55 protein-coding genes and 1 pseudogene are annotated in these 54,978 nt (G+C 42.0%); 52 read left to right on the top strand and 4 right to left on the bottom strand.

All coding sequences use genetic code 11. From position 1 onward, the window contains the following. The first annotated feature begins 482 nt into the window (after window positions 1-482). From HT669_RS05900 to whiA, 9 genes are all read left to right on the top strand, one after another. On the top strand, window positions 483-1,001 hold the full coding sequence (locus HT669_RS05900; RefSeq protein WP_023937471.1) for a Dps family protein: 519 nt from the start codon (window positions 483-485) through the stop codon (window positions 999-1,001). A gap of 129 nt (window positions 1,002-1,130) precedes the next feature. After that, the gene (locus HT669_RS05895; RefSeq protein WP_172922219.1) at window positions 1,131-1,637 is read left to right on the top strand and encodes a dihydrofolate reductase; all 507 of its coding nucleotides are present in this window, start codon (window positions 1,131-1,133) and stop codon (window positions 1,635-1,637) included. Beyond that, window positions 1,637-1,807, top strand: coding sequence for a hypothetical protein (locus tag HT669_RS05890; RefSeq protein ID WP_000442276.1), 171 nt, complete (start codon window positions 1,637-1,639; stop codon window positions 1,805-1,807). The genes HT669_RS05895 and HT669_RS05890 overlap by 1 nt, the downstream gene beginning before the upstream one ends. 31 nt (window positions 1,808-1,838) lie before the next feature. Then, entirely contained in the window at window positions 1,839-3,071 is a 1,233-nt protein-coding gene (gene clpX, locus HT669_RS05885) for an ATP-dependent Clp protease ATP-binding subunit ClpX (protein WP_000106341.1), read from the top strand. Between the two features lie 8 nt (window positions 3,072-3,079). Beyond that, on the top strand, window positions 3,080-3,667 hold the full coding sequence (gene yihA, locus HT669_RS05880; RefSeq protein WP_172922218.1) for a ribosome biogenesis GTP-binding protein YihA/YsxC: 588 nt from the start codon (window positions 3,080-3,082) through the stop codon (window positions 3,665-3,667). A gap of 10 nt (window positions 3,668-3,677) precedes the next feature. Then, a complete protein-coding gene (locus HT669_RS05875; protein ID WP_001140420.1) occupies window positions 3,678-4,058 on the top strand; it encodes a RidA family protein in 381 nt (126 codons plus the stop codon). Window positions 4,059-4,109: 51 nt separating this feature from the next. Further along, entirely contained in the window at window positions 4,110-5,000 is an 891-nt protein-coding gene (gene rapZ, locus HT669_RS05870; RefSeq protein ID WP_172922217.1) for an RNase adapter RapZ, read from the top strand. Continuing rightward, a complete protein-coding gene (locus HT669_RS05865) occupies window positions 4,997-5,974 on the top strand; it encodes a YvcK family protein (protein WP_172922688.1) in 978 nt (325 codons plus the stop codon). The genes rapZ and HT669_RS05865 overlap by 4 nt, the downstream gene beginning before the upstream one ends. Continuing rightward, window positions 5,971-6,882, top strand: coding sequence for a DNA-binding protein WhiA (gene whiA, locus HT669_RS05860; protein ID WP_172922216.1), 912 nt, complete (start codon window positions 5,971-5,973; stop codon window positions 6,880-6,882). Before HT669_RS05865 ends, whiA begins: the two co-directional genes overlap by 4 nt. A 33-nt stretch (window positions 6,883-6,915) precedes the next feature. On the opposite strand, the gene HT669_RS05855 is transcribed toward whiA, so the two are convergent. Further along, entirely contained in the window at window positions 6,916-7,884 is a 969-nt protein-coding gene (locus HT669_RS05855) for an NAD(P)/FAD-dependent oxidoreductase (RefSeq protein ID WP_172922215.1), read from the bottom strand. A 135-nt stretch (window positions 7,885-8,019) separates the two neighbouring features. On the opposite strand from HT669_RS05855, the gene cdaA reads away from it, so the two are divergent. From cdaA to HT669_RS05815, 8 genes are all read left to right on the top strand, one after another. Continuing rightward, window positions 8,020-8,877 carry a diadenylate cyclase CdaA gene (gene cdaA, locus HT669_RS05850; protein ID WP_050089436.1) on the top strand — a complete coding sequence of 286 codons (858 nt, stop codon included), beginning with the start codon at window positions 8,020-8,022 and terminating at the stop codon, window positions 8,875-8,877. Beyond that, window positions 8,864-9,643, top strand: coding sequence for a CdaR family protein (locus HT669_RS05845; RefSeq protein ID WP_050153432.1), 780 nt, complete (start codon window positions 8,864-8,866; stop codon window positions 9,641-9,643). Before cdaA ends, HT669_RS05845 begins: the two co-directional genes overlap by 14 nt. Window positions 9,644-9,667: 24 nt before the next feature. Beyond that, window positions 9,668-11,020, top strand: coding sequence for a phosphoglucosamine mutase (gene glmM, locus HT669_RS05840; RefSeq protein ID WP_119941948.1), 1,353 nt, complete (start codon window positions 9,668-9,670; stop codon window positions 11,018-11,020). A 73-nt stretch (window positions 11,021-11,093) separates the two neighbouring features. Next, window positions 11,094-11,468, top strand: a complete 375-nt coding sequence (locus HT669_RS05835) for a DUF1149 family protein (RefSeq protein WP_101501306.1) — start codon at window positions 11,094-11,096, stop codon at window positions 11,466-11,468. Between the two features lies 1 nt (window position 11,469). Beyond that, entirely contained in the window at window positions 11,470-12,318 is an 849-nt protein-coding gene (locus tag HT669_RS05830) for a DegV family protein (RefSeq protein ID WP_172922214.1), read from the top strand. Window positions 12,319-12,706: 388 nt separating this feature from the next. Then, window positions 12,707-13,474: a 4-hydroxy-tetrahydrodipicolinate reductase gene (gene dapB, locus HT669_RS05825; protein ID WP_172922213.1), complete on the top strand. Its 768-nt coding sequence runs from the start codon at window positions 12,707-12,709 to the stop codon at window positions 13,472-13,474. After that, the gene (locus HT669_RS05820) at window positions 13,471-14,670 is read left to right on the top strand and encodes a CCA tRNA nucleotidyltransferase (protein WP_345789519.1); all 1,200 of its coding nucleotides are present in this window, start codon (window positions 13,471-13,473) and stop codon (window positions 14,668-14,670) included. Before dapB ends, HT669_RS05820 begins: the two co-directional genes overlap by 4 nt. Next, on the top strand, window positions 14,667-16,538 hold the full coding sequence (locus HT669_RS05815) for an ABC-F family ATP-binding cassette domain-containing protein (RefSeq protein ID WP_172933655.1): 1,872 nt from the start codon (window positions 14,667-14,669) through the stop codon (window positions 16,536-16,538). Before HT669_RS05820 ends, HT669_RS05815 begins: the two co-directional genes overlap by 4 nt. Before the next feature lie 37 nt (window positions 16,539-16,575). Here the strand turns inward: HT669_RS05815 and mntE are convergent, their stop codons facing one another. Beyond that, window positions 16,576-17,760, bottom strand: coding sequence for a CDF family manganese efflux transporter MntE (gene mntE / locus HT669_RS05810; protein WP_172922686.1), 1,185 nt, complete (start codon window positions 17,758-17,760; stop codon window positions 16,576-16,578). A gap of 307 nt (window positions 17,761-18,067) precedes the next feature. Between mntE and HT669_RS05805 the strand changes: the two genes are divergently transcribed. The 6 genes from HT669_RS05805 (at window position 18,068) to yaaA (ending at window position 25,064) form a co-directional block, all read left to right on the top strand. Continuing rightward, window positions 18,068-20,764, top strand: a complete 2,697-nt coding sequence (locus tag HT669_RS05805; protein ID WP_172922210.1) for a cation-translocating P-type ATPase — start codon at window positions 18,068-18,070, stop codon at window positions 20,762-20,764. A 12-nt stretch (window positions 20,765-20,776) separates the two neighbouring features. Next, window positions 20,777-21,574, top strand: a complete 798-nt coding sequence (yghU, locus tag HT669_RS05800) for a glutathione-dependent disulfide-bond oxidoreductase (RefSeq protein WP_001277397.1) — start codon at window positions 20,777-20,779, stop codon at window positions 21,572-21,574. A gap of 217 nt (window positions 21,575-21,791) precedes the next feature. Beyond that, window positions 21,792-22,202 carry a peptide deformylase gene (locus HT669_RS05795; RefSeq protein ID WP_000412227.1) on the top strand — a complete coding sequence of 137 codons (411 nt, stop codon included), beginning with the start codon at window positions 21,792-21,794 and terminating at the stop codon, window positions 22,200-22,202. An 11-nt stretch (window positions 22,203-22,213) separates the two neighbouring features. Further along, entirely contained in the window at window positions 22,214-23,809 is a 1,596-nt protein-coding gene (locus HT669_RS05790) for a hypothetical protein (RefSeq protein WP_000822860.1), read from the top strand. 178 nt (window positions 23,810-23,987) lie between these two features. Further along, on the top strand, window positions 23,988-24,152 hold the full coding sequence (locus HT669_RS05785) for a YczI family protein (RefSeq protein WP_000508264.1): 165 nt from the start codon (window positions 23,988-23,990) through the stop codon (window positions 24,150-24,152). Window positions 24,153-24,335: 183 nt separating this feature from the next. After that, window positions 24,336-25,064, top strand: coding sequence for a peroxide stress protein YaaA (gene yaaA / locus HT669_RS05780; RefSeq protein ID WP_023933180.1), 729 nt, complete (start codon window positions 24,336-24,338; stop codon window positions 25,062-25,064). Between the two features lie 126 nt (window positions 25,065-25,190). Here the strand turns inward: yaaA and HT669_RS05775 are convergent, their stop codons facing one another. Then, on the bottom strand, window positions 25,191-25,739 hold the full coding sequence (locus HT669_RS05775; RefSeq protein WP_000039623.1) for an NADPH-dependent FMN reductase: 549 nt from the start codon (window positions 25,737-25,739) through the stop codon (window positions 25,191-25,193). Window positions 25,740-25,996: 257 nt separating this feature from the next. Between HT669_RS05775 and HT669_RS05770 the strand changes: the two genes are divergently transcribed. The 16 genes from HT669_RS05770 (at window position 25,997) to HT669_RS05695 (ending at window position 36,730) form a co-directional block, all read left to right on the top strand. Continuing rightward, on the top strand, window positions 25,997-26,485 hold the full coding sequence (locus HT669_RS05770) for a DUF5590 domain-containing protein (protein ID WP_000747177.1): 489 nt from the start codon (window positions 25,997-25,999) through the stop codon (window positions 26,483-26,485). Continuing rightward, entirely contained in the window at window positions 26,482-27,669 is a 1,188-nt protein-coding gene (locus HT669_RS05765; protein WP_000777796.1) for a pyridoxal phosphate-dependent aminotransferase, read from the top strand. The genes HT669_RS05770 and HT669_RS05765 overlap by 4 nt, the downstream gene beginning before the upstream one ends. Beyond that, entirely contained in the window at window positions 27,662-28,027 is a 366-nt protein-coding gene (locus HT669_RS05760; RefSeq protein ID WP_000565214.1) for a VOC family protein, read from the top strand. The genes HT669_RS05765 and HT669_RS05760 overlap by 8 nt, the downstream gene beginning before the upstream one ends. Window positions 28,028-28,043: 16 nt before the next feature. Then, the gene (gene asnS / locus HT669_RS05755) at window positions 28,044-29,390 is read left to right on the top strand and encodes an asparagine--tRNA ligase (protein WP_161802379.1); all 1,347 of its coding nucleotides are present in this window, start codon (window positions 28,044-28,046) and stop codon (window positions 29,388-29,390) included. Window positions 29,391-29,542: 152 nt separating this feature from the next. Further along, window positions 29,543-29,833: a 30S ribosomal protein S6 gene (rpsF, locus tag HT669_RS05750; protein WP_001151784.1), complete on the top strand. Its 291-nt coding sequence runs from the start codon at window positions 29,543-29,545 to the stop codon at window positions 29,831-29,833. An 11-nt stretch (window positions 29,834-29,844) separates the two neighbouring features. Further along, a complete protein-coding gene (ssbA, locus tag HT669_RS05745; RefSeq protein ID WP_000609606.1) occupies window positions 29,845-30,315 on the top strand; it encodes a single-stranded DNA-binding protein SsbA in 471 nt (156 codons plus the stop codon). A 31-nt stretch (window positions 30,316-30,346) separates the two neighbouring features. Next, the gene (rpsR, locus tag HT669_RS05740; protein WP_000068664.1) at window positions 30,347-30,586 is read left to right on the top strand and encodes a 30S ribosomal protein S18; all 240 of its coding nucleotides are present in this window, start codon (window positions 30,347-30,349) and stop codon (window positions 30,584-30,586) included. Between the two features lie 171 nt (window positions 30,587-30,757). Continuing rightward, window positions 30,758-31,261 carry a GNAT family N-acetyltransferase gene (locus HT669_RS05735; RefSeq protein WP_031222773.1) on the top strand — a complete coding sequence of 168 codons (504 nt, stop codon included), beginning with the start codon at window positions 30,758-30,760 and terminating at the stop codon, window positions 31,259-31,261. 82 nt (window positions 31,262-31,343) lie between these two features. Further along, window positions 31,344-32,744: a bifunctional Cof-type HAD-IIB family hydrolase/peptidylprolyl isomerase gene (locus HT669_RS05730; protein WP_023940251.1), complete on the top strand. Its 1,401-nt coding sequence runs from the start codon at window positions 31,344-31,346 to the stop codon at window positions 32,742-32,744. Between the two features lies 1 nt (window position 32,745). Continuing rightward, window positions 32,746-33,105, top strand: coding sequence for a S1 RNA-binding domain-containing protein (locus HT669_RS05725; RefSeq protein ID WP_000689593.1), 360 nt, complete (start codon window positions 32,746-32,748; stop codon window positions 33,103-33,105). 53 nt (window positions 33,106-33,158) lie between these two features. Continuing rightward, entirely contained in the window at window positions 33,159-33,908 is a 750-nt protein-coding gene (locus HT669_RS05720; RefSeq protein WP_000390770.1) for a tRNA1(Val) (adenine(37)-N6)-methyltransferase, read from the top strand. After that, entirely contained in the window at window positions 33,898-34,182 is a 285-nt protein-coding gene (locus HT669_RS05715; RefSeq protein ID WP_023940249.1) for a GIY-YIG nuclease family protein, read from the top strand. The genes HT669_RS05720 and HT669_RS05715 overlap by 11 nt, the downstream gene beginning before the upstream one ends. A gap of 85 nt (window positions 34,183-34,267) precedes the next feature. Next, window positions 34,268-35,203, top strand: coding sequence for a manganese-dependent inorganic pyrophosphatase (locus HT669_RS05710; protein ID WP_023940247.1), 936 nt, complete (start codon window positions 34,268-34,270; stop codon window positions 35,201-35,203). An 86-nt stretch (window positions 35,204-35,289) separates the two neighbouring features. Then, window positions 35,290-35,802: a YiiX/YebB-like N1pC/P60 family cysteine hydrolase gene (locus tag HT669_RS05705; RefSeq protein ID WP_023940246.1), complete on the top strand. Its 513-nt coding sequence runs from the start codon at window positions 35,290-35,292 to the stop codon at window positions 35,800-35,802. After that, complete coding sequence (locus HT669_RS05700; RefSeq protein ID WP_079247576.1) at window positions 35,786-36,436, top strand: DUF1803 domain-containing protein; 651 nt, start codon at window positions 35,786-35,788, stop codon at window positions 36,434-36,436. Before HT669_RS05705 ends, HT669_RS05700 begins: the two co-directional genes overlap by 17 nt. A gap of 99 nt (window positions 36,437-36,535) precedes the next feature. Next, window positions 36,536-36,730 carry a CsbD family protein gene (locus tag HT669_RS05695; protein WP_172933654.1) on the top strand — a complete coding sequence of 65 codons (195 nt, stop codon included), beginning with the start codon at window positions 36,536-36,538 and terminating at the stop codon, window positions 36,728-36,730. Window positions 36,731-36,775: 45 nt separating this feature from the next. On the opposite strand, the gene HT669_RS05690 is transcribed toward HT669_RS05695, so the two are convergent. After that, a complete protein-coding gene (locus HT669_RS05690) occupies window positions 36,776-38,221 on the bottom strand; it encodes a UDP-N-acetylmuramoyl-L-alanyl-D-glutamate--L-lysine ligase (protein WP_101514584.1) in 1,446 nt (481 codons plus the stop codon). A 105-nt stretch (window positions 38,222-38,326) separates the two neighbouring features. Here HT669_RS05690 and HT669_RS05685 point away from each other — a divergent pair, with 105 nt between their 5' ends. The 13 genes and pseudogenes from HT669_RS05685 to greA all read left to right on the top strand — a co-directional run bounded on the left by HT669_RS05685 (window position 38,327) and on the right by greA (window position 54,854). Continuing rightward, entirely contained in the window at window positions 38,327-39,949 is a 1,623-nt protein-coding gene (locus tag HT669_RS05685; protein WP_172922208.1) for a polysaccharide biosynthesis protein, read from the top strand. Window positions 39,950-40,154: 205 nt separating this feature from the next. Next, complete coding sequence (locus HT669_RS05680) at window positions 40,155-42,113, top strand: peptide ABC transporter substrate-binding protein (protein ID WP_000748867.1); 1,959 nt, start codon at window positions 40,155-40,157, stop codon at window positions 42,111-42,113. A 171-nt stretch (window positions 42,114-42,284) separates the two neighbouring features. After that, window positions 42,285-43,058: pseudogene (locus HT669_RS11105) on the top strand (ABC transporter ATP-binding protein); the annotation flags it as partial. A gap of 186 nt (window positions 43,059-43,244) precedes the next feature. Beyond that, window positions 43,245-43,967: an ATP-binding cassette domain-containing protein gene (locus HT669_RS11100; RefSeq protein ID WP_025170631.1), complete on the top strand. Its 723-nt coding sequence runs from the start codon at window positions 43,245-43,247 to the stop codon at window positions 43,965-43,967. Window positions 43,968-44,124: 157 nt separating this feature from the next. Beyond that, window positions 44,125-45,219: a cystathionine gamma-synthase gene (locus HT669_RS05670; RefSeq protein WP_023933152.1), complete on the top strand. Its 1,095-nt coding sequence runs from the start codon at window positions 44,125-44,127 to the stop codon at window positions 45,217-45,219. A 7-nt stretch (window positions 45,220-45,226) separates the two neighbouring features. Next, window positions 45,227-46,393, top strand: coding sequence for a MalY/PatB family protein (locus tag HT669_RS05665; RefSeq protein WP_172922207.1), 1,167 nt, complete (start codon window positions 45,227-45,229; stop codon window positions 46,391-46,393). 92 nt (window positions 46,394-46,485) lie between these two features. Next, complete coding sequence (locus tag HT669_RS05660) at window positions 46,486-49,584, top strand: DEAD/DEAH box helicase (protein WP_001096284.1); 3,099 nt, start codon at window positions 46,486-46,488, stop codon at window positions 49,582-49,584. 47 nt (window positions 49,585-49,631) lie between these two features. Then, a complete protein-coding gene (locus HT669_RS05655; protein WP_000808233.1) occupies window positions 49,632-50,249 on the top strand; it encodes a hypothetical protein in 618 nt (205 codons plus the stop codon). Between the two features lie 10 nt (window positions 50,250-50,259). Beyond that, window positions 50,260-51,594 (top strand): UDP-N-acetylmuramate--L-alanine ligase, encoded by a 1,335-nt coding sequence (gene murC / locus HT669_RS05650; protein ID WP_001127123.1) that lies wholly within the window; start codon window positions 50,260-50,262, stop codon window positions 51,592-51,594. A 9-nt stretch (window positions 51,595-51,603) separates the two neighbouring features. Further along, window positions 51,604-52,065 (top strand): GNAT family N-acetyltransferase, encoded by a 462-nt coding sequence (locus tag HT669_RS05645; protein ID WP_000405299.1) that lies wholly within the window; start codon window positions 51,604-51,606, stop codon window positions 52,063-52,065. Then, entirely contained in the window at window positions 52,062-52,556 is a 495-nt protein-coding gene (locus HT669_RS05640) for a GNAT family N-acetyltransferase (RefSeq protein ID WP_000702440.1), read from the top strand. The genes HT669_RS05645 and HT669_RS05640 overlap by 4 nt, the downstream gene beginning before the upstream one ends. Window positions 52,557-52,636: 80 nt before the next feature. Further along, window positions 52,637-54,310, top strand: coding sequence for an endolytic transglycosylase MltG (gene mltG / locus HT669_RS05635; RefSeq protein ID WP_050975877.1), 1,674 nt, complete (start codon window positions 52,637-52,639; stop codon window positions 54,308-54,310). A 61-nt stretch (window positions 54,311-54,371) separates the two neighbouring features. Continuing rightward, window positions 54,372-54,854 (top strand): transcription elongation factor GreA, encoded by a 483-nt coding sequence (gene greA, locus HT669_RS05630; RefSeq protein ID WP_000818760.1) that lies wholly within the window; start codon window positions 54,372-54,374, stop codon window positions 54,852-54,854. Window positions 54,855-54,978 lie beyond the last annotated feature (124 nt).

The following is a 54,978-nucleotide window of genomic DNA, read 5'->3' as shown; positions in this document are numbered from 1 at the left end:
AGGTTGTAGATAAGACTGATGAAGTCAGTAACTATATCTACGGCAAGGAGACGTTGACGTGGTTTGAAGAGATTTTCGAAGAGTATTATATAGTAGATTGAATATAGACCAGAACATTGCGGTTGCTAAAACATTTTTAGAAATTCATTTGTCTTTCCTAATCGACTTGGTTACATCTTATTTCAATCTATTATAGTCTTGGGGAATTTCTTCAAACCACATCAGCTTGGTCAGTTCTACCTGCGACCTCAAAACTTGTGCTTTGGTCAAGCTGGGTTTAGTTTCCTAGTTTGCTGATGGATTTCCATTGACTATAAGCATCCAACCCTCTTTTCGTCTTCTAAAGAATTCTTAAATTATCAGTCTATTGCAACTTTTCTCATGTGGGTTATTTTGCTTGCTATTGGTTTTCCTTAGTAGTATACTAAGGTAGTAATCATTAAGAAGTGGTTACATAAAAATAATGAATGAGGTAAAATAAAATGGTAGAATTGAAAAAAGAAGCAGCAAAAGATGTCGCAACATTAACAAAAGCAGCGCCAGTAGCATTGGCAAAAACAAAGGAAGTTTTGAATCAAGCTGTTGCTGATTTGTACGTAGCCCACGTTGCTTTGCATCAAGTGCACTGGTACATGCGTGGACGCGGTTTTATGGTATGGCATCCAAAAATGGATGAGTACATGGATGCTCTTGATGGTCATTTAGATGAAATCAGTGAACGATTGATTACACTCGGTGGTAAACCATACTCTACTTTGACAGAGTTCCTTCAAAACAGTGAAATCGAAGAAGAAGCTGGTGAATACCGCAATGTTGAAGAAAGTTTGGAACGTGTCCTTGTTATCTACCGTTACTTGTCAGAACTTTTCCAAAAAGGTTTGGATGTTACTGATGAAGAAGGTGATGATGTGACAAATGGTATCTTCTCAGACGCTAAAAATGAAACGGATAAAACAATCTGGATGCTTGCCGCAGAACTTGGACAAGCACCTGGTTTGTAAGAAACAAGGCAACATAGATAAATCTGTAGGAAATTTCTTACAGATTTTTTCTATTTTGTAAGCTATTCCAAACCAGTCTTTTTTTGAGTTTTTTGATAAAATAGTACTATCAGTGAAAAGGATGGAAGCATGACTAAGAAAATCGTAGCTATTTGGGCCCAGGATGAAGAGGGTGTGATTGGGAAAGACAATCGTCTGCCTTGGCATTTGGCAGCAGAACTGCAACACTTCAAAGAAACAACCCTGAATCATGCTATCTTGATGGGGCGTGTGACCTTTGATGGGATGGGGCGTCGCTTGCTTCCAAAACGGGAGACCTTGATTTTGACACGTAACACGGAAGAAAAGATAGATGGGGTGGCTACTTTTCAGGATGTCCAGTCTGTCTTGGACTGGTATCAGGCTCAAGAAAAGAATCTCTATATTATTGGTGGGAAGCAGATTTTTCAGGCTTTTGAGCCCTACCTTGACGAAGTGATTGTGACTCATATTCATGCTCGTGTGGAAGGAGATACCTATTTCCCTGAAGAGTTTGACTTGTCCCCTTTTGAGACAGTATCAAGTAAATCCTATAGTAAAGATGAGAAGAATCCTTATGATTTTACCATCCAATACCGTAAGAGAAAGGAAGTCTAATGGAACGGAGTTTATTTGGTTTATTCACGGCTTTTCTGTGTTTCATCTGCCTTCTGGCAGGAGCACAGGCTTTTCGTAAAAAGCGTTACGGGCTTTCTATCCTGCTCTGGTTAAATGCCTTTACTAATCTGGTCAATAGTATTCATGCTTTTTACATGACCTTATTTTAGATAGAATGACAGTATAGAATGGAAGGAAATCATGTCTACAAATAGAAAAAATGATATGATGGTTTATTGCTCATTTTGTGGCAAAAATCAAGAAGAAGTACAAAAAATAATCGCTGGCAACAATGCTTTTATTTGTAATGAATGCGTGGAGTTGGCTCAGGAAATCATTCGAGAAGAATTGGTTGAGGAAGTCTTGGCAGACTTGTCTGAGGTGCCAAAACCAATCGAACTCCTCCATATCTTGAACCACTATGTAATTGGTCAAGATCGTGCCAAGCGTGCCTTGGCAGTGGCGGTTTATAACCACTACAAACGTATCAATTTCCACGATACGCGTGAAGAGTCAGAAGATGTGGATTTGCAGAAGTCAAACATCCTGATGATTGGGCCAACTGGTTCAGGGAAAACTTTCCTTGCCCAGACCTTGGCCAAGAGCCTGAATGTGCCTTTTGCGATTGCGGATGCGACAGCACTGACGGAGGCTGGTTATGTGGGTGAGGACGTGGAAAATATCCTTCTCAAACTCTTGCAGGCTGCTGACTTTAACATTGAACGTGCAGAGCGTGGCATTATCTATGTGGATGAAATTGACAAGATTGCCAAGAAGAGCGAAAACGTGTCTATCACACGTGACGTTTCTGGTGAAGGGGTGCAACAAGCTCTTCTCAAGATTATTGAGGGAACTGTTGCTAGCGTACCGCCTCAAGGTGGACGCAAGCATCCACAACAAGAGATGATTCAAGTGGATACTAAAAATATCCTCTTCATCGTGGGTGGTGCCTTTGATGGCATTGAAGAAATCGTTAAACAACGTCTTGGAGAAAAAGTCATCGGATTTGGTCAAAACAATAAGGCGATTGACGAAAACAGCTCATACATGCAAGAAATCATCGCAGAAGATATTCAAAAATTTGGGATTATCCCTGAGTTGATTGGACGCTTGCCAGTCTTTGCAGCTCTTGAGCAATTAACGGTTGATGACTTGGTTCGTATCTTGAAAGAGCCAAGAAATGCTTTGGTGAAACAGTACCAAACCTTGCTTTCTTATGATGATGTCGAGTTGGAATTTGACGATGAAGCCCTTCAGGAAATTGCCAATAAGGCTATCGAACGCAAGACAGGGGCGCGTGGTCTTCGCTCGATTATTGAAGAAACCATGCTAGATGTCATGTTTGAAGTACCGAGTCAGGAAAATGTGAAATTGGTCCGCATCACTAAAGAAGCTGTTGATGGAACGGATAAACCAATCCTAGAAACAGCCTAGAGGTGACTATGGAAATCAATACACACAATGCTGAAATCTTGCTCAGTGCGGCGAATAAATCCCACTACCCACAGGATGAACTGCCAGAGATTGCCCTAGCAGGGCGTTCAAATGTTGGCAAGTCTAGCTTTATCAATACTATGCTGAATCGTAAGAATCTGGCTCGTACGTCAGGGAAACCTGGGAAAACCCAGCTTCTCAACTTTTTTAACATTGACAACAAGATGCGCTTTGTGGATGTGCCTGGTTATGGTTATGCCCGTGTTTCCAAAAAGGAACGTGAAAAGTGGGGGCGCATGATTGAGGAGTACCTAACGACTCGGGAAAATCTCCGTGCGGTAGTCAGTTTAGTTGACCTTCGTCACGACCCGTCAGCAGATGATGTACAGATGTACGAATTTCTTAAGTATTATGAGATTCCAGTTATCATTGTGGCGACTAAGGCGGACAAGATTCCTCGTGGTAAATGGAACAAGCACGAATCAGCAATCAAAAAGAAATTAAACTTTGACCCAAGTGACGACTTTATCCTCTTTTCATCTGTCAGCAAGGCAGGGATGGATGAGGCTTGGGATGCAATCTTAGAAAAATTGTGAGGAAAAGAAAATGGCAAAAACAATTCATACAGATAAGGCTCCAAAGGCTATCGGACCATATGTTCAAGGAAAAATCGTTGGCAACCTTTTGTTTGCTAGCGGTCAAGTTCCTCTCTCTCCTGAAACTGGGGAAATCGTTGGAGAAACAATCCAAGAACAGACAGAACAAGTCTTGAAAAATATTGGTGCTATTTTGGCGGAAGCAGGAACAGATTTTGATCACGTTGTCAAAACAACTTGCTTCTTGAGCGATATGAACGACTTTGTTCCTTTTAATGAGGTTTACCAAACGGCCTTTAAAGAGGAATTTCCAGCTCGTTCAGCTGTGGAGGTAGCTCGTCTTCCTCGTGATGTAAAAGTCGAAATCGAAGTCATCGCAGAGATTGGATAAGCTAGTTGAAGTTTGGTGTTGCCAAACTTCTTTTGATATAAGGAGAAAAAGATGACAAAGAAACAACTTCACTTGGTGATTGTGACAGGGATGAGTGGTGCGGGCAAAACTGTAGCCATTCAGTCTTTCGAGGATTTGGGTTATTTCACTATTGACAATATGCCGCCAGCTCTCTTGCCTAAGTTTTTGCAGCTGGTGGAAACAAAGGAAGACGACCATAAGTTGGCTTTAGTAGTGGATATGCGGAGCCGTTCTTTCTTCTCAGAGATTCAAGCTGTTTTGGATGAGTTGGAAAATCAAGATGATTTGGATTTCAAAATCCTCTTTTTGGATGCAGCTGATAAGGAATTGGTCGCGCGTTACAAGGAAACCAGACGGAGTCACCCATTAGCAGCAGATGGACGGATTTTGGATGGAATCAAGCTGGAACGTGAGCTCTTGGCACCTTTGAAAAATATGAGCCAAAATGTGGTGGATACGACTGAACTTACTCCTCGTGAGCTGCGTAAAACCATTGCAGAGCAGTTTTCAGATCAAGAACAAGCCCAGTCTTTCCGTATCGAAGTCATGTCTTTTGGCTTTAAATATGGAATCCCGATTGATGCGGATTTGGTCTTTGATGTCCGTTTCTTGCCAAATCCCTACTACCAACCAGAACTACGAAACCAAACGGGTGTGGATGAACCTGTTTATGACTATGTCATGAACCATCCTGAGTCAGAAGACTTTTATCAACATTTGTTGGCCTTGATTGAGCCGATTTTACCAAGTTACCAAAAGGAAGGAAAGTCAGTTTTGACCATTGCCATGGGTTGTACGGGTGGACAACACCGTAGTGTGGCCTTTGCCAAACGCTTGGCGCAGGACTTATCCAAGAATTGGCCTGTCAATGAAGGGCATCGCGACAAAGACCGGAGAAAGGAAACGGTAAACCGTTCATGAGAAAACCAAAGATAACGGTGATTGGTGGAGGGACTGGGATCCCCGTCATTCTTAAGAGTCTGCGGGAAAAAGATGTGGAAATCGCTGCTATCGTAACGGTGGCGGATGATGGTGGTTCATCAGGTGAACTCCGAAAAAATATGCAGCAATTGACACCGCCAGGTGATCTTCGTAATGTCCTTGTGGCCATGTCGGATATGCCAAAATTTTATGAAAAGGTCTTTCAATACCGTTTTTCTGAGGATGCAGGAGCCTTTGCTGGACATCCGCTGGGCAATCTCATTATCGCTGGCCTGTCAGAAATGCAGGGTTCGACCTATAATGCCATGCAGTTATTGAGCAAGTTTTTTCATACAACTGGGAAGATTTATCCTTCCAGCGACCATCCTTTGACCTTGCATGCAGTCTTTCAAGATGGGACAGAAGTGGCTGGAGAGAGTCATATCGCAGACCATCCAGGCATGATTGACCATGTCTATGTGACCAATACCTTCAACGATGATACACCTCTGGCCAGCCGTCGAGTAGTGCAGACCATTCTTGAAAGTGACATGATTGTCCTCGGGCCTGGTTCTCTCTTTACCTCTATTTTGCCCAATATCGTGATTAAGGAAATCGGGCAGGCGCTTTTGGAAACCAAGGCAGAAATCGCCTATGTCTGCAATATCATGACCCAACGTGGGGAGACGGAACACTTTACAGATAGTGACCACGTGGAGGTCTTGCATCGTCACCTTGGTCGCCCTTTTATCGATACTGTCTTGGTGAATATCGAAAAAGTGCCTCAGGAATACATGAATTCCAACCGTTTTGATGAATACTTGGTACAGGTGGACCATGATTTTGCTGGTCTTTGTAAGCAAGTTCCGCGTGTGATTTCATCCAACTTCCTTCGTCTGGAAAATGGAGGCGCCTTCCACGATGGAGATTTGATTGTGGATGAATTGATGCGGATTATACAGGTGAGAAAATGAGTTTCACAGTAGCAGTAAAAGAAGAAATCCTAGGTCAGCACCATCTAAGCCGACATGAATTGTCTGCCATTATCAAGATGTCTGGCAGTATTGGTCTCTCGACTTCGGGCTTGACCTTGTCCGTCGTGACAGAAAATGCCAAACTGGCCCGTCACCTCTATGAGTCCTTTCTCCATTTTTATGAAATCAAATCGGAAATCCGACACCATCAGAGAAGCAATCTTCGCAAGAATCGGGTCTATACCGTTTTTACAGATGAAAAGGTGCAGGATTTATTGAGTGACTTACACTTAGCCGACTCCTTCTTTGGCCTGGAAACAGGTATTGATGAGGCGATTTTATCAGATGAGGAAGCAGGTCGTGCCTATCTCTGTGGCGCTTTCTTGGCAAATGGGAGCATTCGTGACCCTGAGTCAGGCAAGTACCAGTTGGAAATCAGTTCTGTTTATCTGGACCACGCGCAAGGGATTGCCTCCCTTCTCCAGCAATTTTTACTGGATGCCAAGGTGCTTGAGCGCAAGAAGGGGGCTGTGACCTATCTCCAGCGAGCAGAAGATATTATGGACTTCTTGATAGTCATCGGAGCCATGCAGGCGCGTGATGATTTTGAGCGGGTTAAGATCTTGCGAGAGACTCGTAATGATCTCAATCGGGCCAATAATGCCGAAACAGCTAATATTGCTCGGACAGTTTCTGCCAGCATGAAGACTATCAACAATATCAGTAAAATCAAAGATATCATGGGATTAGAGAATTTACCAGTGGATTTGCAGGAAGTAGCGCAACTGCGGATTCAGCACCCAGACTACTCTATCCAGCAGTTAGCAGATAGCCTCAGCACCCCTCTGACCAAAAGTGGCGTCAACCACAGACTCAGAAAGATAAACAAATTAGCCGAAGAGCTATAAAACCACGAATCCTATGTGACTCGTGGTTCTTTTTTATAAACTGGTTGAGTGTTTTGGTTGTACTTTTTGCTCTGGGTCGATGTAGTTGATGGCGTTGTTGACAGCAGTTGGAGCTTCTCCGAGGCCTGTCGCAATCAAATCAATTTTTCCGTCATAGTAGCAACAGTCACCGATAGCATAGATACCTGCTTGGCTAGATTCTTGTTTGCTGTTGACAATAATCTTGTGGCGGTTGAGGTCGAGCCCCCAGTTTTTAAGATTACCAACAGAAGATTTGAAACCATAGTTGACAAAGAGGTGGTCTAGGTCAATCGTTTCTGTTTCATCAGATTTAACTTTTGTGATTTCAAGTTTATCAAGCGTTTTTCCATCTCCAAGGAGTTGGCTAGGGACGAATGGTGTCTTGATGGTTACAGATGATTCTTGCAAGGCTTGGACACTGTGTTCCAAGGCGCGGAAATTATCTCTGCGGTGGACAAGGGTAGTTGGTGCAATCTTTTCAAAAGCCAAAGCCCAATCCACAGCTGAGTCTCCCCCACCAAGAATCGTCACTTTCTTACCATCATATTGCTGAATGTTGGAAACGTGGTAGTGAATATTTTCATAGCCCTCAACACCTTCAAGTTCCAGCGGACGTGGTTTGAAGGCACCGCCCCCCATAGCGATGATAACAGTTTTAGACAGGTGACTCCCTTTAGAAGTTGTGATGACAAATCCTTCTTCTTGTTTTTCAATCTCAAGAACCGTTTCGTTGAGATGAATAGGGGTATCAAAGCTGTTTAGCTGTTCAATCAATCGGTTAGTCAACTCTTCTCCAGTCAGGTTTGGGAAGCCTGGTACGTCTAGGATTTCTTTTTCAGGGTAGAGAATAGCAGGTTGTCCACCTAGCTGGGGAAGAGAGTCGATGATTTGAACCTTGGCTTGGCGTAGATGGGCATAGAAGGCCGCAAAAAGCCCGACAGGACCACCACCTACAATGGTAATATCATAGAGTTGAGACATGGTTTCTCCTTTGTTTTTTCTAGTCAGTTTATTGTATCATATTTTTGCTCAATGTAAAATGGACTAGGATAGGGAAAAAAATGCCAGAAAATGGTATAATAGGACGAAAGTGTTTTGATAGGGAGGATATCAGGGATGAATTTTCAACAATTATCCAATCTGCAATATTGGACCAGTTTGTTTGCAAGTCCATGGACGATAGCTATCAATCTGATTGATATTTTGATTGTTGCTTATATTTTATATCATTTTACAAAAGCTATTGCAGGAACCAAGATTATGATTTTGGTACGTGGAGTTTTGGTGTTTATTTTAGCTCAAATCCTTGCAAATATGATTGGCTTGACTACGATTTCTTGGTTAATCAATCAAATTATTACTTATGGGGTTATTGCGGCGGTTGTTATCTTCTCTCCAGAGATTCGGACTGGTTTGGAACGTTTGGGAAGAGCGACAGATTTCTTTTCCAATGCCCCTATTAGTGCTGAGGAACAGATGATTCGTGCCTTTGTTAAGTCTGTTGAATACATGAGTCCTCGTAAAATCGGGGCCTTGGTTGCTATTCAGCGTGTACGTACCTTGCAGGAGTATATTTCGACAGGAATTCCCTTGGATGCTAAGATTTCTGCGGAACTTCTCATTAACATTTTTATTCCCAACACTCCTCTGCATGATGGTGCGGTGATTATCAGAGAAGAACGTATCGCTGTGACGTCTGCCTATCTGCCCTTGACAGAAAGTACAGGGATTTCCAAGGAATTTGGGACCAGACACCGGGCGGCTATCGGTTTATCAGAAGTCTCAGATGCCTTGACTTTTGTCGTATCAGAGGAAACGGGAGGAATTTCGATAACCTATAATGGAAGCTTTAAGCACAACTTAACACTTGATGAATTTGAAACAGAATTACGTGAAATCTTACTTCCAAAAGAGGAAGCAGGTCTTAGTTTTAAAGAACGATTGCTAGGAGGATGGAAACATGAGAAAAAATAGTTTATATATCATATCCTCACTCTTTTTTGCTTGTGTCTTATTTGTATATGCTACGGCGACGAATTTTCAAAACAGTACCAGTGCTAGGCAGGTAAAAACGGAAACCTATACGAATACAGTAACAAATGTTCCTATTGACATACGCTATAATAGTGATGAGTATTTTATTAGCGGTTTTGCTTCAGAAGTATCAGTGGTCTTGACTGGTGCAAATCGCCTATCGCTAGCTAGTGAAATGCAAGAAAGCACACGTAAATTCAAGGTTACTGCTGACCTAACAGATGCCAGTGTTGGAACGATTGAAGTTCCTTTGAGCATTGAAGATTTACCCAATGGGCTGACCGCTGTGGCGACTCCGCAAAAAATTACAGTCAAGATTGGTAAGAAGGCTCAGAAGAATAAGGTAAAGGTTGTACCAGAGATTGACCCTAGTCAAATTGATAGTCGGGTACAGATTGAAAATGTCACGGTGTCAGATGAAGAAGTGTCGATTACGAGTGACCAAGAGACATTGGATAGAATTGATAAGATTATCGCTGTCTTGCCAACCAGCGAACGCATAACAGGTAATTACAGTGGTTCAGTACCTTTGCAGGCAATCGACCGCAATGGTGTTGTCTTACCGGCAGTTATCACTCCCTTTGATACAATAATGAAGGTGACTACAAAACCAGTAGCACCAAGTTCAAGCACATCAAATTCAACTACAAGCAGTTCGTCGGAGACATCTTCGTCAACGAAAGCAACTAGTTCAAAAACGAATTAAAAATAGGAAAAGGATTTTATAAAAATGGGTAAATATTTTGGGACTGATGGAGTCCGTGGAGAAGCTAATGTAGAACTTACTCCGGAATTAGCCTTTAAACTAGGACGTTTTGGAGGCTATGTTCTCAGTCAACATGAAACGGAAGCACCGAAAGTCTTTGTAGGACGTGACACACGTATTTCAGGGGAAATGCTAGAATCTGCCCTAGTAGCAGGTCTCCTTTCAGTTGGTATTCACGTATATAAATTAGGTGTTCTGGCAACACCAGCAGTAGCTTACTTGGTTAAAACTGAGGGAGCAAGCGCCGGTGTCATGATTTCTGCTAGCCACAACCCAGCCCTTGATAACGGAATCAAGTTCTTTGGTGGTGACGGCTTCAAACTAGATGACGAAAAAGAAGCAGAAATTGAAGCCTTGCTAGATGCTGCGGAAGACACTCTTCCTCGTCCAAGTGCAGAAGGCTTGGGAACCTTGGTAGATTACCCAGAAGGCTTGCGTAAGTATGAAGGCTACCTTGTTTCAACTGGAACTCCTCTTGATGGAATGAAGGTTGCCTTGGATACAGCTAATGGAGCAGCTTCTACCAGTGCCCGTCAGATTTTTGCTGATCTTGGTGCTCAGTTGACGGTTATCGGAGAAACACCAGATGGTCTTAACATCAACCTTAATGTTGGTTCAACCCATCCAGAAGCCCTTCAAGAAGTGGTCAAAGAAAGCGGGTCAGCGATTGGTTTGGCCTTTGATGGAGACAGTGACCGTTTGATTGCTGTCGATGAGAATGGCGACATCGTCGATGGTGATAAGATCATGTACATCATCGGAAAATACCTTTCTGAAAAAGGACAATTGGCTCAGAATACAATTGTGACAACTGTGATGTCTAATCTTGGTTTCCACAAGGCCTTGGACCGTGAAGGTATTAACAAGGTAGTCACTGCAGTTGGCGACCGCTATGTTGTGGAAGAAATGAGAAAATCAGGCTACAACCTTGGTGGTGAACAGTCTGGGCACGTCATCTTGATGGATTACAATACAACAGGTGATGGCCAATTATCTGCTGTTCAATTGACCAAAATCATGAAGGAAACTGGTAAGAGCTTGTCAGAGTTGGCAGCAGAAGTAACCATTTACCCACAAAAATTAGTTAATATCCGAGTGGAAAATGCCATGAAGGAAAAGGCTATGGAAGTGCCAGCTATCAAGGTTATCATCGAGAAGATGGAAGCTGAAATGGCGGGGAACGGACGTATCCTTGTTCGCCCAAGTGGAACAGAGCCTCTTTTGCGTGTTATGGCAGAAGCGCCTACAACAGAAGAAGTAGACTACTATGTTGATACCATCGCAGACGTAGTTCGAGCTGAAATCGGGATTGACTAAATCCTAGAAAACTAGATGAAAATAAAAAAATATGGTACAATAGCTTATAATATTGTAGCCAAGGGAGAAAGACATGAATCTTAAACGTGAACAAGAATTTGTTAGTCAGTATCATTTTGATGCGCGTAATTTTGAATGGGAAAATGAAAATGGAGCTCCTGAAACTAAGGTGGATGTGAACTTCCAATTGCTCCAACATGATCAAGAAAATCAAGTGACTTCCTTGATTGTCATCTTGACCTTTATGATTGTATTTGATAAGTTTGTCATCAGTGGAACCATTTCACAGGTAAATCATATCGATGGCCGTATTGTCAATGAACCAAGTGAATTGAACCAAGAAGAAGTGGAAACTTTGGCTCGTCCAAGTTTGAACATGCTCAACCGTTTGACTTACGAAGTAACTGAAATTGCATTAGACTTACCAGGAATCAATTTGGAGTTCTAATATGAAACTAGCTGTTATCACAGATTCTTCTGCCTATCTCAGTGCAGAGACCTTGCAAAGAGAAGATTTGTACGTCTTGGATATTCCTGTCAATATTGATGGTGAGGAGTATGTCGAAAGCATCAATCTGTCTGCTGAGGAATTTTACCAAAAAATGGCTCAGGCTTCTGAATTGCCTAAGACTAGTCAGCCAAGTATTGCCAAATTAGATGAAATCTTAACTTCGCTCAAAGAACAAGGTTATACACATGCCTTGGGACTTTTCCTATCTTCTGGAATTTCAGGTTTTTACCAAAATATCCAGTATATGATAGATGAATATGAGGGCTTAACCATTGCTTTTCCAGACACTTTGATTACAAGTGCTCCTCTGGGTATCATGGTTGAAAGCGTCTTTAATTGGAGTGACCAGGGCGATGATTTTGCTATCATTCAGGATAAGCTAGCCATTCAAATCAGCCGTACGTCAGCTTTTATCATGGTAGATGACCTGGATCATTTGGTAAAAGGTGGACGTCTTTCAAATGGTGCTGCTATTTTGGGCAATTTGCTTAGCATTAAGCCAATCCTTTATTTCAACGATCAAGGTGTGATTGAAGTGTACGAAAAAGTTCGTACTGAAAAGAAAGCAACCAAACGCTTAATTGAAATTATCAAGGAAACAACGGCTTCAGACCAATATCGGGTCATTGTCATTCACGGAAATGCTCCTGAAAAGGCTGAGGAATTGCGTCAGCACTTGGTTGAGTCAGGCTTGAGTTCAGATATTTCACTTGCTACATTTGGTAGTGTCATTGGGACACATCTAGGTGCAGGAAGCATTGCTCTGGGTTATATTCCAGTGATTTAGTTGGCGCTTCTAGGCTAGTTAAGAAATCTTGTATCATAGCCATTGAACACGGACTACCTGCCTCTTGAAAAAAGATGCCTGTCTTGCCTTTCGTGGGAAGTCAGCGCCATTCCCTATTTTTCATGGGCAGCTAACGTCCTTAGTATCTTGATAATTGAACACGCCTGGAACCCTGTGTGAAAAAGATAGATTTTCCAAGGAGTAGACACTTCTTGATCAGAACTTCTATTTTCACTTTGTGTTCCTACAGGCTTTGTATCTTAGCAATTGAACATGGATTACCTGCCTCTTGAAAAAAGATGCCTGTCTTGCCTTTCGTGGAAAGTCAGCGCCATTCCCTATTTTTCATGGGCAGCCAACGTCCTTTGTATCTTAGACAGGAGTAGAGATGAGTATTCGAGTAATTATTGCTGGTTTTAAGGGAAAGATGGGCCAAGCTGCTTGTCAGATGGTCTTGGCTGATTCAGATTTGGACTTGGTAGCAGTTTTGGATCCCTTTGAGTCTGAATCAGAATGGCAGGGTATTCCTGTTTTCAAGGATAAGGCTGATTTGGTCGGTTTTGAAGCAGATGTCTGGGTAGACTTTACTACACCAGCTGTTGCCTATGAAAATACACGCTTTGCTCTTGAAAATGGCTTTGCTCCAGTAGTTGGAACAACAGGTTTCACAAGTGAAGAAATTGCAGAGCTAAAAGAATTTTCTCGTGCTCAAGATTTGGGTGGCTTGATTGCCCCTAACTTTGCCTTGGGTGCTGTCTTGCTTATGCAATTTGCGACGCAGGCTGCCAAATATTTCCCACATGTGGAGATTATTGAGCTCCATCATGACAAGAAAAAGGATGCTCCGAGTGGAACAGCTATTAAAACAGCTGAGTTGATGGCAGAAGTTCGAGAGTCAATCCAGCAAGGTGCGCCTGATGAGGAAGAGTTGATTGCAGGTGCCCGTGGTGCTGACTTTGATGGCATGCGGATTCACTCAGTTCGTTTACCAGGCTTGGTAGCACATCAGGAAGTCATCTTTGGCAATCAAGGAGAAGGATTGACCCTTCGTCATGACTCCTATGATCGCAGCTCCTTCATGACAGGGGTGAATTTGGGAATTAAAGAAGTTGTCAAGCGTCATGAGCTTGTCTATGGATTAGAACACTTATTATGAGATTAACGCAAATGCCTTCTGAATTTCAGAAGGCTTTACCAGTATTAGAAAAAATTAAAGAAGCAGGTTTTGAGGCCTATTTTGTTGGGGGCTCTGTTCGAGATGCCCTCCTCAATCGCCCTATCCATGATGTGGATATTGCGACGTCTTCTTATCCAGAGGAGACCAAGCAGATTTTTCCGCGAACAGCCGATATCGGAATCGAGCATGGAACCGTCTTGGTCTTAGATGGGGATGAGGAGTATGAGGTAACCACTTTTCGGACAGAAGATGTCTATGTGGACTATCGTAGACCTAGTGCGGTTTCTTTTGTTCGCTCGCTAGAAGAAGACCTCAAGCGCCGTGATTTTACAGTCAATGCCTTTGCCTTGGACGAGACAGGAGAAATTATTGACTTGTTTCATGGTTTAGAAGATTTGGAAAAGCAAGTCTTGAGGGCGGTTGGAGTGGCTAGTGAGCGTTTCAACGAAGATGCTTTGCGGATTATGCGTGGTTTCCGTTTTCAGGCCAGTCTTGGCTTTGAACTTGAGCCAGAAACATTTGAAGCTATGAAGACCTTGACACCGCTTTTGGAGAAAATTTCTGTGGAGCGTACCTTCGTTGAGTTTGATAAACTCTTGCTAGCTCCGTTTTGGAGAAGGGGCTTGGCTTCCATGATTGAGAGTCAAGCTTATGATTATCTCCCTGATATGGCAGCTAGCCAGGACAAGCTCAACAGACTGTTTGATTTGGAGTCTAATTTCACCTTTGAATCCTCTGAACAAGCCTGGGCGGCTCTACTGTGGGCTTTGGAGATTGAAAATGCGCAGCCATTTTTGAAAGCTTGGAAGACCTCACGTCAGTTTGGCAAGCAGGTACAAGATTTGCTGACTATTTTGGCCTTGCGTGAAAAGGGAGAATTGAGCAAGCGCGATTGTTACCGCTTTGACTTGGATTTACTTTTACAGGCTGAAAATCTTCGTCAGGCCCAAGGAAAAGAAGTCAACCCACAAGCCATCACAGAAACCTATCAGAGTTTGACCATTCATGACAAGAAAGAAATCCAAATCAACGGTGGTATTTTGATCAAGGAATATGGTTATCAGCCGGGCCCAGACTTGGGAGAGATTTTAACAGAGATTGAGTATGCCATTGTCGATGGAGAATTGGAAAATGACCGTCAAGCCATCCATACTTACCTGAGGGAGAAAAAATGAGTGATTTTATTGTTGAAAAACTAAGTAAATCCGTCGGTGACAAGACTGTTTTTAAGGATATTTCCTTTATCATCCATGACTTGGATAGAATTGGTCTGATTGGTGTCAATGGAACAGGGAAGACCACCCTTTTAGATGTTCTTTCTGGCGTTTCTGGCTTTGATGGGGATGTTAGTCCCTTTTCGGCTAAGAATGATTACCAGATTGGTTACTTGACCCAGGATCCTGATTTTGATGATAGTAAGACGGTCTTGGATACGGTTCTATCTAGCGACCTCAAGGAAATTCAGCTCATTCGTGAGTACGAATTGATCATGATCAACTATAGTGAGGACAAGCAGGCGCGTTTGGAACGGGTCATGGCAGAAATGGACTCTCTCCAAGCTTGGGAAATTGAGAGTCAGGTCAAGACGGTTCTTAGCAAGCTGGGGATTCAGGACTTATCCACTCCTGTTGGGGAATTGTCAGGTGGTCTGAGAAGACGGATCCAGTTGGCGCAAGTTCTTCTTGGTAATCACGACCTCTTGCTGCTGGACGAGCCGACCAACCATCTGGATATTGCGACTATTGAGTGGCTGACCCTCTTTTTGAAAAATTCTAAGAAGACCGTCCTTTTTATTACCCATGACCGTTATTTCCTAGACGCTTTGTCAACTCGCATTTTCGAATTGGATCGCGCAGGCTTGACCGAATATCAGGGCAATTATCAGGACTATGTTCGCCTAAAGGCGGAACAGGATGAACGCGACGCGGCTCTTCTCCACAAAAAAGAACAACTCTACAAACAAGAATTGGCCTGGATGCGCAGACAACCGCAGGCGCGTGCGACCAAGCAGCAGGCTCGTATCAATCGTTTCCACGACCTAAAAAAGGAAGTTTCAGGCAGTACTGCTGAGACAGACTTGACCATGAACTTTGAAACCAGTCGGATTGGGAAGAAAGTTATCGAGTTTCAGGATGTTTCCTTTGCCTATGAAAACAAGCCTATTTTGCAAGATTTTAATCTCTTGGTGCAGGCTAAAGATCGTATTGGAATCGTTGGGGACAACGGTGTTGGAAAATCTACCCTCCTTAACTTGATTGCAGGAAGTCTTGAGCCGACAGCAGGTCAAGTTGTGATTGGGGAAACTGTTCGTATCGCCTATTTCTCTCAGCAAATTGAGGGCTTGGATGAAAGCAAGCGAGTTATCAATTACCTGCAAGAAGTGGCAGAAGAAGTCAAGACCAGCGGTGGTTCTACGACTTCCATCGCAGAGTTGCTGGAGCAGTTTCTTTTCCCACGTTCGACGCATGGAACCTTGATTGAGAAATTGTCTGGGGGAGAGAAAAAACGCCTCTATCTTCTCAAATTGCTTTTAGAAAGACCAAATGTTCTCCTCTTAGACGAGCCAACCAATGACCTGGACATTGCAACTTTGACAGTCTTGGAGAATTTCTTGCAAGGCTTTGCGGGACCTGTTTTGACAGTTAGCCACGACCGCTATTTCTTGGATAAGGTAGCGACTAAGATTCTGGCTTTTGAAGATGGCAAGATTCGTCCTTTCTTTGGTCATTACACCGACTATCTTGATGAAAAAACCTTTGAAACAGAGATGGCCAATCAAGTGCAAAAGGCCGAAAAGGAAAAAGTAGTCAAGGTTCGAGAAGACAAGAAACGCATGACCTACCAAGAAAAGCAGGAGTGGGCAAGCATTGAAGGCGATATTGAAGACTTGGAAAATCGTATCGCTGCGATTGAAGAGGAAATGCAGGCCAACGGCTCTGATTTTGGTAAGCTAGCGACTCTTCAAAAAGAACTAGATGAGAAAAACGAAGCACTCCTTGAAAAATACGAACGCTATGAGTATCTCAGTGACTTTGATAGCTAGAAGAATAGAAAAATCCCGTCTCATGGACAGGATTTCTCTATTCTTTTTTGGTTTCCTGGTGGAAGATATTTTGCCAAGTTTCGTGGCGGCGCCAGATACTGGTATGGACAATGCCATCTAACTCGTAGCAGATGAGTTTGGTCTTTTGACTGATGGAAGTGATTTGAATGTCCTTGATGGCAGAATTCAAGTCTTTTTCGGCTTTATAAGCCTCTTTATCCATCTGTTCTCCATCTTGACGAATATAGACAAAATCGTCAGCCAAGAATTCTTCCAGTTGATTTCCCTGATCAATCAATTGTTCGCGCATAAGCAATTTTTTGTAGACATTGTCTAAAATTTCATCTTCAGGGATAGGTGCTGGCTCGATATGGACATCGGTATCAAAGACGCCAAAACGTTCTTCCAGCATAGACTCGACCTGATCCGCAATCTCGTGGCTCTCATAAACCGATAAGTCAGGATTCATTTCTAGCGTAATATCAAGGTAAATGTTGCTACCGTAGGTACGACCTCTTTGCGACTTAACCTTGCTGATCTTGGTAATTTCCATGATAGCCTTTTGGTAGTCCTCAAGCAGGCGGTCGTCAAAGCCATCTGAAAGGCTAAAGGAAGACTCGATGAAGATATCATAGGCAGTTTTCAAGATAAAGAAAGTGATGATGATGGCAACCAGTTTATCCACAATAGGATAATTGAAACTGCTGGCCAGGATGGCGATGGTAGTTCCAAGTGAAGTAACAGCATCGGAAAGATTGTCCTTGGCAGCAGTCTTCAGTGCCTTGGAGTTGGATTTCTTACTGAGGCGAGTATTGTAGAGATAAACTAGAAACATAATCGCTGCAGACATAATTCCTAGAGTTGCACCCAGAGGATCAATGACCGTTTCTTCCCGACTGAGAATCTTCTGAATGGTATCCCGAAGTACATCGAAGCCAACATAAAACATGATGATGGAAGTGACTAAACTAGCCAAATCTTCAATCTTCCAGTGACCAAAACGGTGGTCTCGGTCAGCAGGCTGGCGTGCCATCCGGATTCCAATCAAGAGGGCCACATTTCCAATGATGTCCGACACGTTGTTGAAACCATCGGCCACCAAACTGGATGAATGAAGAAGATGGCCAGTAGCCAATTTCGCTGCAGACAAGAGCAGGTAGGTTGAAATACTGATAATGGCACCACGTTCAGCTAACTTGAGATTTGAGATAGATTGCTTCATTCAACTTCCTTTCTAGTCATATAGCATTCTACCATTATACTGGTTTTCAAGGGAAAATTCAAATAAGGTAGTTTTTACTCTTTTAAAACTACCCAAAATTTGGTATAATAGTACTACTCAAGGGAGTAGCTGGCAGAAACCTGTGATAGTGTCGTCATTCCGAATTTTATACTGAAAAGTATGTTTTCCGGCCCTATCTTAAATAGCGAGACTTGTTATGATTAACAGGTCTCTTTTTGTTTGTCGTGAAAAGATGCGATGAGGGAAAAGAGAGTCTGTTTTGCACACAATGTCAAGGAGGAGACACATGTCAAAAGAACAAGAACGCCAAGCGTTTTACACTCAGAGTCCTGAAGAGGTCTTGAAGGCTGTGGATGCGACCGAGCAAGGTTTGTCATCAAGTGAGGCGGAAAAGCGCCTTGCCGAATTTGGCCACAATGAACTCGAAGAAGGCGAGAAACGATCAATCCTGGTCAAATTCATCGAGCAATTTAAGGATTTGATGATTATCATCCTAGTTGCAGCAGCAATCTTGTCAGTCGTGACTTCTGGTGGGGAAGATATCGCAGATGCCATTATCATTTTAGCCGTGGTTATCATTAACGCTGCCTTTGGTGTTTACCAAGAAGGAAAAGCAGAAGAAGCTATCGAAGCCCTCAAATCCATGTCTAGTCCAGCAGCCCGCGTTCTGCGTGATGGGCACATGACTGAGATTGACTCTAAAGAATTGGTACCTGGAGATATCGTTGCCCTTGAAGCTGGTGACGTAGTACCAGCAGACCTACGTTTGCTAGAAGCCAACTCTCTTAAGATCGAAGAGGCTGCTCTGACAGGTGAGTCTGTACCGGTTGAAAAAGACTTGACAGTCGAGCTTGCGACAGATGCTGGTATTGGTGACCGTGTCAATATGGCCTTCCAAAACTCAAACGTAACCTACGGTCGTGGGATGGGAGTTGTTGTCAATACAGGTATGTACACGGAAGTTGGTCATATCGCGGGCATGCTTCAAGACGCTGATGAGACGGATACACCCCTCAAACAAAACTTGAACAACCTTTCTAAGGTCTTGACCTATGCAATCTTGGTCATTGCCCTTGTTACTTTTGTAGTGGGTGTCTTCATTCAAGGGAAGGATCCACTTGGTGAGTTGTTGACTTCTGTTGCCCTTGCCGTTGCAGCCATTCCAGAAGGACTTCCTGCTATCGTGACCATCGTTCTTTCCCTTGGTACTCAAGTTTTAGCCAAACGACATTCCATCGTTCGTAAGTTGCCAGCAGTTGAAACACTTGGTTCAACTGAAATCATCGCTTCTGATAAGACTGGTACGCTGACCATGAACAAGATGACAGTTGAAAAAATCTTCTACGATGCAGTCCTACATGACTCAGCTGATGACATTGAACTGGGTCTTGAAATGCCCCTCCTTCGTTCAGTTGTCTTGGCCAATGATACGAAAATCGATGTGGAAGGCAACCTGATTGGTGATCCAACCGAAACAGCCTTTATCCAGTATGCCTTGGACAAGGGCTACGATGTCAAAGAATTTTTAGACAAATATCCTCGTATGGCGGAGTTGCCATTTGACTCTGACCGTAAGCTCATGTCAACAGTTCATCCACTTGCAGATGGACGCTTCCTCGTAGCTGTTAAAGGTGCGCCAGACCAACTCTTGAAACGTTGTGTTCTTCGTGATAAGGCTGGGGATATTGCTCCGATTGATGAGAAGGTCACAAACCTCATTCATACAAACAATTCTGAAATGGCCCACCAAGCCTTGCGTGTCCTTGCAGGTGCGTATAAGATTATCGATAGCATTCCAGAAAACCTCACTTCTGAAGAGCTGGAAAATAATTTAATCTTCACTGGTTTGATTGGGATGATTGATCCTGAACGTCCTGAAGCCGCTGAGGCTGTTCGTGTGGCTAAGGAAGCTGGAATTCGTCCAATCATGATTACAGGTGACCACCAAGACACCGCAGAAGCTATTGCCAAACGTTTGGGAATCATTGATGCAAACGATACAGAAGACCACGTTTTAACTGGTGCTGAGCTCAACGAATTATCTGATGAAGACTTTGAAAAAGTTGTTGGTCAATACTCTGTTTATGCCCGTGTGTCTCCAGAGCACAAGGTTCGTATCGTCAAGGCTTGGCAAAAACAAGGTAAGGTCGTTGCCATGACAGGTGACGGTGTCAATGATGCCCCAGCTCTGAAAACAGCAGACATCGGTATCGGTATGGGAATCACTGGTACAGAGGTTTCTAAGGGGGCTTCTGATATGATTCTTGCAGATGATAACTTTGCGACTATTATCGTCGCAGTGGAAGAAGGACGTAAGGTCTTCTCAAACATTCAAAAGACTATTCAGTACCTACTTTCTGCCAATACTGCTGAAGTATTAACCATCTTCCTATCAACCTTGTTTGGTTGGGATGTCTTACAGCCGGTTCATCTTTTGTGGATCAACTTGGTAACGGATACCTTCCCAGCTATCGCTCTTGGTGTTGAACCTGCGGAGCCTGGTGTCATGAATCATAAACCACGTGGACGCAAGGCAAGCTTCTTCTCAGGTGGTGTTTTGAGTTCTATCATTTATCAAGGTGTACTCCAAGCAGCTCTTGTTATGAGTGTTTATGGCCTTGCGATTGCTTACCCAGTTCATGTGGGTGACAATCATGCTATTCATGCAGATGCCCTAACGATGGCCTTTGCAACCCTTGGTTTGATTCAGCTCTTCCATGCCTACAATGTCAAGTCTGTCTACCAATCCATCTTGACAGTTGGCCCATTCAAGTCTAAGACCTTTAACTGGTCCATCTTGGTATCCTTTATCCTTCTCATGGCAACAATCGCTGTAGAACCGCTTGAAGGAATCTTCCACGTAACCAAACTAGACTTGTCACAATGGGGAATTGTTATGGCTGGAAGCTTCTCAATGATTATCATCGTCGAAATCGTTAAGTTTATTCAACGCAAACTCGGTTTTGACAAGAATGCGATTTAAGGGAGGTTTCGGATGTCAGCATATCAATTACCGACCGTATGGCAGGATGAAGCTAGTAATCAAGGAGCCTTTACGGGCTTAAATAAACCAACAGCAGGTGCCCGTTTCGAACAAAACTTGCCAAAAGGAGAACAAGCTTTTCAGCTTTATTCACTGGGAACACCAAATGGTGTGAAGGTCACTATCTTATTGGAAGAATTACTAGAGGCTGGTTTTAAGGAAACGGCTTACGACTTGTATAAGATTGCTATCATGGATGGGGATCAATTTGGTTCAGACTTCGTAAAGCTCAATCCAAATTCCAAGATTCCAGCCTTGTTGGACCAGTCAGGAACTGAAGAAGTAAGAGTCTTTGAATCTGCTCATATTCTCCTTTATCTTGCTGAGAAATTTGGAGCCTTTCTACCAAGTAATCCTGTGGAAAAGGTAGAAGTTTTGAATTGGCTATTCTGGCAAGCTGGGGCTGCACCTTTTCTAGGTGGGGGATTTGGACATTTCTTTAATTATGCCCCTGAAAAATTGGAATATCCTATTAACCGTTTTACGATGGAAGTGAAACGCCAGTTGGATTTATTGGATAAGGAATTGACTCAGAAACCTTATATTGCAGGCAATGACTATACGATTGCAGATATTGCCATCTGGTCTTGGTATGGACAGTTAGTTCAAGGAAAACTTTACCAAGGTTCTGCAAAATTCTTGGATGCCTCAAGTTACCAGAATTTAGTAAAATGGGCAGAAAAAATTGCCAATCGTCCAGCTGTTAAGCGTGGGATGGAAGTAATTTATAAAGAAATTAATACTCTTTGAAAATCTCTTCAAACCACGTCAGCGTCGCCTTGCCGTANNGTGTTTTGAGCAACCTGTGCTAGCTTCCTAGTTTGCTTTTTGATTTTCATTGAGTATAAGTAGCAAAAAAGTCATCTTCGGATGGCTTTTTGCTACAGTTGAGGGAAAGGGCTTGCAGTTATCGGCTTTTGTGCTATAATTGTTATAATATAGTAAAAAACAAGAGGAGTGTGAGGAAGTGGAAAAGAAAATTGTAAAAGATATTTTGTTTTTATCTCAGGTATCTCAGCCGGCAAGTCAGGAAGACCTTTATCTTGCCAGAGATTTGCAGGATACACTCTTAGCAAATCGTGAGACCTGCATTGGTCTAGCTGCCAATATGATTGGGGTGCAAAAGCGCGTGATTATCTTTAATCTTGGCTTGGTTCCCGTGGTCATGTTTAACCCAGTGCTTCTGTCCTTTGAAGGATCCTATGAGGCAGAAGAAGGCTGTTTGTCCTTGGTAGGTGTGAGATCAACTAAGCGTTATGAAACCATAAGGCTTGCCTATCGTGACAGCAAGTGGCAGGAACAGACCATTACCTTGACAGGCTTCCCAGCTCAGATTTGCCAGCATGAGCTGGATCACTTGGAAGGACGAATCATTTAGGAGGAAAGCAAATGAAACGAATAGTCTTTGAACTTATTTTTATCGCAACGACCTGGTATATCTTTTTACCGCCCCTTAACCTGACCAGCTGGGAATTTCTCTTCTTCCTCTGTGGGCATTTGTTAGTTGTGGCAATCTTATTTGGCTTTGGCAAGGGGATAAACCTTGTCAAAACGGTTCATGTGCGCCACGGTAAGGCGGAAGCTGCCTTAAATCTTGAGGGTTTCAAAATCAATCGGTTAGGGAAAATTCTGTTAGCTTCGATTGGAGGAATTCTTCTCTTGGCAGCTTTGGTTTCCTTGGTAACTTCCAGCATGTTTCAGGCTAAAAATTATGCCAATGTAGTCACGGTTACGGAAAAAGACTTTACTGAATTTCCTAAGAGTGACACCAGTAAGGTTCCTATCTTAGATAGAAGTACTGCTGAAAAAATTGGTGACCGCTACTTGGGTTCCCTAACAGATAAGGTGTCGCAGTACGTAGCGGCAGATACCTATACCCAATTGACAATTGATGGGAAACCTTATCGAGTGACGCCACTAGAATACGCAGACCCTATCAAGTGGTTTAACAATCAAGCTAAGGGAATCGGTGAGTATATCAAGGTGGACATGGTAACTGGAAATGCGGATTTGGTGGACTTGAAGACACCAATCAAGTATTCAGACTCGGAGTATTTTAACCGTGATGTCAAACGTCACCTGCGCTTGAAGTACCCGACCAAAATCTTTAAAACTCCATCTTTTGAGGTGGACGATGAGGGCAATCCTTTCTATGTAGCAACGGTTTACCAAAAGCAATTTGGACTTGCGGTTCCTCGTCCTGCTTCAGTCATTATCTTGGATGCTACAAATGGAGAAACCAAGGAATACAGCTTATCAGATGTTCCAGAATGGGTGGATAGGATCTATCCAGCAGAGGAAACCATTGAGCAAATCAACTACAACGGCAAGTACAAGGACGGTTTCTTGAATGCCATGATTTCCAAGAAAAATGTGACCCAGACTACCAATGGCTATAATTACTTGTCTATCGGTAATGACATCTATCTCTACACAGGTGTGACGTCGGCTAATGCGGATGAGAGTAATCTTGGTTTCATCCTTGAAAATATGCGAACAGGAGAAATTACTAAGTATAGCTTGGCTTCTGCGACAGAAGAATCAGCCCGTGAATCAGCAGAAGGTGCTGTTCAGGAGAAATCCTACAAAGCAACCTTCCCAATCCTCATCAACCTCAATGACAAGCCTTTCTACATCATGGGTTTGAAGGACAATGCTGGCTTGGTCAAAGAGTATGCTCTAGTAGACGCAGTCGAGTACCAAAATGTTATCGTAGCTACTACAGTGGAAGAGATGCTCAGCAAGTATGCCAATAAAAACGACCTTGAAATTGACAATGCAACGACAGAAAGCATCAAGGGAGTAGTAGCAGACCTCAAATCAGCTGTTATCAAGGGCGACACCGTCTACTTCTTTAAAGTTGATGGCAAGATTTACAAGGTTAAGGCCTCAGTATCAGATGACCTTCCTTACCTTGAAAATGGTAGAACCTTCGAAGGTCAAGTAGGAAAAGACAGCTATCTCAAGACCTTTAAAGTACAGTAATACTCTGCGAAAATCTCTTCAAACCACGTCAACTTTATCTGCAACCTCAAAGCTGTGCTTTGAGCAACCTGCGGCTAGTTTCCTAGTTTGTTCTTTGATTTTCATTGAGTATAAAAAAGGTTTATTTAAGAAATATATGTTATAATAAAATAAATTAAGACTAATGGAGGACAAAGAAATGGGTTTTTATTTGATGCTTGCTTCAATGCTACTTGGACTGCTCGCTTTGAAGATAGGTTTTTCTCAGTTCAAGGAGAAAAAAGATAAATTCTTATCTATCTTAACAAGTTTAGCTGGCGCAGCCCTTGTTCTCGTGGCTATCTGGTTAGGATGGCCCAAATAAATAGAGAAGCCTCGGTCAAACCGAGGTTTTTCATACTCTTCGAAAATCTCTTCAAACCGCGTCAGCTTCGCCTTGCCGTACTCAAGTACAGCCTGCGGCTAGCTTCCTAGTTTGCTCTTTGATTTTCATTGAGTATCAGATGAATTTCTTGGTTGTGGCTAAAAAATATGCTACACTATCAATATGAAAATTTTAATCCCTACAGCAAAAGAAATGAACACAGACTTGCCGAGTATCGAGGCAACACCTTTAATACCAGAAAGTCAGGCCGTGCTGGATGCCTTGGCCCTCTATTCTGCTAGTCAATTGGAGAGTTTTTATAAGGTATCAGCCGAGAAGGCTGCGGAAGAATGTCAAAATATCCAAGCTTTGAAAAGGCAAACTGCTCAACACTACCCAGCTCTTAAACTTTTTGATGGGCTTATGTACCGCCATATCAAGCGAGATAAGTTGACCGAGGCGGAACAAGCCTATCTTGAAAATCATGTCTTTATTACTTCGGCTTTGTACGGTGTCGTTCCAGCCTTGTCATCTATGGCCCCTCACCGTTTGGACTTTTTGATGAAGTTAAAAGTCGCTGGTAAGACTTTAAAGAGTCATTGGAAGGCAGCCTATGATGAAGCTGTGAAGCAGGAAGAAGTGATTTTCTCCCTCTTGTCGTCCGAGTTTGAGACGGTATTTTCTAAGGAAATCAGAGAAAAAATGGTGATCTTCAAATTTATGGAGGATAGAGGCGGTCAGCTGAAAATTCACTCAACCATTTCCAAGAAAGCGCGTGGTGCCTTCCTGACAGCCCTGATAGAAAATCAAGTACAGACGGTGGAGGAAGCTCGTCGCTTAAGCTTTGCAGGATTTACCTACCGAGAAGATCTGTCCCAGCCACAGGAATTGGTTTTTGTTAAGGAAGTATAGAAATCAGATATTTTGTATTTGGCAATATGTATCATCAGCTATTTTAGTTTATAAATGAGAAAAAAAGCGAACAAGCTAGTCTTCTGAGTGTCAGAAAAGTAGTCTTGTTCGCTTTTATTATGTTAGTTACTTGATCGCATTGACCAAGTCTTCCGCTTGTTTTTCAAGTGAGTTTAGGACTGTTTCTTCAAGAACCAATTTTCCGTCTGCCCAAGCAGAGTCATTGACACGTGCAGCAGTGAAATCACCAACGATTTGTGTACGGATAAATGGCAAGAGGTCTTTGTAAATAGCGAAAAGTTGATCGTGACCGGCATTGGCTACAGATGATACGGTGACAAACTTGTCTTGAAGGGCAGAAGCGCCACGTGTATCAGACAAGTCAAGGGCGCGAGATAGCCAGTCAAGCAAGTTTTTTACTGTTCCAGGGATAGAGAAGTTGTAGACTGGAGAGAAGATCCAGATAGCATCCGCAGCGAGAACCGCTTCACGAGCAGTAGCTACAGCTGGATGAGTTGGAACTTCCAAATCTTGGCTGAAGAGAGGAAGGGCTGAATAATCAAGGTAGCTAACTTCCGCTTTACCAGCAAGTGCTTTCTCAGCTTCGAGCGCCATTTGGTGGTTGAAAGAACCTTGGCGTAGTGATCCGACGATAAATAATACTTTTTTAGACATGATGTGTCTCCTTTTTCTTAAATTTACGAGAATTTTCTCGTTGTTATAAAATATATTACAACAAAGCAAAACAACTTGCAAGAAATTTGCTCAGAGTTTATTTGAAAATTGTAAAATTTCGGAAACTCTAGTCATTTGTGACTGAAAAAGTAAGAACTGTTTCACTTTCAAAATCGGTTTTGTTTGAAGGAAGAAATAAAGTGCGATTGTTCTTGCATTCACTTGTAATAAAGCCCAATAGATGGTAAAATAGACGAGTGAAAAAAAGACAAAAAAAAGCAAAAAATAATCTACTGTGGCAGTATGGTCTAGGGATGACGATTTTGTTTGTGGTTATCAGTGCTTCCTTTCTGTATCTAGTGTTTCTGAGTATGAAACCTTATCAAACAGCTAAAAGTGAAGGAGAAAAATTAGCTCAGCAGTATGCAGGATTAGAGCAGGCTGATCAGGTTGACTTATACAATGGCTTGGAATCCTATTATAGCGTTCTTGGCCGTAATAAAAAACAAGAAGCACTTGCTGTCCTGATTGGAAAAGATGACCACAATATTTACGTTTATCAGCTAAATCAAGGTGTTTCACAAGAAAAAGCAGAAGCTGTTTCGAAGGAAAAAGGAGCTGGCGAGATTGACAAGATTACCTTTGGCCGTTATCAAGACAAACCAATCTGGGAAGTCAAGTCAGGCTCTGATTTTTATCTAGTAGATTTTGAAACAGGAGTATTGGTCAATAAGGAGGGCCTATGAAACTATCCAACCGTGTTTTAGAAATGGAAGAAAGTGTGACCTTGGCTGCTGGAGCTCGTGCCAAAGCACTCAAGTCTGAGGGAAGAGATATCCTGTCTCTAACCTTGGGTGAGCCAGATTTCACTACTCCAAAAAATATCCAAGATGCCGCCATTGCATCGATTCGAGATGGGCGTGCTTCTTTTTATACAGTAACCTCAGGCCTGCCAGAGCTCAAGGCAGCGGTCAATACTTACTTTGAACGCTTTTACGGCTATTCTGTAGCGCCAAATCAAGTGACAGTCGCTGCTGGAGCCAAATATTCTCTCTATACCTTCTTTATGGCTGTGGTCAATCCAGGTGATGAAGTTATCATCCCAACCCCCTACTGGGTAAGCTATGGAGACCAGGTCAAGATGGCAGAAGGTGTGCCAGTCTTTGTTCCTGCTAAGGAAGATAATCACTTTAAGGTGACCGTAGAGCAGTTAGAAGCAGCTCGCACAGACAAGACCAAGGTTTTGGTGCTGAATTCGCCATCCAATCCGACAGGTATGATTTACACCCGTGAGGAACTCTTGGCAATCGGAAACTGGGCTGTAGAAAAGGATATTCTCATTCTAGCAGATGATATCTATGGGCGCTTGGTCTATAATGGTCATGAGTTCACACCGATTTCTAGCCTATCTGAGGCAATTCGCAAGCAAACAGTGGTCATCAATGGTGTGTCTAAAATCTATGCCATGACAGGTTGGCGGATTGGCTATGCCGTTGGAGAAGCAAACATTATTGCTGCCATGTCCAAGATTGCAGGTCAAACAACTTCGAATCCGTCAGCAGTAGCCCAGTATGCAGCAGTTGAGGCTCTATCAGGTGAGCAAGATACTGTAGAAAGCATGCGTCAGGCTTTTGAGGAACGTCTCAATACCATCTATCCCCTTCTTGCTGAGGTGCCAGGATTTGAAGTGCTCAAACCGCAAGGAGCTTTCTATCTCTTCCCAAATGTCAAAAAAGCTATGGAGATGAAAGGCTATACAGATGTGACAGATTTTACAACCGCTATCCTAGAAGAAGCCGAAGTGGCCTTGGTAACAGGAGCAGGATTCGGAGCACCAGAAAATGTCCGCCTCAGCTATGCGACAGACCTAGACACGCTTAAAGAAGCAGTTAAACGCTTGAAAGCATTTATGGGTAGTGAGAATGATTGATCATTTTGAGATTAAGGTAAAGGATTTACAAATTTCAGAAGGATTTTATAAGAGTTTTCTCGCTCCTTTGGGCTATAAATTGGCTTTTAAGACTAGTTCTCTAATCAGTTTTCTTGCCCCGAACAGCCCTCATCCTGGTGGTGATTTTTGGCTGGCTCAGGGGACACAAGATCCTATTCACTTTGCTTTTTTAGCAGAAAATAAGGAAGAAGTTCAGGCTTGTTATGAGGCTGGTTTAGAGGCAGGTGGGCGAGACAATGGGGCTCCTGATTATCGCAGTGAGCATCCGATTTACTACGCTGCTTTTGTGATTGACCCAGATGGGAACAATATAGAAGTGGTTTGCCATAAAGAATAAAAAAGAAAAAGGAAAAATAATGACAAAACGTGTAACGATTATTGATGTAAAAGACTATGTTGGTCAGGAAGTGACGATTGGCGCTTGGGTTGCCAACAAATCAGGAAAAGGGAAAATTGCCTTCTTGCAATTGCGTGATGGAACAGCCTTCTTCCAAGGTGTGGCTTTTAAACCAAACTTTGTCGAAAAATTTGGTGAAGAAGTAGGACTTGAGAAGTTTGATGTCATCAAACGCTTGAGCCAAGAAACGTCTGTTTATGTGACAGGTATTGTCAAAGAGGACGAACGTTCTAAATTTGGCTATGAGTTGGACATCACAGACATCGAAGTGATCGGTGAATCTCAAGACTACCCAATCACACCAAAAGAACACGGTACAGACTTTTTGATGGACAACCGTCACTTGTGGCTCCGTTCTCGTAAGCAAGTGGCCGTGATGCAAATCCGTAACGCTATTATCCATGCAACTTATGAGTTCTTTGACAAGAACGGTTTCATGAAATTTGACAGCCCAATTCTTTCAGGAAATGCGGCAGAAGATTCAACAGAACTCTTTGAAACGGACTACTTCGGAACGCCAGCCTACTTGAGCCAATCAGGTCAGCTTTACCTAGAAGCAGGTGCTATGGCTCTTGGTCGTGTCTTTGACTTTGGTCCAGTTTTCCGTGCTGAAAAATCAAAAACGCGCCGTCACTTGACCGAGTTCTGGATGATGGATGCAGAGTACTCATACTTGACACATGATGAGTCGCTTGACTTGCAAGAAGCTTATGTGAAAGCTCTTCTACAAGGTGTTCTTGACCGTGCGCCTCAAGCCTTGGAAACCTTGGAACGTGATACAGAGCTCTTGAAACGCTACATTGCAGAGCCATTCAAACGTATCACTTACGATCAAGCCATTGACCTCTTGCAAGAACATGAGAATGATGAAGACGCTGACTACGAACATCTTGAGCATGGTGATGACTTTGGTTCACCACATGAAACTTGGATTTCAAACCACTTTGGTGTGCCAACTTTTGTCACGAACTACCCAGCAGCCATCAAGGCCTTCTATATGAAACCAGTTCCTGGAAATCCAGAGCGCGTGCTTTGTGCAGACTTGCTTGCTCCAGAAGGTTACGGAGAAATCATCGGTGGTTCTATGCGTGAGGAAGACTATGATTCCCTTGTCGCTAAGATGGATGAACTTGGCATGGACCGTACAGAGTATGAATTCTACCTTGACCTTCGTAAATACGGTACAGTTCCACACGGTGGATTTGGTATCGGTATCGAGCGTATGGTAACCTTCGCAGCAGGAACAAAACATATCCGTGAAGCCATTCCATTCCCACGTATGTTACACCGTATTAAACCATAAGAACAGGAAAACGCCCATGTGGCGTTTTTTCGAATTCCAGAGTTTTTACTTGCGTAAAAAATTTTTTTCTAGTATAATAGTTTATTGTGAGCGAACCTCACTTACCCCTTGCAAAGTCTTGGGGTCATTAGACCAAAAGGAGGAACATATCAATGGCTAAATACGAAATTCTTTATATCATTCGTCCAAACATTGAAGAAGAAGCTAAAAACGCTTTGGTAGCACGTTTTGACTCTATTTTGACTGACAACGGTGCAACTGTTGTTGAATCAAAAACTTGGGAAAAACGTCGTCTTGCATACGAAATCAAAGATTTCCGTGAAGGACTTTACCACATCGTTAACGTTGAAGCAAACGACGATGCAGCTCTTAAAGAGTTTGACCGTCTTTCAAAAATCAACGCTGACATTCTTCGTCACATGATCGTCAAAACTGACGCGTAAGAAGGTAAACTATGATTAACAATGTTGTACTTGTAGGGCGTATGACACGTGACGCTGAGTTGCGTTATACCCCATCAAATGTAGCAGTTGCGACTTTTACTCTTGCAGTAAACCGTACATTTAAGAGTCAAAATGGCGAACGTGAGGCTGATTTTATCAATGTCGTTATGTGGCGCCAACAGGCTGAAAACCTTGCTAACTGGGCTAAAAAAGGCTCACTTATCGGGGTGACAGGCCGTATCCAGACTCGTAGTTACGATAACCAGCAAGGACAACGTGTCTACGTGACAGAAGTCGTGGCTGAGAATTTCCAAATGTTGGAAAGCCGTAGTGTGCGTGAAGGTCATACAGGTGGAGCTTACTCTGCCCCAACTGCAAACTATTCAGCACCTACAAATTCAGTGCCAGACTTTTCACGTGATGAAAATCCATTTGGAGCAACAAATCCATTGGATATTTCAGATGATGATTTACCATTCTAATGGACAACTAAAATTATAAAGGAGAAAAAACATGGCTCAACAACGTCGTGGCGGATTCAAACGCCGTAAAAAAGTTGATTACATCGCAGCAAACAAAATTGAATATGTTGATTACAAAGATACTGAGCTTCTTAGCCGTTTCGTTTCAGAACGTGGGAAAATCCTTCCTCGTCGTGTAACAGGAACTTCAGCTAAAAACCAACGTAAAGTAACAACAGCTATCAAACGCGCTCGCGTAATGGCTTTGATGCCTTTCGTAAACGAAGATTAAAGAAAAGACCCGGTTGGGTCTTTTTTTCAGGTCCAGTGGACCTCTTTTTCATGAGCTTGAAAACAAGAAAGTGAATTAAGACCCCGACGGGTCTTTTTTCACGAGATAGTTTTTTTCTGACCTTGGCGTGCTATAATAGTAATAGAAAGAGTAAAGGTGGGTAAGTCAAAGATGAATTGTACGATTAGAAATATGATTAAGTCTGATATTGAATCCTTATCTCATGGATTTATGAATCAAGGTTGGCCTGGTAGAGAGGAAATTTTGGCTAGATATTTTCTGGAACAGGAAAGTGGGGAGAGAGAAGTCTTAGTTGCAGAGATTGATGGTGCTGTAGCGGGCTACGTTACCATTTTGCCCTCTGCTAAACATGGTCCTTTTGCAGAAGTCTATCCAGAATTATCAGATTTTAATGTGTTTGAGCCTTTTCGAAATCAAGGGATTGGGAGTCAACTGCTAGAAGAGGCAGAAAATCGAGTTAAGTTTTTTTCAGACAAAGTGACGTTGGGTGTAGGTTTGCACTCAGGCTATGGACCTGCCCAGAGATTGTATATCAGACGGGGCTACATTCCAGATGGGACAGGTGTCTGGTATCGAAATCAACCCTTGGAAATGAATGCTACTATTCAAAATAATGATGATTTAGTTCTGTACTTATCAAAGAAGTTCGAATAAGAGATGGCGAATTTCTTTGAAAATAGGGGATTTAGCTACTTTATGGTATAATGGAAAGAGTTAGATTGAAAGAGGTAGTGAGATGGATGCCAAATTAAGATACAAGGCAAAAAAGATTAAGATTGTCTTTTTTGATATTGATGATACATTGCGAAATTCCAAGACAGGTTTTATTCCGTCTTCAATCCCAACTGTTTTTAAGCAATTACGTGAGAAAGGAATCTTGACAGGTATTGCTTCTGGACGGGGGATTTTTGGTGTTGTACCAGAGATTCGTGAACTGAATCCTGACTTTTTTGTGACCTTAAATGGGGCTTATATCGAAGATAAAAAAGGTCAGGTTATTTATCAACATCAGATTGAGAAGTCAGATGTTGAGGAGTATATTTCTTGGGCTAAGCAAGAGGAAATAGAGTATGGCTTGGTTGGGAGTCATGATGCCAAATTGTCGACTCGTACCGATATGATTAGTGAAGCTATCAATCCAATTTATCCCGATTTAGATGTAGATCCTGATTTCCATGAAAAAGAAAATATCTATCAGATGTGGACTTTTGAAGATAAAGGAGATGACTTGCACTTGCCTGACAGTCTCTCAGACAAACTTCGCATGGTTCGTTGGCATGAGCATTCGTCTGATATTGTGCCGATTTCAGGCTCCAAAGCGACGGGGGTGGAAAAGGTTGTGGAACATCTTGGCTTGAAACCAGAGAACGTCATGGTTTTTGGAGATGGCCTCAACGACTTGGAACTCTTTGATTATGCTGGAATCAGCGTTGCAATGGGAATTTCTCATGATAAGATCAAAGAAAAAGCAGATTATATTACAAAAGCACTAGAAGAAGATGGCATTTTTGATGCCTTAGAAGGATTTGGTATGGTAGAAAAAGAATTGCATTTCCCACAAGTAGACATTGAAACAGTAGAAGGTCCTATCGCGACTATTAAGACCAATCACGGAGACTTGCGTATTAAACTTTTCCCTGAACATGCTCCTAAAACAGTAGCTAACTTTGTAGCTCTTGCAAAAGATGGTTACTATGATGGTGTCATTTTCCACCGTATTATCAAGGACTTTATGATTCAAGGTGGAGACCCAACTGGAACTGGTATGGGTGGCGAGTCCATCTACGGCGAATCTTTTGAGGATGAATTCTCAGAAGAACTTTACAATGTCCGGGGTGCCCTTTCTATGGCCAATGCTGGTCCAAATACTAACGGCAGCCAGTTCTTTATCGTGCAAAACCAACACCTACCTTATTCTAAGAAAGAAATTGCTCGTGGTGGTTGGCCAGAACCGATTGCGGAAATCTATGCCAACCAAGGAGGAACTCCTCACCTAGACCGCCGTCATACTGTTTTTGGTCAGCTAGCTGATGAAGCTTCTTACGCTGTTTTGGATGCAATCGCTGCTGTTGAAACAGGGGCTATGGACAAGCCAGTTGAAGATGTTGTGATTGAAACAATTGAAATCGAGGACTAAGATGAAAATCGGTGATAAGCTAAAGGGCCGTATTACAGGGATTCAGCCCTACGGTGCCTTTGTTGAGCTAGAGACAGGTGATACGGGGCTGATTCACATTTCAGAGATTCGGACAGGCTTTATTGAAAATATTCATGAAGCCTTGAAAGTCGATGAAGAGGTTCAAGTTCAGGTAGTGGATTTAGATGAATTTACAGGGAAAGCAAGTCTTTCTATCCGCACTTTGGAGGAAGAAAAGCACCAGTTTCCGAGACGGAGACGCTTTTCAAGCGACCGTTTTAACTACGGCTTTGCGCCTCTTAAACGAATGATGCCAATTTGGACTAGAGAAGCCTTGCACTATTTAAAAAAGAAGAAGTAGTTTAGAATTTTATATTTTTTGTAATGTTAATATAAATCTGCTATAATAGAACCATGGAAGAAGAACAATTATTAAAATCAGGGGAGCGAATTAACCAGCTCTTCTCAACAGATATTAAAATCATTCAAAATAGAGAGGTTTTTAGCTATTCGGTGGATAGTGTTCTCTTGTCACGTTTTCCACGTTTTCCTAAAAAGGGCTTGATAGTGGATTTCTGCGCTGGGAATGGAGCGGTGGGGCTATTTGCTAGCACTCGTACTCAGGCACAGATTTTGGCTGTTGAGATTCAGGAGCGTTTGGCGGATATGGCTGAACGCTCTGTCCGTTTGAATGGTTTGGAAGAGCAGATGGAGGTCATCTGTGATGATTTGAAAAATATGCCTGCTTATATCCAGGGAAGTAAGGTGGATATGATTTTGTGTAATCCGCCCTATTTCAAGGTGGATCCTCATTCAAACCTGAACGAGAGTGAACATTATCTCTTGGCGCGACATGAAATCACGACCAATTTGCAGGAAATCTGTCGTAGTGCCCAGAGTATTCTCAAATCTAATGGGCGTTTGGCCATGGTTCATCGTCCTGATCGACTTCTGGATATTTTGGATACGTTACAACGGCATAATCTAGCCCCTAAGCGTCTGCAATTTGTCTATCCAAAAAAGGAAAAGGAAGCCAATATGCTCTTGATTGAAGCTATCAAGGATGGTTCAACAAGTGGCTTTAAGGTCTTACCACCTCTCATTGTTCACAATGATGATGGCTCTTATACGCCGGAACTCGAAGAGATTTATTATGGATTATAAGGCTTATATGTATGTGCTGGAGTGCCGTGACGGATCCTACTATACAGGCTATACGACTGATGTGAAGAGACGCCTCGCTGTCCATAATAGTGGGAAGGGAGCCAAATACACACGAGTACGCTTGCCAGTCAAACTCATCTATGCTCAAGGTTTTGCCAGTAAGGAAGAAGCCATGTCGGCAGAAGCCCTTCTCAAGCGTAAGAAACGACCACAGAAGGAAAGATTTTTATCTGAAAATCAAGATAGAAATTTACTCAGTTATTTTGAAGAGTAGCGGGGAGTCCTTTGACTCCTCTTACTTTTGTCAAAAAGCGAAAAAAATGCTACAATAAAGAGAATAAACAAAATGAGGTATTATCATGTCTAAGATTCTAGTATTTGGTCACCAAAATCCAGACTCAGATGCCATCGGGTCATCTGTAGCCTTTGCCTACCTTGCAAAAGAAGCTTACGGTTTGGATACGGAAGCTGTTGCTCTTGGAACTCCAAATGAAGAAACAGCCTTTGTCTTGAACTATTTTGGTGTAGAAGCACCGCGTGTTATTACTTCTGCCAAAGCAGAAGGAGCAGAGCAAGTTATCTTGACTGACCACAATGAATTCCAACAATCTGTATCAGATATCGCTGAAGTAGAAGTTTATGGTGTTGTAGACCACCACCGTGTGGCTAACTTTGAAACTGCAAGCCCACTCTACATGCGTTTGGAGCCAGTTGGTTCAGCGTCTTCAATCGTTTATCGTATGTTCAAAGAACATGGTGTAGCTGTGCCTAAAGAGATTGCTGGTTTGATGCTTTCAGGTTTGATTTCAGATACCCTTCTTTTGAAATCACCAACAACACATCCAACAGATAAGATTATTGCTCCTGAATTGGCTGAATTGGCTGGTGTAAACTTGGAAGAGTATGGTTTGGCTATGCTGAAAGCTGGTACAAACTTGGCTAGCAAATCTGCTGACGAATTGATTGACATCGATGCTAAGACTTTTGAACTCAATGGAAATAATGTCCGTGTTGCCCAAGTAAACACAGTGGACATCGCGGAAGTATTGGAACGCCAAGCAGAAATTGAAGCTGCAATGCAAGCTGCCAACACAGCAAACGGCTACTCTGACTTTGTCTTGATGATTACAGACATCGTCAACTCAAACTCAGAAATCCTAGCACTTGGTGCTAATATGGGCAAGGTTGAAGCAGCTTTCAACTTTAAACTTGCAGACAACCACGCCTTCCTTGCTGGTGCCGTTTCACGTAAGAAACAAGTGGTACCTCAATTGACTGAAAGCTTCAATGCTTAAGATTTTGAGTGTCAGTTCAAAATCGGAAAGGATAGTTTGCCTTATATCGAAAGGAGTTTCAGCTCCTTTTTTTCTAGGAGTGAAGCATGTTAGAAAATGGTGATTTAATTTTTGTGAGGGATCTTTCAGATATGGGACAGGCCATCCAGACTTCCACAGGCAACTATAACCATGTTGCCATTTATTTGGATGGGATGATTTACCATGCTAGTGGAAAATTTGGTGTAGTCTGTCAAGAACCAGCAGACTTCTTTGAGCCCAATCATTTGTACGACATCTATGTTTACCCAGAAATGGATATCCATTCGGTGAAGGAAAGAGCTTGTAAACATCTTGGAGCTCCCTACAATGCTTCTTTCTATCCAGATGGAGAAGGTTTTTACTGTTCCCAGTACATGGCAGAAATCCTACCGATTTTTGAAACCATACCCATGAAATTTGGGGATGGGGAGCAGGAGATTAGTGACTTTTGGAGAGAGTATTACAGAGAACTAGGTCTGCCTGTGCCTCTGAACCAAGCTGGGACCAATCCCAGTCAATTGGCAACATCGCCTCTATTACAATGTAAAGAAAGGAATCTTCATGATTCAGATTTTTAATCCATCTCGTTTGACTAGACAGCCATTTTTTAGAGAATTGATCCGCTATCTGGACCAGCATGATGATGTGATTCTACGGGAAATTAAGGCTCAATTTCCAGATGATGCAGTTGATAAACTCATGGAAGAGTATATAAAGGCAGGTTTGATTCTACGAGAAAATAAGCGTTATTACCTTAGTCTTCCTATGCTTGAATCACTCGATAGTCTTGAACTGGATCAAGAGATTTTTGTCAGCGAAGCTAGTCCGATCTATCAAGCCTTGTTACAGAAGAGTTTTGAGACGGAATTGCGCAATCAAACCAATGCAGCTATTTTAGTTGAAAAGACGGACTTTGCGAGATCAAAAATGACCTTGTCTAATTATTTCTACAAGGTCAAACATCAGTATCCTTTGACAGAAAAACAGCAGGAACTCTATGACATTTTAGGAGATGTTAATCCTGAGTATGCCCTCAAATACATGACAACTTTTTTGCTAAAATTTCTCAAAAAAGATCAACTGATGCAGAAACGCCGAGACATCTTTGTGGATAGTTTGGTCGTCCTAGGTTATATAGTCCAAAATGAAGATGGAAAGTATGAGTTGGCTGTCGATTTTGACAAGGAGAGATTAACTTTCTATTTAGTGTGATTGCTTTTTCTGAGCACATTGTTTGACTTTATCTATCGATAAGTTTATACTAATGTAACCGATAACACATATCGGAATAAAACTAAAGGAGACAATCATATGTCACTTGAAAACAAATTGGAACAAGCAACAGGCGTTGTCAAAGAAGGTTTTGGTAAAGTTACTGGAGACAGCAAGACAGAACTTGAAGGAGCTGTTGAAAAAACAGTTGCTAAGGCAAAAGACATTGTAGAAGACGCTAAAGGTGCTGTAGAAGGTGCCGTTGAAGGTTTGAAAAACGTTTTTACTAAATAATAGTAAAAAATCAGGGGTTTTATTTTCCCTTGATTTTTTCTATTCTTATAAATAATTTTCTGCTACGGCTGCATCTCCTGGATAGGCTTCTTTCTTTCCTTGGACGATTTGGTAGCAATCAGCTCCCTTACCAGCAATAATGACAGCATCTAATTCGTGATTTGTGATAGCCATAGCTGCCTTGATGGCCTCTTGGCGATCCGCAATTTTTTCAACAGGATGATTGATGTAGCTACTGATTTCATCTGCAATGGCCATTGGGTCTTCATAGTTGGGGTCATCAGCAGTCAAAAAGACTTGAATCTCAGGATGTTGATTGAGGAGGAGGCCAAAGTTCTTACGACGACTTTCTCCCTTGTTTCCTGTTGAACCCAGAACCAAAGCAATCTTTCCAGTTTGATGAGTTTCAACCACATTGATGAGTTTTTTCAGACTATCCCCATTGTGGGCGTAATCGATGAATACCTTGGCTCCATTTTTCTGAGTCAGGACTTCCATACGACCAGGAACGCGGGTTGCAGCAATTCCTTTTTTGATGTCCTCAAGACTAGCTCCGAGACGGAGGCAAGCAAGTCCAGCAGCAACGGCATTTTCTTGGTTGAAGTTGCCAATGAGTTGGATATCATAATCTCCAGCGAGTTTACCTGTAGCTGAAAAACTAAAGGCTTTGGAATTCTCGATTTGATTATTTGATTGGCTACCATAGAAATCATGGTCTTGATCTGCCACTTGTTCTTTTAAGACAGAAAAGTGGTCCATGTCACTATTAATGATGACTGCTCGGCTATTTTCCATCAAGAGACGTTTGTGGTAGAAGTAGTCTTCAAAGCTAGGGTGTTCAATAGGGCCGATATGGTCTGGGCTGATATTGAGGAAAACTCCCACATCAAAGGTTAGACCATAGACACGTTTGACCAGATAGGCTTGGCTGGAGACTTCCATGATGAGGTGGGTACGGTCATTTTGCACAGCTTGATTCATCATGTCAAAGAGGTCAATACTCTCAGGAGTTGTCAATGCAGACTTAAAGAAAGTCTTGCCATCTAAAGTTGTATTCATAGTCGAGAGCATAGCAGGTCGATGCCCTTGAGATAAGATGTTATAAGCGAAATAGGCTGCTGTTGTCTTACCCTTAGTACCAGTAAAGGCAAGGAGTTTGAGTTTTTCCTGTGGATTACCATAGAACTCCATGGCAATCAAACTCATGGCTTTCTTTATATCGTTCACAATGATGACAGGGATACCGACTTCGTAGTCTTTTTCAGCTACATACCAAGCTAAGCCTTGTGTTATAGCAGAAAGAAGGTATTCTTTTTTAAAGGCAGCACCTTTTGCAAAAAAAAGAGTGTCTTCTTTTACTTTTCGGCTGTCGTAACTAATGCTATCAAAAACAACTTTGCTGTAGTTGTAGTGATAATGTCCTTGGTCGATAATCTCGCGGAAGAGACCATCTTTCTTTAATATATCTAATACGGTTTCAATCTTTATCATACTTTCTATTGTAAACCGAAAGTCGCAAATTTACAAGTAACAAGGAAAAGTTTATAATGGAAGATAAGGAGTGTTTCCTAGTTATCAAAATTGAATGAGGAATCTATGTCGCACGAAAACAATCACCAGCAGGCCCAGATGTTACGGGGGACTGCTTGGCTAACGGCTAGTAACTTTATCAGTCGCCTGCTTGGGGCCATCTATATTATCCCTTGGTACATCTGGATGGGATCTTATGCAGCTACGGCAAATGGTCTCTTTACCATGGGCTACAATATCTATGCCTGGTTCTTGCTGGTTTCAACAGCAGGGATTCCAGTTGCGGTGGCCAAGCAAGTTGCCAAGTACAATACCATGCGAGAAGAAGAGCATAGCTTTGCCCTGATTCGGAGCTTTTTAGGATTTATGACAGGACTTGGCCTCGTTTTTGCTTTAGTTTTGTATCTCTTTGCTCCTTGGCTAGCAGACTTGTCTGGCGTGGGCAAAGACTTGATCCCAATCATGCAAAGCTTGGCTTGGGGAGTCTTGATTTTCCCGTCTATGAGTGTTATCCGAGGATTTTTCCAAGGGATGAATAATCTCAAACCTTATGCCATGAGCCAAATTGCTGAGCAGGTCATTCGTGTTATCTGGATGCTCCTAGCAACCTTTATCATTATGAAACTTGGTTCAGGAGATTACCTAGTAGCGGTTACCCAATCCACCTTTGCTGCCTTTGTCGGCATGGTAGCTAGTTTTGCAGTTTTGATTTATTTCCTTGCCCAAGAAGGCTTACTCAAAAGAGTCCTTGAAACAGGGGATAAGATTAACAGCAAGCATCTTTTGATCGATACCATTAAGGAAGCCATTCCTTTTATCTTGACAGGGTCTGCCATCCAGCTCTTCCAGATTTTGGACCAGCTGACCTTTATCAATAGTATGAGCTGGTTTACCAACTACAGCAATGAGGACTTGGTTATCATGTTTTCTTATTTCTCAGCCAATCCTAATAAAATCACGATGATTTTGATTTCTGTTGGGGTTTCGATTGGGAGTGTAGGCTTGCCGCTTTTGACAGAAAACTATGTCAAGGGGGACTTGAAGGCAGCTTCTCGTCTCGTTCAGGACAGTCTCACCCTACTCTTTATGTTCTTGCTACCAGCAACGGTTGGAGTGGTTATGGTAGGAGAACCTCTTTATACAGTCTTCTATGGCAAGCCAGACAGTTTGGCTATGGGCTTATTTGTCTTTGCAGTTTTGCAGTCTATTATTTTAGGCTTGTACATGGTCTTGTCCCCCATGCTTCAAGCCATGTTCCGCAACCGCAAGGCCGTTCTCTATTTTATCTATGGTTCTATTGCCAAGCTGGTCTTGCAACTGCCTACCATCGCCCTTTTCCACAGTTATGGTTCCTTGATTTCAACAACCATCGCTCTTATCATTCCTAACGTCTTGATGTATCGGGATATTTGTAAAGTAACGGGTGTTAAGCGCAAGGTGATTGTGAAGCGAACCATTTTAATCAGTTTGCTGACCCTAGTCATGTTTCTGTTAATAGGAACCATCCAGTGGCTGTTAGGATTTTTCTTCCAACCAAGTGGACGTTTGTGGAGCTTCTTTTATGTAGCTCTTGTCGGTGCCATGGGGGGTGGACTCTACGGATTCATGAGTCTCTATACTCGTCTCTTAGATAAGGTTATTGGACAGGCCAAAGCTGCCCAGTTGCGAGCAAAATTTAAGTTTTCTTAAGATAGCATTTATAAATAAAAGGAATAAGTTGAACAATCTTTTAGGAGAACTTGAAACTTATTCCTTTTTTTAGCGTCAAAACAGCTAAAATTATCTTTTAAGAGTAGAAGATGAGGCCTTTTTCGATTTTTTTGGACAAAAACATTGACTAAACAAACTAAACGTTGTATAATAAAACAAATCTTTAAATCAGGAGGTTCTGGAAATGAAAAAGTCTAAGAGCAAATATCTAACCTTGGCAGGTCTTGTCCTGGGTACAGGAATTTTACTGAGCGCGTGTGGAAATTCTAGCACAGGATCAAAAACCTATAACTATGTTTATTCAAGTGATCCATCTAGTTTGAACTATCTAGCAGAAAACCGCGCAACAACAAATGATATTGTGACCAACCTGGTAGATGGTCTCATGGAAAATGACCAATATGGGAACTATGTGCCATCCTTGGCAGAGGATTGGAGTGTTTCTAAGGACGGTTTGACCTATACCTACAAACTTCGTAAGGATGCCAAGTGGTTTACTTCTGAGGGAGAAGAATATGCTCCTGTAACTGCCCAAGATTTTGTGACAGGTTTGCAATATGCGGCTGATAAAAAATCAGAAGCCTTGTATCTAGTGCAGGACTCTGTTGCAGGTTTGGATGACTATATCACTGGTAAAACAAGCGACTTTTCAACTGTCGGTGTCAAGGCTCTTGATGACCAAACGGTTCAATACACCTTGGCTCGACCAGAACCTTACTGGAACTCAAAAACGACATCAACCATTCTTTTCCCAGTCAATGCGGATTTCCTAAAATCAAAAGGGGATGATTTTGGCAAGGTAGACCCTGCTAATATTTTGTACAGTGGACCTTTCTTGATGAAAGCTTTTGTTTCAAAATCTGTCATCGAATACAAGAAAAATCCTAACTACTGGGATGCTAAAAATGTCTTTGTAGATGATGTTAAATTGACCTACTATGATGGTAGTGACCAAGATGCTCTTGTTCGTAATTTTACAGACGGAGCCTATAGCTACGCTCGTCTCTATCCAAATAGTTCAAGTTTTGAAGGGATTAAAGAAAAATACAAAGATGATATCATCTACAGTATGCAGACTGCTACGTCTTATTACTGGAATTTTAACCTAGATAGACAAGCTTATAAATTTACTTCTAAGACGACCGACATTGAAAAGAAATCAGCTCAGGAAGCAGTTCTTAATAAAAACTTCCGTCAAGCTATTAACTTTGCCTATGATCGTACAGCCTATGGGGCTCAAACTCAGGGAGAAGACGGAGCGACTAAGATTTTGCGTAACTTGGTTGTTCCTCCAACCTTTGTAAGTATCAAGGGAAAAGACTTTGGTGAAGTAGTAGCCTCTAAGATGGTCAATTATGGTAAGGAATGGCAAGGTATCAACTTTGCGGATGGTCAAGACCCTTATTACAATCCTGAGAAAGCCAAGGCTAAATTTGCTGAGGCCAAGAAAGAGCTAGAAGCTAAGGGAGTTCAATTCCCTATTCATTTGGATGCGACAGTTGACCAAGCTTCTAAGAAGGGGATTCAAGAAGTAAGCTCTATGAAGCAATCTATTGAAGCAGCTTTAGGTACGGAGAACGTCGTTATTGATATCCAACAGTTATCAACAGAGGACTATCATAACTCAAGTTACTTTGCTCAAACAGCAGCTCAAAAAGATTATGACCTTTACAATGGTGGTTGGGGTCCTGACTACTTAGATCCATCAACCTATCTTGATATCTTTAGTGTCAAGAATGGTGGGGTTCTACAAAATCTTGGACTCGAGCCTGGTGAAGCCAACGACAAGGCTAAGGCAGTTGGACTTGACACTTATACTCAAATGTTGGAAGAGGCTAATAAGGAGCAAGACCCAGCCAAACGTTATGAGAAATATGCTGATATTCAAGCATGGTTGATAGATAGTTCTCTAGCGATTCCAAATGTTTCATTAGGTGGAACGCCTAGCTTGAGAAAAACAGTTCCTTTCTCAGCACCTTATTCATTGGCTGGTAATAAAGGGGTTGAATCATATAAATACCTCAAAGTACAAGATAAGATTGTCACAACAGACGAATATGCAAAAGCCAGAGAAAAATGGTTGAAAGAAAAAGAAGAATCCAATAAAAAAGCCCAAGAAGAATTGGCAAAACATGTCAAATAAAATCTAATTGTAGATAAGTTTGTGTAAGAAGTCTTTGTGCTTAAAAACGCATAATATCAGGTATATAAAATCCTAGATGTTATGCGTTTTGTTATAGGAAGATTTATTAGATTTTATCCTCAAATTGAGTTATTCCCGACTTTATCCGTTGAAATATTATAAGGAGTATTTATGAAATTAAAATTATTAAGAGTAGATACTAAGGTGATTATGGGGAGTTTCTTACTTGTTCTGTCTAGTCTACTTGCTTTGTTGCTTCCCCTTATCTTAAAGGGTTTAATAGATGGGAGTTCTATTGAAAATATAGGTTCCAAAGTATTTCAATCGTTTTTGATTTTTATTGGTCAAGCCTTGTTTTCTTCTATTGGTTACTATCTGTTTAGTCAATCGGGTGAAAAAAAGATAGCAAAAATCAGGAAAAAAGTGATAGAGGGGTTGATTTATGCAGAGAAATCCTTCTTTGATAAGAGCCAAAGTGGGGAGTTGACTTCTGCCATTGTCAATGACACGAGTGTCATTCGTGAGTTTTTAATTACGACTTTCCCAAATATTATTTTGAGTTTAGTTATGGTACTTGGTTCCATCATAGTCTTATTTAGTCTTGATTGGAATCTTTCTCTACTTTTATTCATCACTCTTCCTTGTATGATGTTTATTATCTTGCCCCTTTCCAATATCAGTGAAAAGTATAGTCGTCGTTTACAAGAGGAAATCGGATTTTTAACAGGGCAATTGACTGAAAAGATTCAAGAACATGAATTAATTAAGACTAACCAAGCAGAGAAAAGTGTACAGGATGTTTTGGATAATTGTATTGAAAGGGTACAAAACAATTCACTGAAATCAGATAGGATTACTTCTTTTGAGACCCCGTTTGCTCTCTTATTTATCTTTGCGACTATAGCTGTGATGCTAACCTATGGGGGTTATCGGGTCAGCGCAGGATATATATCTGTGGGAACCTTGGTTTCGTTTTTGATTTACCTCTTTCAATTACTTAATCCTATTAGTAATATAGCTAATTTTGTAACTGTTTATTCTAGGAGTAAGGGATCTTCAGTTGCACTGGAGAACTTGCTTGCAGTTCCTAAAGAAAAATTTGAGGGAGGAAAATCGGTATCAGGACAAGGGTTGAATTTTAACCATGTCTATTTTGGTTATGATGAAAATCGACCTGTCTTAAAGGATATTACTTTCTCCATTTTCAAGGGGCAAAAAATTGCTTTTGTTGGACCATCTGGATCAGGAAAATCAACGATTGTGCGTTTGTTAGAGCGGTTTTATAAACCGCTTTCAGGAGATATTCTAATGGAGCAATCAAGTATATATGATTTTAACTTAAAAGAATGGAGAAGTAAAATCGCTTGGGTTTCACAAAATAATGCAGTCTTATCTGGCAGTATTCGTGACAATCTTTGTCTCGGTTTGAATCGCTTAGTAACTGATGATGAATTGATGAAAGTGCTAGACTTAGTATCACTAGGTGATGAGATTCGCTCCATGAAAGAGGGACTAGATACTGAGGTTGGTGAACGCGGACGACTCTTGTCAGGGGGACAAAGCCAAAGACTTCAAATAGCTAGAGCCTACTTAAAAGATGCTGAAATTCTTATATTTGATGAAGCCACTGCTAATCTTGATGCGGATTCTGAGTATGCGATTATCAGTAGCCTCTATTCTGTACTAAAGGAGAAGACAGTTGTGATTATAGCGCATCGTTTGTCAACGGTAAAAGATGTGGATTGTATTTTCTTCTTAGAGGAGGGGAAAATCACTGGCTCAGGAACTCATAAGGAACTACTGGAAAATCATGAGCGTTATGCTCGTTTTGTGCAGGAGCAAATGATAGAGTGAAGGTGTCTTTTGAGATTCACCATTTTATAGTCTATTAAAGGGAGCAGGAAAAACTCCCTTTTTATATAGTTTGAAACTATAGCTAGCTCTTGAAAAGAAGAAAATGAGTTGATGAAAATAAGTGGTACAATAGTTACTATAGATTTGGAGGTATTGTATGAGCAAGGAATTACACATTAACACAATTTTGGCCCAGGCGGGCATTAAGTCAGATGAAGCGACAGGTGCATTGGTGACACCGCTCCATTTTTCAACGACCTATCAGCATCCAGAGTTTGGTCGATCTACTGGGTTTGACTATACGCGCACTAAAAATCCAACTCGTAGTAAGGCTGAGGAAGTCTTGGCGGCTATTGAGTCAGCAGACTATGCCCTAGCGACTAGCTCAGGGATGTCAGCTATTGTACTGGCCTTTAGCGTCTTTCCAGTAGGAAGTAAGGTCTTGGCAGTGCGTGATCTTTACGGTGGTTCTTTTCGCTGGTTTAACCAAGTGGAGCAGGAAGGTCGTTTCCATTTTACCTATGCCAATACAGAAGAAGAGTTGATTGCCGAGTTAGAAAAGGATGTGGATGTTCTCTATATCGAAACCCCAACCAATCCCTTAATGTTGGAATTTGATATCGAAAAACTAGCAAAATTGGCTCATGCTAAGGGTGCCAAAGTGGTGGTGGACAATACCTTCTATAGCCCTATCTACCAACGTCCGATTGAAGATGGAGCAGATATGGTTCTCCATTCAGCAACCAAGTATCTAGCAGGCCACAATGATGTCTTAGCTGGAGTGGTTGTGACCAATAGTTTAGAACTATACGAGAAGCTTTTTTACAATCTCAATACAACAGGGGCAGTCTTGTCCCCATTTGACAGCTACCAGTTGCTTCGTGGTCTCAAGACCTTGTCTCTTCGTATGGAGCGTTCAACAGCTAACGCCCAAGAAGTGGTTGCCTTTTTGAAGGATTCTCCAGCAGTCAAGGAGGTTCTCTATACTGGTCGTGGGGGGATGATTTCCTTTAAAGTAGTCGATGAAACGCGCATTCCTCATATTTTGAACAGTCTCAAGGTCTTCTCGTTTGCGGAAAGTTTGGGTGGGGTAGAAAGTCTCATTACTTATCCAACGACGCAAACTCACGCTGATATTCCAGCAGAAGTGCGCCATTCTTATGGTTTGACAGATGACCTCTTGCGCTTGTCAATTGGGATTGAGGATGCTAGAGATTTGATTGCAGATTTGCGCCAAGCTTTAGAAGGATAAGACAAAGATGGGAAAATATGATTTTACAAGCCTGCCCAACCGTTTAGGGCACCATACCTATAAATGGAAAGAAACAGAAACGGATAGTGAAGTTCTACCAGCTTGGATAGCGGATATGGACTTTGTGGTCTTGCCTGAAATCCGCCAAGCCGTGCAAACTTACGCAGACCAACTGGTTTATGGTTATGCCTATGCCAGTGAAGACTTAATTAAGGAAGTTCAAAAGTGGGAAGCTACACAATACGGTTACAACTTTGACAAAGAGGCTCTTGTTTTTATCGAGGGTGTGGTACCAGCCATCTCAACAGCTATTCAAACCTTTACAAAAGAAGGCGAGGCGGTTTTAATTAACACGCCTGTCTACCCACCCTTTGCTCGCAGTGTCAAGTTGAACAATCGTAGATTGATTACTAATTCCTTAGTGGAAAAGGATGGTCTGTTTGAGATTGACTTTGACCAACTTGAAAAGGATTTGGTGGAAGAGGAGGTTAAACTCTATATTCTTTGCAACCCTCACAATCCTGGTGGACGTGTTTGGGAAAAAGAAGTGTTGGAGAAGATTGGCCAACTCTGCCAAAAACACGGTGTTTTGTTAGTTTCAGATGAGATTCACCAAGATTTGACCCTCTTTGGTCACAAACACCAGTCTTTCAATACCATCAATCCTGCCTTCAAAAATTTTGCTATCGTCTTGAGCAGTGCCACTAAAACCTTTAACATTGCTGGGACAAAAAATTCCTATGCCGTCATTGAAAATCCTAAGTTGAGAGTGGCTTACCAGAAACGCCAGTTGGCTAATAATCAGCATGAAATTTCAGGCTTGGGCTATTTGGCGACAGAAGCTGCCTATCGATACGGTAAAGATTGGTTAGAGGAACTTAAGCAAGTCTTTGAAGACCATATCAATTATGTGGTGGATCTATTTGGAAAAGAGACTAAAATCAAGGTCATGAAACCGCAAGGTACCTACTTGATTTGGCTTGACTTTTCAGCCTATGACCTGACTGATGAAACATTGCAAGAGTTGTTGAGAAATGAAGCCAAGGTTATCCTCAACCGTGGTTTGGATTTTGGAGAGGAAGGAAGTCTCCATGCCCGCATCAATATAGCTATGCCCAAATCTCTGTTGCAAGAAGTCTGTCAGCGGATTGTGGCTACTTTTGCCAAATGTTAAAAATCCAGCCTTCTAGGAGAAAAGTCTTCCTAGAAGGCTATTTTCATAGGCGAAAATATGGTATAATAAACAGATAAGGTAAAGGTGAAAATATGGCTAAATTGATTCCGGGGAAAGTTCGTATCGAAGGTGTTGCCCTTTATGAAACTGGTAAGGTTGATATCATCAAGGAAAAGAACAATCGGCTCTATGCTCGCGTTGCAGAAGAAGAACTGCGCTATAGTTTAGAGGATGATTTGGTTTTTTGTGCCTGTGATTTTTTTCAAAAGAGGGGCTACTGTGTGCATTTGGCAGCGCTAGAGCATTTTCTGAAAAATGATGAGCGTGGTCAGGAAATCTTGTGGAGTCTGGAAGAAGGTCATGAAGAAAAAGAGGCCGTTGAAACCAAGGTGACCTTGGGTGGCAAGTTTTTGGATCGAATTTTATCTCCAAAATCAGAATGCGCCTATGAGTTATCAGCTGTGGGTCAGGTGGAAGCAGGAACCAATCATATCTTGTGGACTCTGAGAATCGGCCAAATCAATAGCCAAAAATACTATGTCATTCGGGATATTCCACTTTTTTTAAGGATTGTCGAGCAGAGAAAGTCGTATATGATTGGCAAGATTTATGAGGAGTCTCTTTCTTGGGAAGCTTTTGATGAGGCCAGCCAAGAACTTTTGACTTTCTTGCACGGACTAACGGAGGAAGGGCTGGTTCCAGACCTCTTTTTCCAAAACCAAGGTCGGCACCTCTTTTTCCCTCTGACCTTTTTTGAGCAGGGTGTGAATTTACTGATGGCCTTGCCCCATTTTCAATTTGACCATCAAGTGGATAGCTACCAAACCCTGCTTTTTCAGGATATGCATGCTGATGCCAATCTATTTGCCTTTACAGTAACAGAATACTCGGACTATTTTGAAATGGAAATCAGTGAGAGTCCTAGGGTCAATGTCTTTTATCAGGGAGCAGTACTTTTCCATAAAGGTCAGGTTTATTTTTTAACAGACCAGCAGATGCGTCTTCTCAAGGAAATTAAAGTGTTACCTGTGGGTCAACAAGGAAAGAAATACCTGCAATTTGATAGCAGTGATCGAGACAAATTGGCCTCCTGTCTGACTCTTTTTATCCAGATGGGTACCGTTTCAGCTCCAGAACGTCTACAAATCAAAACTTTTGCGCCCTCTTTTTACTTTGACAGGGAAGAAGATAATCGGATTCGTTTAGAAATTCAGTTTGATTATGGAAATAGACAGGTATCTAGCCGACAAGAGCTAGAAGAATTACCATTTTCAAGTGACACGGACTTAGAAGAAAGAATTTTCCAAGTCTGTTTGGCTGCGGGCTTTGAAGCAGATTTTCAATCTTGGCGTCAGGCCTTAAAAGCAGAGTCTGTCTATCATTTCTTCCATGAAATCATTCCAGTCTTTGAAAAACTTGGAAATGTTGATTTATCAGACAAGTTAGAAGAGTTTTATAGTCTAGCAAGCCCTCAAGTGCAGATTACTTCCAAGGGAGGTCTCTTGGAAATTCAATTTGATTTTCAAGATATAGCCCAAGAGGAAATTGACCAAGCTATGCAGGCCTTGGTTGATAATCGAGATTTTTATATTGATTCGTCTAATAAAGTCTACTTTTTCGATGAAGAAACCAAGAAAATTCGTCAAAATCTACAGGAGCTGGGGCAATTTGAATTAAAAGATGGCTCCTTGCAGGCTCGGAAATCCTTGGCTTATAGTTTAGCTCATCTCTTTGAAGGACGTGACCGTGTTTCTTTTTCACAAGAATTCCAGAATCTGGCTCACGATTTGACGCATCCAGAGGACTTCCCTAGACAAGCAACTCAGGTTCAGGCTGACTTACGAGATTATCAGGAAAAGGGAATCAGCTGGCTACAGATGCTCCATCACTATGGTTTTGGTGGGATTTTGGCTGACGATATGGGACTTGGTAAAACCCTGCAGACCATTGCTTTTTTGACCAGTCAAGTGACAAAAGAAAGTCGAGTCTTGATTTTAGCACCGTCAGGTTTGATTTACAACTGGGCAGATGAGTTTCAGAAATTTGCCCCACAGTTGGATGTGGCTGTTGTTCATGGTTTGAAAGCTAGTCGTGAGGAGATTCTTGCTGAAAGCCATCAAATCTATGTGACGAGCTATGCTACCTTCCGTCAGGACAGTGAGCTTTATCAGGGGATGGCCTTTGACTTCCTTTTCTTAGATGAGGCTCAGGTCATGAAGAACGCCCAGACCAAGATTGCCCAGACCTTGAGACAGTTTGTGGTGCCGTCAGTTTTTGCTCTGTCAGGGACACCGATTGAAAACCATCTAGGTGAGCTGTGGTCTATTTTCCAAATCGTCATGCCAGGACTTTTGCCAAGCAAGAAAGAATTTATGAAATTGCCAGCTGAACGCGTGGCTCAGTTTATCAAGCCTTTCGTGATGAGGCGCAAGAAAGAAGAAGTTCTGACCGAATTGCCAGACTTAATAGAAGTAGTTTATAAGAATGAACTGGAAGACCAGCAAAAGGCTATCTACCTAGCCCAGTTGCAACAGATGAGAGATAGATTGGCTCAAGTATCAGATCAGGAATTTCAGCGAAGTCGTGTGGAAATCTTGTCTGGTCTGATGCGCTTGCGCCAAATCTGTGACACCCCTGCCCTCTTTATGGAGGATTATCAGGGAGCTAGTGGCAAACTGGATAGTCTCCGAGACCTGCTGGTACAGGTGGTAGACGGTGGACACCGTGTCTTGATTTTCTCTCAGTTCAAGGGAATGTTGGAGAAAATAGAACAAGAACTGCCAGACTTGGGCATGACTTCCTTTAAAATTACAGGTTCAACTCCAGCCAAGGAAAGACAAGACATGACCAAGGCCTTTAACCAAGGGGAAAGAGATGCCTTTCTGATTTCCCTCAAGGCTGGTGGTGTCGGTCTGAACCTGACAGGTGCTGATACAGTGATTTTGGTTGACCTTTGGTGGAATCCTGCGGTGGAAGCGCAAGCTATTGGCCGTGCCCATCGGATGGGTCAGGAAGAAACGGTTGAGGTCTATCGCTTGGTGACCAGGGGAACCATTGAAGAAAAAATTCAGGAACTCCAAGAACAAAAGAAACATCTGGTGTCACAAGTATTGGATGGAACAGAGTCACGTGGCAGTCTCAGCCTAGCAGAAATTAGAGAAATTTTGGGAATTTCTGAAGCCAGCACTTGAAAAATCAAGACAATACGCTATAATGAAGTGTTGAAAGGAAATAGAAAATGAAACAAGAACGATTTCCATTGGTGTCAGATGACGAGGTCATGCTGACTGAGATGCCAGTCATGAACTTGTACGATGAGTCTGATCTGATCAGTAATATCAAGGGTGAGTATCGAGATAAAAATTATTTAGAATGGTCTCCTATTACTGAAGAGGCGCCAGTAAAACCGATTGAAAAGCAAGTCGAGAAACCTAAAAAAGCTCCTTTAGGGGTAAAAAAAGAAGGAAAGAGCTATGCGGAGGTGGCGCGTGAAGAAGCGCGTGCAGACTTGAAAAAGAAACGCTCTGCTAACTATCTAACTCAGGATTTCAGCCGTGCGAGACGTCATTCTAAATCAGGCCTTGTTAGACAGGGTAGTCAACCGACAGCGCCTTTCCAAAAGGAAAATCCTGGTGAATTTGTCAAATATAGCCAAAAATTGACCCAGTCTCATTATATCTTGGCGGAAGAAGTTCATTCTATCCCTACCAAGAATGAAGAAGTGTCAGCACCTGCTCCAAAGAAAAACAACTATGATTTTCTAAAGAAGAGCCAAATCTACAATAAAAAAAGTAAACAAACAGAACAAGAACGTCGGGTTGCCCAAGAGTTGAATCTGACCAGAATGACAGAATAGGGGAGAAAACATGCCAAAGACATATCATTTTATCGGAATTAAGGGATCAGGGATGAGTGCCTTGGCCTTGATGTTGCACCAAATGGGGCATAAGGTACAGGGATCAGATGTTGAGAAGTACTACTTTACTCAACGTGGTCTTGAGCAGGCAGGAATTACTATTCTTCCTTTTGATGAAAAGAATCTAGACGGTGATATGGAAATTATCGCTGGAAATGCCTTTCGTCCAGATAACAACGTCGAAATTGCCTATGCAGACCAAAATGGTATCAGCTACAAACGTTACCATGAGTTCCTAGGTAGCTTTATGCGTGACTTTGTTAGCATGGGAGTAGCAGGAGCGCATGGAAAAACTTCAACGACAGGTATGTTGTCTCACGTCTTGTCTCACATCACAGACACCAGCTTCTTGATTGGAGATGGGACAGGTCGTGGTTCGGCCAATGCCAAATATTTTGTCTTTGAATCTGACGAATATGAGCGTCACTTTATGCCTTACCACCCAGAATACTCTATTATCACCAACATTGACTTTGACCATCCAGACTATTTCACAAGTCTAGAGGATGTTTTCAATGCTTTTAACGACTATGCTAAACAAATTACCAAGGGTCTTTTTGTCTATGGTGAAGATGCAGAATTGCGTAAAATTACGTCTGATGCACCAATTTATTATTATGGTTTTGAAGCAGAAGGTAATGACTTTGTAGCTAGTGAGCTTCTTCGTTCTACGACTGGTTCAACCTTCACCGTTCATTTCCGTGGACAAGACTTGGGGCAATTCCACATCCCAACCTTTGGTCGTCACAATATCATGAATGCGACAACCGTTATTGGTCTTCTTTACACAGCAGGATTTGATTTGAACTTGGTGCGTGAGCACTTGAAAACATTTGCTGGTGTTAAGCGTCGTTTCACTGAGAAAATTGTCAATGATACAGTGATTATCGATGACTTTGCTCACCATCCAACAGAAATTATTGCGACCTTGGATGCGGCTCGTCAAAAATACCCAAGCAAGGAAATTGTAGCAGTCTTCCAACCGCATACCTTTACAAGAACCATTGCCTTGTTAGATGACTTTGCCCACGCTTTAAACCAAGCAGATGCTGTTTACCTAGCGCAAATTTATGGGTCAGCTCGTGAGGTAGACCATGGAGATGTCAAGGTAGAAGACCTAGCTAATAAAATCAACAAGAAACACCAAGTGATCACTGTTGAAAATGTTTCACCACTCCTTGACCATGACAATGCTGTCTATGTCTTTATGGGAGCAGGAGATATCCAAACCTATGAATATTCATTTGAACGACTCTTGTCTAACTTGACAAGCAATGTTCAATAGGTTATTCTCATGGAAATTCCAATTAAGATCATTCAGGCAAGTCAGTCTGATTTGGCTGAGATAGAGGCACTTCAAACTTCGTCTTTTCCGGCTGAAAAGCAGCAACCTTCCCATATCTTAGAAGAAAGTATCCGTAAGTGTGCGGATACCTTTCTTCTAGCTAGGGATGAAAACCAACTTTTAGGCTATATTCTATCAAGTCCCCAGTCAGACAATCCGCAATGTCTAAAAGTAGATTCTTTAGTCATTGAGTCTGACCATCAGAGACAAGGATTGGGAACACTTCTTCTTGCGGCTTTGAAAGAGGTGGCAGTTGAGCTGGATTACAAAGGGATTCGTTTGAAGAGTCCTGATGAGCTGCTTTCCTATTTTGAAATGAGCGGTTTTATTGATGAAGAAACTTCCCTTTATGAAACTAGCCAGGGTTTTAGTATGATTTGGTTTAATCCCTATTATCTGGAGGTACAATGAAGATCAGACAAGCAAGATTAGAAGATTTAGAACGTATCGTTGAGATTGAACTAGAAAATTTCTCGGTAGAAGAAGCTATTCCTCGATCTGTTTTTGAATCGCATTTGCGAGAAATTCAGACCTCTTTTCTGGTTGCGGAAAAAGTAGGTAGAATCATGGGGTACATAGAAGGGCCAGTTGGACCACACCGCCATCTGCAAGACCAGTCCTTTACAGAAGAAATAAAAGACTATAGTCATGAGCCTGGTGGTTATATCTCTGTGACCTGTCTTTCTATTGCCAAAGAAGCACAGGGCCTCGGACTTGGACAAAAATTACTAATAGCCTTGAAAGAAGTTGCTCTTGAAGATAAGAGAGATGGCATTAACCTAACCTGTCATGACTATCTCATCGCCTACTATGAAAAGCACGGATTTGTCAATGAAGGCTTGTCCCAGTCAACCTTTGCAGGGGAAACCTGGTATGATATGGTTTGGGAAACGAAAAAATAAGCTAGGAAAAGTATCATAGGTTGCTTTTCTTGGACTTTTAAGATATAATATTATGGATTGTCAACAAGGAGGAAAAACTTTTGAGTGAAAAGTCAAGAGAAGAAGAGAAATTAAGCTTTAAAGAGCAGATTCTGAGAGATTTAGAAAAAGTAAAAGGCTATGATGAAGTTCTGAAAGAAGATAAGGCAGTAGTTCGCACTCCTGCAAATGAACCTTCAGCTGAAGAACTCATGGCTGATTCCTTGTCAACGGTAGAGGAAATTATGAGAAAAGCTCCTACCGTGCCTACTCACCCAAGTCAAGATGTACCAGCTTCTCCAGCAGATGACCTTCAAAGAGAAACTCCTGGTGTTCCAAGTCATCCAAGTCATCCAAGTCAAGATGTACCTTCTTCTCCAGCGGAAGAAAGTGGTTCAAGACCAGGACCAGGTCCTGTTAGACCTAAGAAACTTGAAAGAGAATACAATGAAACCCCAACAAGGGTAGCTGTTTCCTATAAGACGGCAGAGAAAAAAGCAGAACAAGCAGGTCCAGAAACACCTACGCCTGCTACAGAAACAGTGGATATCATCAGCGATACACCACGTCGTAGCCGTAGAGAAGGAGCAAAACCCGTTAAGCCTAAGAAAGAGAAGAAGTCACATGTGAAAGCCTTTGTGATTTCATTCCTTGTATTCCTTGCCTTGCTCTCAGCAGGTGGTTACTTTGGTTACCAGTATGTTCAGTCATCTTTACAGCCTGTGGATGCTTCATCGAAACAATATGTGACGGTTGGAATTCCAGAAGGTTCAAACGTTCAAGAAATCGGTACGACGCTTGAAAAAGCTGGTTTGGTAAAGCATGGTCTGATTTTTAGCTTTTATGCCAAGTATAAAAATTATACCGACTTGAAAGCAGGTTACTACAATTTGCAAAAGAGTATGAGTACAGAAGACTTACTCAAAGAGTTGCAAAAAGGTGGAACAGATGAACCACAAGAACCTGTCCTTGCGACTTTGACAATTCCAGAAGGTTATACTTTGGATCAGATTGCTCAAGCGGTAGGTCAATTGCAAGGTGACTTCAAAGAGCCTTTGACAGCGGATGCTTTCCTAGCAAAAGTTCAAGATGAGACGTTTATCAGTCAAGCAGTAGCCAAATATCCTACTTTATTGGAAAGTTTGCCTGCAAAAGATAGTGGTGCGCGTTATCGTTTGGAAGGATACCTTTTCCCAGCTACTTATTCTATCAAGGAAAGCACAACTGTTGAGAGCTTGATTGATGAGATGTTAGCTGCTATGGATAAGAACCTATCTCCTTACTATAGTACTATCAAATCTAAAAACTTGACTGTCAATGAGTTGTTGACCATTGCTTCCTTGGTCGAAAAAGAAGGTGCCAAGACAGAAGATCGTAAGCTCATTGCAGGTGTATTCTACAATCGTTTGAATCGTGATATGCCACTTCAAAGTAATATTGCAATCTTGTATGCCCAAGGAAAACTGGGGCAAAATATCAGCTTAGCTGAGGATGTTGCGATTGATACCAACATTGATTCACCTTATAATGTTTATAAAAATGTAGGTCTCATGCCTGGTCCAGTCGATAGTCCAAGTCTGGATGCGATTGAGTCAAGCATCAATCAAACTAAGAGCGATAACCTCTACTTTGTAGCAGATGTCACAGAAGGCAAGGTCTACTATGCTAATAATCAAGAAGACCACGATCGCAATGTCGCTGAACATGTCAACAGCAAATTAAACCAAACAAACTAAAATTATGTGATACTTCACATAATTTTCTTTAGAAAATATTATTAGAAGAAAGTTGAGAAAAATGGCAGAAAAAACATATCCTATGACCCTTGAGGAAAAGGAAAAACTTGAAAAAGAATTAGAAGAATTGAAATTGGTTCGTCGACCAGAAGTGGTAGAACGCATTAAGATTGCCCGTTCATACGGTGACCTTTCAGAAAACAGTGAGTACGAAGCAGCTAAGGATGAACAAGCCTTTGTCGAAGGACAAATCTCTAGCTTAGAAACAAAAATCCGCTATGCTGAAATCGTCAATAGCGACGCAGTTGCCCAGGACGAAGTAGCGATTGGTAAAACAGTCACCATCCAAGAAATTGGTGAGGACGAAGAAGAAGTTTATATTATCGTAGGTTCAGCGGGTGCGGATGCCTTTGCAGGTAAAGTTTCAAATGAAAGCCCAATTGGACAAGCCTTGATTGGCAAGAAAACAGGTGATACAGCAACCATTGAAACGCCTGTTGGTAGCTATGATGTAAAAATCTTGAAGGTTGAAAAAACAGCCTAAAAACAGAAAAAGGAGTGGGGAGGCGATGTACTTCACTCACTCCTTTTTCCATTTTGCTACTCTTCGAAAATCTCTTCAAACCACGTCAGCGTCGCCTTGCCGTATATATGGTTACTGACTTCGT

The sequence above is a fragment of the Streptococcus sp. 2100 genome (genome assembly GCF_013276335.1).
In the GTDB taxonomy this organism is placed as follows: domain Bacteria; phylum Bacillota; class Bacilli; order Lactobacillales; family Streptococcaceae; genus Streptococcus; species Streptococcus pseudopneumoniae.
Note: the sequence above shows the minus strand (reverse complement) of the source record. Positions and strands in the feature narration are given on the sequence as shown.

Excerpts from the sequence above, each read along its gene's own strand:
- HT669_RS05900 (WP_023937471.1), top strand. The coding sequence starts at position 483 with ATGGTAGAATTGAAAAAAGAAGCAGCAAAAGATGTCGCAACATTAACA.
- HT669_RS05895 (WP_172922219.1), top strand. The coding sequence starts at position 1,131 with ATGACTAAGAAAATCGTAGCTATTTGGGCCCAGGATGAAGAGGGTGTG.
- HT669_RS05890 (WP_000442276.1), top strand. The coding sequence starts at position 1,637 with ATGGAACGGAGTTTATTTGGTTTATTCACGGCTTTTCTGTGTTTCATC.
- clpX (WP_000106341.1), top strand. The coding sequence starts at position 1,839 with ATGTCTACAAATAGAAAAAATGATATGATGGTTTATTGCTCATTTTGT.
- yihA (WP_172922218.1), top strand. The coding sequence starts at position 3,080 with ATGGAAATCAATACACACAATGCTGAAATCTTGCTCAGTGCGGCGAAT.
- HT669_RS05875 (WP_001140420.1), top strand. The coding sequence starts at position 3,678 with ATGGCAAAAACAATTCATACAGATAAGGCTCCAAAGGCTATCGGACCA.
- rapZ (WP_172922217.1), top strand. The coding sequence starts at position 4,110 with ATGACAAAGAAACAACTTCACTTGGTGATTGTGACAGGGATGAGTGGT.
- HT669_RS05865 (WP_172922688.1), top strand. The coding sequence starts at position 4,997 with ATGAGAAAACCAAAGATAACGGTGATTGGTGGAGGGACTGGGATCCCC.
- whiA (WP_172922216.1), top strand. The coding sequence starts at position 5,971 with ATGAGTTTCACAGTAGCAGTAAAAGAAGAAATCCTAGGTCAGCACCAT.
- HT669_RS05855 (WP_172922215.1), bottom strand. The coding sequence starts at position 7,884 with ATGTCTCAACTCTATGATATTACCATTGTAGGTGGTGGTCCTGTCGGG.
- cdaA (WP_050089436.1), top strand. The coding sequence starts at position 8,020 with ATGAATTTTCAACAATTATCCAATCTGCAATATTGGACCAGTTTGTTT.
- HT669_RS05845 (WP_050153432.1), top strand. The coding sequence starts at position 8,864 with ATGAGAAAAAATAGTTTATATATCATATCCTCACTCTTTTTTGCTTGT.
- glmM (WP_119941948.1), top strand. The coding sequence starts at position 9,668 with ATGGGTAAATATTTTGGGACTGATGGAGTCCGTGGAGAAGCTAATGTA.
- HT669_RS05835 (WP_101501306.1), top strand. The coding sequence starts at position 11,094 with ATGAATCTTAAACGTGAACAAGAATTTGTTAGTCAGTATCATTTTGAT.
- HT669_RS05830 (WP_172922214.1), top strand. The coding sequence starts at position 11,470 with ATGAAACTAGCTGTTATCACAGATTCTTCTGCCTATCTCAGTGCAGAG.
- dapB (WP_172922213.1), top strand. The coding sequence starts at position 12,707 with ATGAGTATTCGAGTAATTATTGCTGGTTTTAAGGGAAAGATGGGCCAA.
- HT669_RS05820 (WP_345789519.1), top strand. The coding sequence starts at position 13,471 with ATGAGATTAACGCAAATGCCTTCTGAATTTCAGAAGGCTTTACCAGTA.
- HT669_RS05815 (WP_172933655.1), top strand. The coding sequence starts at position 14,667 with ATGAGTGATTTTATTGTTGAAAAACTAAGTAAATCCGTCGGTGACAAG.
- mntE (WP_172922686.1), bottom strand. The coding sequence starts at position 17,760 with ATGAAGCAATCTATCTCAAATCTCAAGTTAGCTGAACGTGGTGCCATT.
- HT669_RS05805 (WP_172922210.1), top strand. The coding sequence starts at position 18,068 with ATGTCAAAAGAACAAGAACGCCAAGCGTTTTACACTCAGAGTCCTGAA.
- yghU (WP_001277397.1), top strand. The coding sequence starts at position 20,777 with ATGTCAGCATATCAATTACCGACCGTATGGCAGGATGAAGCTAGTAAT.
- HT669_RS05790 (WP_000822860.1), top strand. The coding sequence starts at position 22,214 with ATGAAACGAATAGTCTTTGAACTTATTTTTATCGCAACGACCTGGTAT.
- HT669_RS05785 (WP_000508264.1), top strand. The coding sequence starts at position 23,988 with ATGGGTTTTTATTTGATGCTTGCTTCAATGCTACTTGGACTGCTCGCT.
- yaaA (WP_023933180.1), top strand. The coding sequence starts at position 24,336 with ATGAAAATTTTAATCCCTACAGCAAAAGAAATGAACACAGACTTGCCG.
- HT669_RS05775 (WP_000039623.1), bottom strand. The coding sequence starts at position 25,739 with ATGTCTAAAAAAGTATTATTTATCGTCGGATCACTACGCCAAGGTTCT.
- HT669_RS05765 (WP_000777796.1), top strand. The coding sequence starts at position 26,482 with ATGAAACTATCCAACCGTGTTTTAGAAATGGAAGAAAGTGTGACCTTG.
- HT669_RS05760 (WP_000565214.1), top strand. The coding sequence starts at position 27,662 with ATGATTGATCATTTTGAGATTAAGGTAAAGGATTTACAAATTTCAGAA.
- rpsF (WP_001151784.1), top strand. The coding sequence starts at position 29,543 with ATGGCTAAATACGAAATTCTTTATATCATTCGTCCAAACATTGAAGAA.
- ssbA (WP_000609606.1), top strand. The coding sequence starts at position 29,845 with ATGATTAACAATGTTGTACTTGTAGGGCGTATGACACGTGACGCTGAG.
- rpsR (WP_000068664.1), top strand. The coding sequence starts at position 30,347 with ATGGCTCAACAACGTCGTGGCGGATTCAAACGCCGTAAAAAAGTTGAT.
- HT669_RS05735 (WP_031222773.1), top strand. The coding sequence starts at position 30,758 with ATGAATTGTACGATTAGAAATATGATTAAGTCTGATATTGAATCCTTA.
- HT669_RS05730 (WP_023940251.1), top strand. The coding sequence starts at position 31,344 with ATGGATGCCAAATTAAGATACAAGGCAAAAAAGATTAAGATTGTCTTT.
- HT669_RS05725 (WP_000689593.1), top strand. The coding sequence starts at position 32,746 with ATGAAAATCGGTGATAAGCTAAAGGGCCGTATTACAGGGATTCAGCCC.
- HT669_RS05720 (WP_000390770.1), top strand. The coding sequence starts at position 33,159 with ATGGAAGAAGAACAATTATTAAAATCAGGGGAGCGAATTAACCAGCTC.
- HT669_RS05715 (WP_023940249.1), top strand. The coding sequence starts at position 33,898 with ATGGATTATAAGGCTTATATGTATGTGCTGGAGTGCCGTGACGGATCC.
- HT669_RS05710 (WP_023940247.1), top strand. The coding sequence starts at position 34,268 with ATGTCTAAGATTCTAGTATTTGGTCACCAAAATCCAGACTCAGATGCC.
- HT669_RS05705 (WP_023940246.1), top strand. The coding sequence starts at position 35,290 with ATGTTAGAAAATGGTGATTTAATTTTTGTGAGGGATCTTTCAGATATG.
- HT669_RS05700 (WP_079247576.1), top strand. The coding sequence starts at position 35,786 with ATGATTCAGATTTTTAATCCATCTCGTTTGACTAGACAGCCATTTTTT.
- HT669_RS05695 (WP_172933654.1), top strand. The coding sequence starts at position 36,536 with ATGTCACTTGAAAACAAATTGGAACAAGCAACAGGCGTTGTCAAAGAA.
- HT669_RS05690 (WP_101514584.1), bottom strand. The coding sequence starts at position 38,221 with ATGATAAAGATTGAAACCGTATTAGATATATTAAAGAAAGATGGTCTC.
- HT669_RS05685 (WP_172922208.1), top strand. The coding sequence starts at position 38,327 with ATGTCGCACGAAAACAATCACCAGCAGGCCCAGATGTTACGGGGGACT.
- HT669_RS05680 (WP_000748867.1), top strand. The coding sequence starts at position 40,155 with ATGAAAAAGTCTAAGAGCAAATATCTAACCTTGGCAGGTCTTGTCCTG.
- HT669_RS05670 (WP_023933152.1), top strand. The coding sequence starts at position 44,125 with ATGAGCAAGGAATTACACATTAACACAATTTTGGCCCAGGCGGGCATT.
- HT669_RS05665 (WP_172922207.1), top strand. The coding sequence starts at position 45,227 with ATGGGAAAATATGATTTTACAAGCCTGCCCAACCGTTTAGGGCACCAT.
- HT669_RS05660 (WP_001096284.1), top strand. The coding sequence starts at position 46,486 with ATGGCTAAATTGATTCCGGGGAAAGTTCGTATCGAAGGTGTTGCCCTT.
- HT669_RS05655 (WP_000808233.1), top strand. The coding sequence starts at position 49,632 with ATGAAACAAGAACGATTTCCATTGGTGTCAGATGACGAGGTCATGCTG.
- murC (WP_001127123.1), top strand. The coding sequence starts at position 50,260 with ATGCCAAAGACATATCATTTTATCGGAATTAAGGGATCAGGGATGAGT.
- HT669_RS05645 (WP_000405299.1), top strand. The coding sequence starts at position 51,604 with ATGGAAATTCCAATTAAGATCATTCAGGCAAGTCAGTCTGATTTGGCT.
- HT669_RS05640 (WP_000702440.1), top strand. The coding sequence starts at position 52,062 with ATGAAGATCAGACAAGCAAGATTAGAAGATTTAGAACGTATCGTTGAG.
- greA (WP_000818760.1), top strand. The coding sequence starts at position 54,372 with ATGGCAGAAAAAACATATCCTATGACCCTTGAGGAAAAGGAAAAACTT.